At 69.1% G+C, this 49326-nt stretch carries 46 protein-coding genes (1 of these 46 cut by a window edge); 21 read left to right on the forward strand and 25 right to left on the reverse strand.

Features of this window, described 5'->3' with window-relative positions:
- From ACWF9G_RS03165 to ACWF9G_RS03180, 4 genes are all read right to left on the reverse strand, one after another.
- Positions 1-7706: the 5' portion of an amino acid adenylation domain-containing protein gene (locus ACWF9G_RS03165; protein WP_452513305.1), read on the reverse strand. The gene continues 5491 nt to the left of window position 1, outside the view; the window shows 7706 of its 13197 coding nt (coding positions 1-7706); it begins with the start codon at positions 7704-7706; its stop codon lies off the left edge, out of view.
- 413 nt (positions 7707-8119) lie between these two features.
- Positions 8120-10504 carry an ATP-binding cassette domain-containing protein gene (locus tag ACWF9G_RS03170; protein ID WP_379307694.1) on the reverse strand — a complete coding sequence of 795 codons (2385 nt, stop codon included), beginning with the start codon at positions 10502-10504 and terminating at the stop codon, positions 8120-8122.
- 55 nt (positions 10505-10559) lie between these two features.
- Positions 10560-10970 carry a VOC family protein gene (locus tag ACWF9G_RS03175; RefSeq protein ID WP_452513306.1) on the reverse strand — a complete coding sequence of 137 codons (411 nt, stop codon included), beginning with the start codon at positions 10968-10970 and terminating at the stop codon, positions 10560-10562.
- Positions 10971-10980: 10 nt separating this feature from the next.
- Entirely contained in the window at positions 10981-11424 is a 444-nt protein-coding gene (locus ACWF9G_RS03180) for a helix-turn-helix transcriptional regulator (protein WP_452513307.1), read from the reverse strand.
- 44 nt (positions 11425-11468) lie between these two features.
- Between ACWF9G_RS03180 and ACWF9G_RS03185 the strand changes: the two genes are divergently transcribed.
- Positions 11469-11561: a mycothiol transferase gene (locus tag ACWF9G_RS03185; protein WP_452513308.1), complete on the forward strand. Its 93-nt coding sequence runs from the start codon at positions 11469-11471 to the stop codon at positions 11559-11561.
- Between the two features lie 2 nt (positions 11562-11563).
- On the opposite strand, the gene ACWF9G_RS03190 is transcribed toward ACWF9G_RS03185, so the two are convergent.
- From ACWF9G_RS03190 to ACWF9G_RS03205, 4 genes are read right to left on the reverse strand one after another with little or no spacing between them, the layout of a single operon-like run.
- Positions 11564-11959: a MerR family transcriptional regulator gene (locus ACWF9G_RS03190; RefSeq protein ID WP_452513310.1), complete on the reverse strand. Its 396-nt coding sequence runs from the start codon at positions 11957-11959 to the stop codon at positions 11564-11566.
- A gap of 9 nt (positions 11960-11968) precedes the next feature.
- Positions 11969-12514, reverse strand: coding sequence for a class I SAM-dependent methyltransferase (locus ACWF9G_RS03195; RefSeq protein WP_452513312.1), 546 nt, complete (start codon positions 12512-12514; stop codon positions 11969-11971).
- A 17-nt stretch (positions 12515-12531) separates the two neighbouring features.
- Positions 12532-13089: an isochorismatase family protein gene (locus ACWF9G_RS03200; protein WP_452513313.1), complete on the reverse strand. Its 558-nt coding sequence runs from the start codon at positions 13087-13089 to the stop codon at positions 12532-12534.
- Between the two features lie 19 nt (positions 13090-13108).
- Complete coding sequence (locus ACWF9G_RS03205) at positions 13109-14059, reverse strand: N-acetylmuramoyl-L-alanine amidase-like domain-containing protein (RefSeq protein ID WP_452513315.1); 951 nt, start codon at positions 14057-14059, stop codon at positions 13109-13111.
- A gap of 53 nt (positions 14060-14112) precedes the next feature.
- Here ACWF9G_RS03205 and ACWF9G_RS03210 point away from each other — a divergent pair, with 53 nt between their 5' ends.
- Entirely contained in the window at positions 14113-15162 is a 1050-nt protein-coding gene (locus tag ACWF9G_RS03210; RefSeq protein WP_452513316.1) for a glucose 1-dehydrogenase, read from the forward strand.
- Between the two features lie 4 nt (positions 15163-15166).
- Here the strand turns inward: ACWF9G_RS03210 and ACWF9G_RS03215 are convergent, their stop codons facing one another.
- Positions 15167-15880: a DsbA family oxidoreductase gene (locus ACWF9G_RS03215; protein WP_452513318.1), complete on the reverse strand. Its 714-nt coding sequence runs from the start codon at positions 15878-15880 to the stop codon at positions 15167-15169.
- A gap of 176 nt (positions 15881-16056) precedes the next feature.
- Here ACWF9G_RS03215 and ACWF9G_RS03220 point away from each other — a divergent pair, with 176 nt between their 5' ends.
- Positions 16057-16785 carry a histidine phosphatase family protein gene (locus ACWF9G_RS03220; RefSeq protein ID WP_452513320.1) on the forward strand — a complete coding sequence of 243 codons (729 nt, stop codon included), beginning with the start codon at positions 16057-16059 and terminating at the stop codon, positions 16783-16785.
- Between the two features lie 55 nt (positions 16786-16840).
- Complete coding sequence (locus ACWF9G_RS03225; RefSeq protein WP_452513322.1) at positions 16841-18706, forward strand: Na+/H+ antiporter; 1866 nt, start codon at positions 16841-16843, stop codon at positions 18704-18706.
- On the opposite strand, the gene ACWF9G_RS03230 is transcribed toward ACWF9G_RS03225, so the two are convergent.
- Positions 18703-19248, reverse strand: a complete 546-nt coding sequence (locus ACWF9G_RS03230) for a TetR/AcrR family transcriptional regulator (RefSeq protein ID WP_379307712.1) — start codon at positions 19246-19248, stop codon at positions 18703-18705. The two genes, ACWF9G_RS03225 and ACWF9G_RS03230, sit on opposite strands and share 4 nt — an antisense overlap.
- A gap of 214 nt (positions 19249-19462) precedes the next feature.
- On the opposite strand from ACWF9G_RS03230, the gene ACWF9G_RS03235 reads away from it, so the two are divergent.
- On the forward strand, positions 19463-20071 hold the full coding sequence (locus tag ACWF9G_RS03235) for a TetR family transcriptional regulator (protein ID WP_452513323.1): 609 nt from the start codon (positions 19463-19465) through the stop codon (positions 20069-20071).
- Between the two features lie 12 nt (positions 20072-20083).
- Positions 20084-20740 carry an enoyl-CoA hydratase-related protein gene (locus tag ACWF9G_RS03240; RefSeq protein WP_452513325.1) on the forward strand — a complete coding sequence of 219 codons (657 nt, stop codon included), beginning with the start codon at positions 20084-20086 and terminating at the stop codon, positions 20738-20740.
- A gap of 6 nt (positions 20741-20746) precedes the next feature.
- Here ACWF9G_RS03240 and ACWF9G_RS03245 read toward each other — a convergent pair whose 3' ends face one another.
- From ACWF9G_RS03245 to ACWF9G_RS03265, 5 genes are all read right to left on the reverse strand, one after another.
- Positions 20747-21589 carry an Abi-alpha family protein gene (locus ACWF9G_RS03245; RefSeq protein WP_379307715.1) on the reverse strand — a complete coding sequence of 281 codons (843 nt, stop codon included), beginning with the start codon at positions 21587-21589 and terminating at the stop codon, positions 20747-20749.
- Between the two features lie 2 nt (positions 21590-21591).
- Entirely contained in the window at positions 21592-23010 is a 1419-nt protein-coding gene (locus ACWF9G_RS03250; RefSeq protein WP_379307716.1) for a hypothetical protein, read from the reverse strand.
- A 173-nt stretch (positions 23011-23183) separates the two neighbouring features.
- Positions 23184-23969 (reverse strand): universal stress protein, encoded by a 786-nt coding sequence (locus ACWF9G_RS03255; RefSeq protein WP_379307717.1) that lies wholly within the window; start codon positions 23967-23969, stop codon positions 23184-23186.
- An 84-nt stretch (positions 23970-24053) separates the two neighbouring features.
- Positions 24054-24752 carry a dienelactone hydrolase family protein gene (locus ACWF9G_RS03260; RefSeq protein WP_379307718.1) on the reverse strand — a complete coding sequence of 233 codons (699 nt, stop codon included), beginning with the start codon at positions 24750-24752 and terminating at the stop codon, positions 24054-24056.
- Between the two features lie 9 nt (positions 24753-24761).
- Positions 24762-25427 carry a TetR/AcrR family transcriptional regulator gene (locus tag ACWF9G_RS03265; RefSeq protein ID WP_452513327.1) on the reverse strand — a complete coding sequence of 222 codons (666 nt, stop codon included), beginning with the start codon at positions 25425-25427 and terminating at the stop codon, positions 24762-24764.
- Between the two features lie 65 nt (positions 25428-25492).
- Between ACWF9G_RS03265 and ACWF9G_RS03270 the strand changes: the two genes are divergently transcribed.
- The gene (locus ACWF9G_RS03270) at positions 25493-26836 is read left to right on the forward strand and encodes a flavin monoamine oxidase family protein (RefSeq protein ID WP_452513329.1); all 1344 of its coding nucleotides are present in this window, start codon (positions 25493-25495) and stop codon (positions 26834-26836) included.
- Here the strand turns inward: ACWF9G_RS03270 and mshC are convergent.
- The gene (mshC, locus tag ACWF9G_RS03275) at positions 26826-28064 is read right to left on the reverse strand and encodes a cysteine--1-D-myo-inosityl 2-amino-2-deoxy-alpha-D-glucopyranoside ligase (RefSeq protein WP_452513330.1); all 1239 of its coding nucleotides are present in this window, start codon (positions 28062-28064) and stop codon (positions 26826-26828) included. The genes ACWF9G_RS03270 and mshC overlap by 11 nt on opposite strands.
- Before the next feature lie 297 nt (positions 28065-28361).
- Here mshC and ACWF9G_RS03280 point away from each other — a divergent pair, with 297 nt between their 5' ends.
- Positions 28362-28790, forward strand: a complete 429-nt coding sequence (locus ACWF9G_RS03280) for a helix-turn-helix domain-containing protein (protein WP_379307722.1) — start codon at positions 28362-28364, stop codon at positions 28788-28790.
- Complete coding sequence (locus ACWF9G_RS03285; protein ID WP_452513332.1) at positions 28787-29644, forward strand: alpha/beta fold hydrolase; 858 nt, start codon at positions 28787-28789, stop codon at positions 29642-29644. The genes ACWF9G_RS03280 and ACWF9G_RS03285 overlap by 4 nt, the downstream gene beginning before the upstream one ends.
- Positions 29645-29703: 59 nt before the next feature.
- On the opposite strand, the gene ACWF9G_RS03290 is transcribed toward ACWF9G_RS03285, so the two are convergent.
- From ACWF9G_RS03290 to ACWF9G_RS03310, 5 genes are all read right to left on the reverse strand, one after another.
- Positions 29704-29976, reverse strand: coding sequence for a hypothetical protein (locus tag ACWF9G_RS03290; protein ID WP_189028849.1), 273 nt, complete (start codon positions 29974-29976; stop codon positions 29704-29706).
- 122 nt (positions 29977-30098) lie between these two features.
- Positions 30099-30899, reverse strand: a complete 801-nt coding sequence (locus ACWF9G_RS03295; RefSeq protein WP_452513334.1) for an SCO1664 family protein — start codon at positions 30897-30899, stop codon at positions 30099-30101.
- A gap of 4 nt (positions 30900-30903) precedes the next feature.
- The gene (locus ACWF9G_RS03300) at positions 30904-31491 is read right to left on the reverse strand and encodes a DUF3090 domain-containing protein (protein ID WP_379081430.1); all 588 of its coding nucleotides are present in this window, start codon (positions 31489-31491) and stop codon (positions 30904-30906) included.
- Positions 31492-31541: 50 nt separating this feature from the next.
- Complete coding sequence (locus ACWF9G_RS03305; RefSeq protein WP_452513335.1) at positions 31542-32252, reverse strand: histidine phosphatase family protein; 711 nt, start codon at positions 32250-32252, stop codon at positions 31542-31544.
- Positions 32253-32284: 32 nt separating this feature from the next.
- Positions 32285-33262 (reverse strand): undecaprenyl-diphosphate phosphatase, encoded by a 978-nt coding sequence (locus tag ACWF9G_RS03310; protein WP_379310702.1) that lies wholly within the window; start codon positions 33260-33262, stop codon positions 32285-32287.
- A 192-nt stretch (positions 33263-33454) separates the two neighbouring features.
- Here ACWF9G_RS03310 and ACWF9G_RS03315 point away from each other — a divergent pair, with 192 nt between their 5' ends.
- The 6 genes from ACWF9G_RS03315 to ACWF9G_RS03340 all read left to right on the forward strand — a co-directional run bounded on the left by ACWF9G_RS03315 (position 33455) and on the right by ACWF9G_RS03340 (position 38953).
- Positions 33455-34432, forward strand: coding sequence for an aldo/keto reductase (locus ACWF9G_RS03315; RefSeq protein WP_452513336.1), 978 nt, complete (start codon positions 33455-33457; stop codon positions 34430-34432).
- Positions 34433-34449: 17 nt separating this feature from the next.
- A complete protein-coding gene (locus ACWF9G_RS03320; protein WP_452513338.1) occupies positions 34450-35463 on the forward strand; it encodes a heme/hemin ABC transporter substrate-binding protein in 1014 nt (337 codons plus the stop codon).
- The gene (locus ACWF9G_RS03325) at positions 35460-36581 is read left to right on the forward strand and encodes a FecCD family ABC transporter permease (protein ID WP_379310706.1); all 1122 of its coding nucleotides are present in this window, start codon (positions 35460-35462) and stop codon (positions 36579-36581) included. The genes ACWF9G_RS03320 and ACWF9G_RS03325 overlap by 4 nt, the downstream gene beginning before the upstream one ends.
- Positions 36578-37468 carry a heme ABC transporter ATP-binding protein gene (locus tag ACWF9G_RS03330; RefSeq protein ID WP_452513340.1) on the forward strand — a complete coding sequence of 297 codons (891 nt, stop codon included), beginning with the start codon at positions 36578-36580 and terminating at the stop codon, positions 37466-37468. Before ACWF9G_RS03325 ends, ACWF9G_RS03330 begins: the two co-directional genes overlap by 4 nt.
- A gap of 50 nt (positions 37469-37518) precedes the next feature.
- A complete protein-coding gene (locus tag ACWF9G_RS03335) occupies positions 37519-38094 on the forward strand; it encodes a TetR/AcrR family transcriptional regulator (RefSeq protein WP_379310708.1) in 576 nt (191 codons plus the stop codon).
- Between the two features lie 70 nt (positions 38095-38164).
- Positions 38165-38953 (forward strand): oxidoreductase, encoded by a 789-nt coding sequence (locus ACWF9G_RS03340; protein WP_452513341.1) that lies wholly within the window; start codon positions 38165-38167, stop codon positions 38951-38953.
- Positions 38954-38962: 9 nt separating this feature from the next.
- Here ACWF9G_RS03340 and ACWF9G_RS03345 read toward each other — a convergent pair whose 3' ends face one another.
- The 3 genes from ACWF9G_RS03345 to ACWF9G_RS03355 are packed head-to-tail and all read right to left on the reverse strand — an operon-like array spanning position 38963 to position 41958.
- Positions 38963-41059 carry an MMPL family transporter gene (locus ACWF9G_RS03345; RefSeq protein WP_452513343.1) on the reverse strand — a complete coding sequence of 699 codons (2097 nt, stop codon included), beginning with the start codon at positions 41057-41059 and terminating at the stop codon, positions 38963-38965.
- A gap of 2 nt (positions 41060-41061) precedes the next feature.
- Entirely contained in the window at positions 41062-41595 is a 534-nt protein-coding gene (locus tag ACWF9G_RS03350; RefSeq protein WP_379310711.1) for a hypothetical protein, read from the reverse strand.
- A 6-nt stretch (positions 41596-41601) separates the two neighbouring features.
- Positions 41602-41958, reverse strand: coding sequence for a hypothetical protein (locus ACWF9G_RS03355; RefSeq protein ID WP_452513345.1), 357 nt, complete (start codon positions 41956-41958; stop codon positions 41602-41604).
- Positions 41959-42120: 162 nt separating this feature from the next.
- On the opposite strand from ACWF9G_RS03355, the gene ACWF9G_RS03360 reads away from it, so the two are divergent.
- The 3 genes from ACWF9G_RS03360 to ACWF9G_RS03370 are packed head-to-tail and all read left to right on the forward strand — an operon-like array spanning position 42121 to position 44470.
- Positions 42121-43128: a YncE family protein gene (locus ACWF9G_RS03360; protein ID WP_452513346.1), complete on the forward strand. Its 1008-nt coding sequence runs from the start codon at positions 42121-42123 to the stop codon at positions 43126-43128.
- Positions 43128-43382: a DUF5703 family protein gene (locus ACWF9G_RS03365; RefSeq protein WP_379310714.1), complete on the forward strand. Its 255-nt coding sequence runs from the start codon at positions 43128-43130 to the stop codon at positions 43380-43382. Before ACWF9G_RS03360 ends, ACWF9G_RS03365 begins: the two co-directional genes overlap by 1 nt.
- 8 nt (positions 43383-43390) lie before the next feature.
- Entirely contained in the window at positions 43391-44470 is a 1080-nt protein-coding gene (locus ACWF9G_RS03370) for a quinone-dependent dihydroorotate dehydrogenase (RefSeq protein WP_452513348.1), read from the forward strand.
- Positions 44471-44474: 4 nt separating this feature from the next.
- Here ACWF9G_RS03370 and ACWF9G_RS03375 read toward each other — a convergent pair whose 3' ends face one another.
- Positions 44475-44855, reverse strand: coding sequence for a hypothetical protein (locus tag ACWF9G_RS03375; protein ID WP_379310716.1), 381 nt, complete (start codon positions 44853-44855; stop codon positions 44475-44477).
- Positions 44856-45025: 170 nt separating this feature from the next.
- Here ACWF9G_RS03375 and ACWF9G_RS03380 point away from each other — a divergent pair, with 170 nt between their 5' ends.
- From ACWF9G_RS03380 to ACWF9G_RS03390, 3 genes are all read left to right on the forward strand, one after another.
- Positions 45026-46525: a PfkB family carbohydrate kinase gene (locus tag ACWF9G_RS03380; protein ID WP_452513369.1), complete on the forward strand. Its 1500-nt coding sequence runs from the start codon at positions 45026-45028 to the stop codon at positions 46523-46525.
- Positions 46526-46626: 101 nt separating this feature from the next.
- Positions 46627-47367 (forward strand): GTP cyclohydrolase II, encoded by a 741-nt coding sequence (locus ACWF9G_RS03385; protein WP_452513351.1) that lies wholly within the window; start codon positions 46627-46629, stop codon positions 47365-47367.
- Between the two features lie 134 nt (positions 47368-47501).
- On the forward strand, positions 47502-49326 hold a 1825-nt coding region (locus ACWF9G_RS03390), incomplete at its 3' end, for an AMP-dependent synthetase/ligase (RefSeq protein WP_452513352.1).

Raw genomic sequence — 49326 nt, forward strand, 5'->3', positions numbered from 1 at the left:
GGCTTGCCGTCGGTGGCGGGGACGACCCGCGCCGACAGCTGGCTGACGGTGGGCGCGTCGAACAGATCACGCAGCGTGATGGTCGACCCGAGCGCCGAATTCACCCGGGCGACCACCTTGATCGCACTCAGCGAGTTGCCCCCGGATTCGAAGAACGTCTGGTCGACGCTCACCCGGTCGGCGCCGAGCACCTCGGCGAATACTCCGGCGACGGCTTCTTCCACCGGGGTGCGCGGCGCCAGATACGGGCGGTGGGTACCCGAGAAGTCGGGCACCGGAAGGGCTGTGCGGTCCAGCTTGCCGACCCGGGTGAGCGGAATCGAATCCAGCACGACGACGTATCCGGGCACCATGTACCAGGGCAGTTCCGCGGCCAGCCGCACCCGCAGCCGCTCGGTATCCAACTCCGCCCCCTCGGCGGGCAGCACATAGGACACCAGTGCGGTCTCCCCCGCCGGGTCCGTGCGCCCGATCGTCACCGCGTACCCGACCTGCTCGTCGCGGGACAACGCCGCGTCGATCTCGCCCAGTTCGATCCGCAGGCCGCGGATCTTGACCTGGAAGTCGCTGCGGCCCAGATATTCCAGTTCGAAGGCGCCGGTGTCCCCGATGCTCCAGCGCACGATGTCGCCGGTCCGATACATCCGCTCGCCCGGCGCACCGCACGGGTCGGCGACGAAGCGCCCCGCCGTCATCGCGAACCGGTTGAAGTACCCGCGGGCGAGTGCCGGACCGGCCAGGTACAGCTCCCCCGCGACGCCCATCGGGACCGGGCGCAGCCAGGTGTCGAGCACCATCGTGGCCGCACCCAGGATCGGCCCGCCGATCGTGATCGGCTCGCCCGCGACGAGTTCCGCCGACCCGGTCGCCGTGATGCTGAATTCGCTGGGGCCGTACAGGTTCACCATTCGCCGGCCCACCGACCACCGCTCGATCAGCTCCGGTGTCACGGCCTCACCGGCGACCGCCAGCCCGCGCAGGTGGTCCAAATCGCTGGGGTCCATCGTGGCCAGCACCGACGGCGTGACGACCGCATGGGTCACCCGCTCGGTGCGCAGCAGTCGTTCGAGCTCGGCGCCGCCGTAGACATCCGGCGGCGACACCACGAGCCGCCCGCCCGCGCCGTGCGTCGTCACCAGCTCGGCCACCGCGGCGTCGAAGCTGGGCGAGGCCACATGCAGTGCGCTCGCGGTCGCGTCCAGTTCGAGCGACGTCTGGTAGGCGGTCACGAAATTCGCGATTCCGCGGTGGCTGAGTAGCACAGCCTTCGGCGTGCCGGTGGAGCCCGAGGTGTAGATCAGGTAGGCCGACTGATCGATCTCGATGGAGCCGCCGCGTTCCTCGTCGGTGACCGCAGCGTCGGAGACCGTCATCGCTGTCCGGATCGTGCCGGGGTCGTCGAGGAGGACCCAGTCGACGGTGCCCGGCAGCCTCTCGCGGATCGCGGTCACCGTCACACCGATCGGGGCCTTCGAGTCGGTGAGCATCTGCTCGATCCGTTCCACCGGATAGTGCGGATCCAGTGGAACGAAGGCCGCGCCCGTCTTGGCCAGCGCCCACACCGCGACCACCGATTCCAGCGATCGAGTGAGGGCGAGCGCGACGAACACCTCTCGGCCGGCACCCCTGCGCAGCAGCACCCGGGCGAGGCGGTTGGATTGGGCGTCGAGTTCACCGTAGGACATGGTGAGCTTGTCCACGCTGACCGCGATGGCTCCGCTGTCGATGCGCGCGCCGTCGGCGAGGATCTCGGGCAGGGTCCGCAACGGTACCGACTCCGGACCGCGGACCGGCAGCAGTGCGGCGCGTTCCGCGTCGTCACAGTGCTGCAGCTGCGAGACCAGGGCGCGTGGGTGCTCGGCGAGCTGGGTCAGCAGCCGGACGAAACGATCCAGCAGTGTCCGCGCCGCCGGGTGATCGAGCTTGTCGGCCATGAACTTCAGGGTGATGTGCAGCGTGTCGGGCCCCTCGGCGCCGCGTAGCGGAGTGACCAGGAGGTTCAACGGGTACGCCGCCGCGTCGGTGACTTCGACATCGAGCACCTGTATCCCCGCGCCGCCGAGCATCTGCGAGAGCATGTCCCGGTCGATCGGATAGGACTCGAAAACGACCATCGTGTCGAACAGTTCGGCAAGACCGACCGCCTGGTGGATGGCCACGAGCCCGACCTGCTGGTAGTCCATCAACCGGGCCTGCTCGGCCTGCAGCCGGGCCAGCAGCTCGACCACCCGTTCCGCGGGGTCGAGTCGCACGCGCACCGGCAGCGTGTTGATGAACAGGCCGACCATCTCTTCGACGCCCGCCAGTTCCGGTGGCCTGCCGGAGACCGTCCCGCCGAACACGACGTCGGTCCGGCCGGTCAGCATGGCCAGCACCATCGCCCAGCCGGCCTGCACCAGGGTGTTCACCGTGGCGCCGGATTCGCGGGCGACCGTCTCCAACCGGGCGACCGTGCCGTGGGGCAGGTCGGTGGAGATCGTCCCGGTCTCGGTGGACTCGATGCCGGCCACGGTCGGGACCGCGCGGGTCGGGGTATCCACGCCTGCCAGCGATCGCGCCCAGGCGGCGACGGAGGCCGCGTCGTCCTGGGTGCGCAGCCAGGTCAGGAATGTGCGGTAGGGGTGGGCGGGCGGCAGCGCGGAGGCATCACCCGAGGTGACATACAGCGTCAGCAACTCGCGCACCACCAGTGGCCCCGACCAACCGTCCAGCACGAGGTGATGGTTGGTCAGCACGAAAAGGTATCTGTCGGCGGCGGTCCGGATGAGTATGAAGCGCAACGGTGGTGGTCGGGTGAGATCGAATCGGGCACGCGCGTCCATCGCGATCACCCGATCCAGTTCCCGTTGCCGCAGGTCGGCGTCCGGAATGCTGGTGAGATCCACCTCCTGCCAGTGGACTTCCGCATCACCGAGAACGAGCTGGCGTGGTCCGTCGTCGGTTTCCACGAAGGCGACCCGCAGGTTGTCGTGCCGCGCCACCAATGCCTGCGCGGCGGCGCGCAAGCGGGGCGCGTCCACCGTGCCCGCCAGGGTGAGAATCGACTGCACCGTGTAGCTGTCGGCGGTGTCGGAATCGTAGAGAGCATGGAACAGCAGACCGAACTGCAGCGGCGAGAGCGGCCACACGTCCGCGACATTCGGATAGGTGTGGTCCCACCTGTCGACCTGCGGCTGAGTCACCGAGACGAGGTCGAAGTCGGACGGCGTGTGACCACCCGCATCCGCGGTCTCGGCGTGGTCGGCGAGCGCCCGCAGGGCATCGGTCCAGAGTTCGGCGAGTTCGGCGACGGCGGCGGCGTCGAGCAACCGAGAGGCGTAGGACCAGGTCACGTCCAGACCGCTGTCGGTCCGGACGGCGCTGATGTCGACAACGGCGGCCAACGGCGCCCGGTCGTCCTGCGTGGCCACGAAGCGTTGCGGGAGAAAGGCTTCGGGTGTGCCGTCGATCGTTGTCCGGTCGAGGTAGTCGAAGCGGATCTGCGGAGTGGGTGCGCCCGCGAGCGCGTCGGCGGTGTCGGTGTTCAGGTAGCGCAGGACGCCGAAGCCGATGCCGTGGTCGGGCAGGGCTCGCAGCTGCTCCTTGATGGCCTTGATCGCGGCGCCTGCCGCCGCGCCGCCCGCGAACGCGTCGGCCAGGTCGATACCGGTCAGGTCGAGGGCCACCGGGTACATGCTGGTGAAACAGCCCACTGTGCGCGCGAGATCCGCGCCGGGCAGGATGGCCGCTACGCGGTCGTGGCCCACCAGCGTGCACAGCGCGGCGGCCCGGTCGCGTCGGCGACCCAGTGCCATCGTGAGTGCGGTGAGCAGTACATCGTCCGGGCTGCAATGGAATCGGTCGGGCACGTCGGCGAGCACGATGTTCGCGATATCCGGTGCGATGGTCGTGTGCCGATGCGCGATCGTGGCGACCACATCGACAGTGGGATCGAGGGTGTCGGAGCCGAGCGCCGGATCGGGTGTCGCCAGAACGCGCTGCCAGATCGCCAGTTCGCCGACGCGCTCGCCCGCGTGCGCGAGCAGACCGTGCGCCCAGCGCCGGAACGAGGTGCCGACCGGGGCCAGGACGCCGCCCCGTGCCGCTGTGGCCAGATCCGCCGCCAGGATTCGCCAGGAGAGCTCGTCGGTGACGAGCTGGTGCATGACCAGCCAGCACAAGGGTTCGGTGTCGGCCCGCTCGGCCAGGACAAACCGCGCGACGACACCGGACTCGGGGTCGAGCAGGTCGGCAGCGCGCTGCACTGCGCGTTCGCAGGTCTGCTCGAGGTCCGGACCCGCCGCCACGACCTCCACCAGCGTCTCGGCATCGACCGAACCGCGGTCGGCGACAACCCATTGCCAGCCTTCGTCGCCGTGCCGCAACGAGGAACGCAGCAGGTCGTGGTGGTCGACCAGTGCCTGCGCGGCCGCGCCGAGTCGCGCGCGCTCGATACCCGCGGGCAAGCCGATCACTACCGCCTGGCTGAACCGGCGCCACGTATCCCCCTGGTCCAGCATCGCGTGCACGATCGGTGTGAGCTCGACAGTGCCGACGCCGCCACCGGGCAATTCGTGCACCACCTGTGCCGGTACCTCGGTGGCCACAACAGCCAGCGCGGCGACAGTCTTGCGCTCGAAGACATCCCGGGCACTGAACGCGAGCCCGGCTGCCTTCGCCCGGGACACCAGCTGGATCGAGACAATGCTGTCCCCGCCGAGCGCGAAGAAGCTCTCGTCGACACCCACCGCCTCCCGCCTCAGCACCTCGGCGAACAGCGCGGCCAGTGTTTGCTCGCGCGGAGTCGACGGCGCGCGGCTGACCGTCGCGCGGCGGCCTGTATCGGGTGCGGGCAATGCGGTGCGGTCTACCGTGCCGAGCGGAGTGAGCGGAATGCGGTCGAGCACCACGACGACCGCGGGCACCATGTAGGCCGGAAGCGATTCACCGGCAGCCGCTTTCAGTGCCTCCGGATGTATCTCGGCTCCCGGCCTCGGTAGCACGTAAGACACCAGCTCAGTGGCGCCGGAATCGGCCTGGACGCCGAGGGTGATCGCGAAATCCAGGTCCGGGTCCCGGCGTAGTGCCGCGTCGATTTCGCCCAGTTCGATGCGGAACCCACGCACCTTCACCTGGAAGTCGCTGCGGCCCTGGTATTCCAGTTCCAGCCTGCCCTCCCGGGTGCTCCAGCGCACCAGGTCGCCGGTCCGGTACATCCGCGTGCCGGGCTCGTACGGGTTGGCGACGAATCGTCCAGCCGTGAGTCCGCTGCGCTCGTGGTAGCCGCGCGCCACTCCGGGGCCTGCGAGGTACAGCTCACCCGTCGTATTCGGGGGAACAGGCCGCAGCCATGGGTCGAGCACAACGCCGGAGACCCCGCGCACGAGGCTGCCGATGGTGATCGGTGTGGCGGGTGTGAGGGCTTCGCTCACGGTCACCGTCACGGTGGTTTCCGTCGGACCGTACGCGTTCAGCAGGGACCGCCCGGACCACTTCGCCACCAACTCGGGCGGGCAGGCGTCACCACCGACAACCACCGTGCACAGTTCGGGCAGCGTCATCGGATCCAGCGACCCCACAACCGCGGGCGTGACATCGAGATGGGTGACATGGTGCGCGCGCAGCACCTCCGCGAGCTCCTCGCCCGCCGCGGCCGACGGGGGCACGACGACCAGCGTGGCGCCCGCGGCAAGGGTCACCAGGATTTCCTCGATCGAAATATCGAAACTAGGCGAGACAGCGTGCGCCACAACGGAATCGGCATCCACACTGAACTCCGTGCCGGAGCTCGCGACCAGATCGGCCAAGCCGCGGTGCGCGACCGTCACTCCCTTGGGCAATCCGGTCGATCCGGAGGTGTAGATGATGTACGCGGCCTGGTCCAGGTGCACGGGGGCGTGGCGCTCGCCGTCGGTGATCGCCGCCGCGTCCTGCTCGGCCACGTCGAGCTGGGTTGCCTCGTCGTCGAGGACCAGCCAGTCGACCCGGTCCGGCAGCGACGGTCGGACGGCCGCGACGGTCACGCCCGCCATGACACCGCTGTCGGCGACCATGTATTCGATCCGGTCGGTGGGATAGGTCGGATCGATCGGCACGAACGCCGCGCCCGTCTTCGCCACCGCGATCATCGCCGACACCGACTCCGCCGAACGCGGAATCGAGATCGCCACGGTGTGTTCCGGTCCGGCACCGGCCACGATCAGCAGCCGGGCCAGCCGATTCGTGTACTCGTCGACCCGGCGGTAGGACAGCGTGGTCTCGCCGCTGCGGATCGCCACCGCGTCAGGATCGAGCGCCGCGCCGGCGGCGAGGATGTCGGGCAGTGAACGGGGTGCAACACCTTCCGGCCCGCGTACGGGGGCAAGCTCGGTCCGTTCGTCGTCGGACACGACCGGCACGGTCCAGAGCGCCGCGTCCGGCCCCGCGGCGAGGAACCGGTGCAGGAACAGCAGGAACCTGCGGTGGTGCGCCGCCAATTCGACTTCGCTGTACAGGTTTCTGTTGCCCTGGAAGTCGATGTGGGTACTCTCACCACCCACTCCGGGATACAGGTTGACGAAGAGATCTTCGATCAGCCCGGAGGTCAGCACATGCACCCGTCCGGTGACCGCGCCGAGCTGAATCCGGGTGTCCACCATCATCAGGTTCACCGACGGCCCGAACGATGCGGGTTCGTCCATCGGCCAGCCGAGATCACGAAAGATGTCCTCCTGGCGGTAGCGCTGTCGTCGTAACGCGCCGGTGAGCTCACCCTGCGCGGCGCGGATCACATCGCCGACAGTGGTGGTCGGCGACAGCGTGAGCCGCAGCGGGACGACATTGGCGACCATGCCACCGGAACGTCGTAGGCTCGCCGTGGTGCGCGCCGAGACAGGAAGGCTCAGCACGACTTCTCCGGCTCCGGTCATGGCGGCGAGGTAGGCGCCGAACGCGGCGACGACGGTCGGCGCGACGCCCGCGGAGGCTGCCTTCGCGGCAGAGTCGAGCAGCGCGGCCATGTCGCTGGTCAGCGTGCCCGCGACGCGCCTCGGCTGCGCGTCGACATCGGCGATGCGCCCGGCGAGGCTCACCGGGTCGGCCATCTCGCTGAGGTGCTCGCGCCAATACTCCCGGTCGGCCGCGAACCGGTCCGAGCTGCGATAGGCCACATCGGCGTCGACGATCTTGCGGAGGTGTTCGGCCGTGGCCGCAGGTGGTTCCTTGCCCTCGATCGCCGCGTTGTAGAGCTCACTGGTGCGCTGTACCAGGGCCACCGCGCCCATACCGTCCAGCACGATGTGGTGGATCCGCGTGTAGCAGAACCAGCGGTTGTCGGCGACCCGCAGCATGGCGCCACAGACCAGACGATCGACGGTCAGGTTCAGCGGTGCCGCGTACTCCGCGCACATCCACGTGTGCGCGGCCGCCACCGGATCGGGTTCGTCACGGAAATCCAGGACGACCGAGCTTTCGTCCAGCGTGGTGTCGACCAACTGGTAGGGGTACCCGCCGACCTCGATCAGCCGCAGATACCCGGTACCGAACTCGCGACCGGCCTGGCGCGCAGCCTGCGCCAGCACCTCGAGGTCGATCGACCCTTCCATGTCGATGTACTGCGCGATGGAGAAGGGCGTGTCGCCCGCAAGTTGCTGGGCGAACCAGATGCCGTGCTGAGCCGCCGACAGCTCGAATGCGCCCTCGGGTAAACCGGGGCCGGTCTCGATGGACGATAGGGAAGGCAGTTGCATGATGACGAGTCCTAGCGCCGCGTAGCAGGCGACAAGTCAATTCTGGACCTGTCCGGCGCATGCCGGAAGTGCCTTGCCGACGCTGCGCGAGATCGTCCAGTTGGCTCGCTCAGCCGGTCCGGGCCTGGTCAGGCGGCCTTGTGCTGCCGGACTGGCAATCGCCGGTCCGGCAGATGCACCGCGCGCAGCGGGGCGCGCTCTCGCCAACGTGCCGGCGAGGGTGCGGGCCGAAGACCCGGTGTGGTCGGGCGGACATCGATTCCATCGGCAGTCGACCGATCCAGGCATCGACACTGTCGACCTCCTCGACACTACGCTGCCTGTTAGCTGCGAGGTCAAGACCGCGCTCTCGGGTCGTCGATATCGAGCCTCCTCCCCCGGGTTCCTATGGCCCGAGGGGGGAGGCGAGCGGATCAGGCGCCTACATAGTCGGCGAGGTGTTCGCCGGTGAGGGTGGAGCGGGCGGCGACGAGGTCGGCGGGGGTGCCTTCGAAGACGATCTGGCCGCCGTCGTGGCCTGCGCCGGGGCCGAGGTCGATGATCCAGTCCGCGTGGGCCATCACTGCCTGGTGGTGTTCGACGACGATGACGGACTTGCCCGCGTCGACGAGGCGGTCCAGCAGGCCGAGGAGCTGTTCGACGTCGGCCAGGTGCAGGCCGGTGGTGGGTTCGTCGAGGATGTAGACGCCGCCCTTGTCGGACATGTGGGTGGCAAGCTTCAGGCGCTGACGTTCACCGCCGGACAGGGTGGTCAGCGGCTGGCCGATGGTGAGGTAGCCGAGGCCGACCTCGGTGAGGTGGGTGAGGATCTTGTGGGCGGCGGGGGTGCGGGCCTCTCCTTCGCCGAAGAACTCGCGCGCCTCGTCGACGGGCATCGACAGCACTTCGTTGATGTTCTTACCCGCGAAGGTGTATTCGAGCACCTCGGCCATGAAACGCTTGCCCTCGCACACCTCACACACGGTGGACACGCCCGCCATCATCGCCAGGTCGGTGTAGACGACACCGGCGCCGTTGCAGTTCGGGCACGCGCCTTCGGAATTGGCGCTGAACAGGGCCGGTTTCGCGCCGGTGGCCTTGGCGAAGGCCTTGCGGATGTGGTCGAGCAGACCGGTGTAGGTGGCGGGGTTGCTGCGGCGCGAGCCCTTGATGGGGGCCTGATCGATGGAGATGACACCCTCGTCGATCGGGATCGAGCCGTGCACGAGCGAGCTCTTGCCCGAACCCGCGACACCGGTGATCGCGACCAGCACACCGAGCGGGATGTCGACGTCGACATCGCGCAGGTTGTTGGCCTTGGCGCCGCGAATCTTCAAGGCGCTGCCGGACTTACGCACCGTGTCCTTGACGGCGGCGCGGTCGTCGAAGTGACGGCCGGTGACGGTGTCGCTGGCGCGCAGACCGTCGACGGAACCTTCGAAGCAGATGGTGCCGCCCTTGGAACCGGCGGCGGGGCCGAGGTCGACGATGTGGTCGGCGATCGTGATGGTCTCGGGCTTGTGCTCGACGACCAGGACCGTGTTGCCCTTGTCGCGCAGACGCAGCAGCAGGTCGTTCATGCGCTGGATGTCGTGCGGGTGCAGGCCCGCGGTGGGCTCGTCGAAGACGTAGGTGACGTCGGTGAGCGAGGAGCCGAGGTGGCGGATCATCTTGACGCGCTGGGCTTCACCGCCGGACAGGGTGCCCGAGGGCCGCGACAGCGACAGGTAGCCGAGGCCGATCTCGACGAACGAGTCCAGGGTCTGGCGCAGCGATTCCAGCAGCGGCGCGACCGAGGGGTCGTCGACGCCCTTGACCCATTCGGCGAGGTCGGTGATCTGCATGGCGCAGGCGTCGGCGATGCTGATGCCGTCGATCTTGGACGAGCGGGCTTCGGCGCTGAGCCGGGTGCCGTCGCAGTCGGGGCAGGTGCCGAAGGTGACGGCGCGTTCGACGAAGGCGCGCACGTGCGGCTGCAGCGCCTCGACGTCCTTGGACAGCATCGACTTGCGGATCTTGGGGATCAGGCCCTCGTAGGTGAGGTTGATGCCGTCGACCTTGATCTTGGTCGGCTCCTTGTAGAGCAGGTCGGCGAGCTGCTTCTTGGTGTACTTCTTGATCGGCTTGGCGGGGTCGAAGAAGCCGCTGCCCTTGTAGATGCGGCCCATCCAGCCGTCCATGCTGTAGCCGGGGATGGTGAACGGGCCCTCGTCGAGGGACTTGTTCTCGTCGTAGAGCTGGGTGAGGTCGATGTCGTTGATGTTGCCCTTGCCCTCGCAGGTGGGACACATGCCGCCGGTGATGGTGAAGCTGCGGCGTTCCTTGACGGTGACGCCGTGCTTCTCGACGGCGACCGCGCCGGAGCCGCTGATCGAGGCGACGTTGAAGGAGAAGGCCTGCGAGGAACCGATGTGCGGGTCGCCGAGGCGGCTGAACAGGATCCGCAGCATCGCGTTGGCGTCGGTGACGGTGCCGACGGTGGAGCGCGGGTCGGCGCCGAGGCGGGACTGGTCGACCAGGATGGCGGTGGTGAGGCCTTCGAGGACGTCGACGTCGGGACGTGACTGGCTGGGCATGAAGCCCTGCACGAACGCGCTGTAGGTCTCGTTGATGAGGCGCTGCGATTCGGCGGCGATGGTGCCGAAGACCAGCGAGCTCTTGCCGGACCCGGAGACGCCGGTGAAGACGGTGAGCCTGCGCTTGGGGAGCTCGACGCTGACGTCGCGCAGGTTGTTGACGCGCGCGCCGTGCACGCGGATCAGGTCGTGGCTGTCGGCCGGCTCCACAGTCGCGGTGCCGGATTTCTTGGCCGTGCTCATGAGTCTCCCTCGGTCAGTCGGCGTCGCCGGATATCGAATCTACCGGCGGTCGGGCTTACTTGGCCTGCTGGATTCGGACCATGTTGCCCGCGGGGTCGCGGAAGGCGCAGTCACGGACGCCGTAGGGCTGATCGGTGGGTTCCTGGACCACCTCGATATCGCCTGCCTGGAGCTTCTCGAACAGGCCGTCGAGGTCGTCGGTGGCGAGGTTGATCCCGGCATAGGTGCCTTTGGCCATCATCTCCGTGATGACGCGGCGTTCCTCGTCGGTGATGCCGGGGTCGGCGGCGGGCGGGGTCAGCACGAGGGAGGTGTCGGGTTGGCCCGCGGGGCCGACGACGATCCAGCGCAGACCGCCGTAGCCGACGTCGCTGCGGACCTCGAAGCCGAGGGCGTCGCGGTAGAAGGCAAGCGCGGCGTCGGGGTCGTCCTGCGGGAGGTAGCTCTGGTGAATGGTGATGGTCATGGCGACCACGCTAATTACCTGCCGAAGCCGGCGCTTCTTGATTCCTGATCGGTCTGGTCACCTTCTTGACCACGCACGATGGCATGCCTTGGGTCGCTCCGGCCTGCTGCTGGCGGTAGATGCTGGGCGGTACGCCGACGAGTTCGGTGAAGCGGGTGCTGAAGGTGCCCAGCGAGGAGGAACCGACAGCGAAGCAGACTTCGGTGACACTCAGGTCGCCGCGCCGCAGCAGCGCCATCGCGCGTTCGATGCGGCGGGTCATCAGGTAGGAGTACGGCGATTCGCCGTAGGCGATGCGGAACTGGCGGCTGAGGTGCCCGGCGGACATGTGCACGCCACGCGCGAGCGCTTCGACGTCGAGCGGCTGGGCGTATTCGCGATCGATACGGTCGCGGACGCGGCGCAGCAGTGCGAGATCCCTGAGATGCTGAGGCCGCTCCGGGGTGCTGGTCACATGCGCGATCGTCTCACGTCCGAGCGGGGTTTCCCAGCACCGCTGTGGCCGTCTGGCACAACGAGACCGAGTACGCCCGCCACTGCGGCCACGCCGATCTCATCCGGAAACGCATCGACGGAGACACGGGCGTCTGACCTCAGTGTCGTACGGCGGCGATCTGGTCGAGGAAGTGCGGGCAGGTGCGGAAGTCCTCGGCGTCGCAGTCGAGGACGTGGGTGACGGCGTCGAGGGCGGCTCTGGTGCGGGCGAGTTGGTCGGTCAGGCGGGTGCGGTGGGCTTGGAGGACCTGCTGGCGGGTGGCGCGGTCGGGGGCGCGGGTGAACAGGATGGCGAGGTCGTCGAGGGACAGGCCCGCCTTCTTGCCGAGGACGATCATCGCGATGGTGTCCAGATCGGTGTCGCGGTAGCGGCGGCGGCCCGCGGAGTCGCGCTCGGGGGTGAGCAGTCCGCAGTCTTCCCAGTGCCGCAGGACGTGCGTGGGCAGACCGAAGTGTGCCGCCGCCGCACCGATCGTGGAGTGTTCACCCGCCATCCGCCGACTCTATGCCGTGGCGCGGTAGCGGATGATGACCGCGACGGGATGCCATGGGAGCCGGACGGTTTCGGTGTCGACCGTGCCGAACCGCGCTCGTAGCGCCTGCTGGATCGCTGTGGTGCGGGCGAACCGGAAGTCGTAGATCGCGAGGGTGCCGCCGGGTCGCAGGATCCGGTGCAGTTCGCGGGTGGCGGCGGCGAGGTCGGGCCATTCGTGCATGCTCAGGCTCGAGACGGCGAGGTCGATGCTCGCGTCGGGGTGTGGGAGGTCGCCGACGTCGGCGACGGTGAGTTCGGCGGGGTGGCCGTCGAGGTTGCGGTGGGCGATCTCGATCATGTGCGGGGACAGGTCGATGCCGTGCAGGCGGAGGTCGGGGCGTCGGGTTGCCAAGCAGGACAGGAGCTTTCCCGGTCCGGTGCCGATGTCGACGATGGTGGCGCCGTGGGTGGTCGCGGTGTCGATGTCGGCGGTGACGCGCCGGTACAGGCTGCCGAGCAGGCGGGTGGCGCGGCGGTCGTAGCCGGCGCTCTGGGCAGAGCCGAAGGTGGTCATGGGACCACCGTGCCTGTTCAGGTCGACATGAAGTCAAGCTCGGCGGTCGGGCGGACGGCGGCGGTGCGGCCCGGTGCCTGCTGGAACTGCCAGTAGAGGTTGGTGTGGGCGATGACGTCGTCGGGTTTCGGTGCGCCCCAGGGGGTTTTGTCGAAGGTGGTGTGGGCGTCGGCGACGAGGGTGACGTCGTAACCGCGGACGAAACCGCCGTGGAGGGTGGAGCGGATGCACGCGTCGGTTTCGGCGCCTGCGACGACGAGGTGGCCCGCGCCCGCCGCGGCCAGCAGTTCCTCGAGCGGTGTGTCTTCGAAGGAGTCGCCGTAGCGCTTGTGCACCAGGGGTTCGTCGTCGGTGCGGGTGAGTTCGGGCACGTACTGCCAGGCCTCGGTGCCGGTGACGAGGTCGTCGGCGGAGTGCTGGATCCAGATCACCGGTACGCGGGCGGCGCGGGCACGGTCGACGAGTGCGGCGATGTTGGCGACCACCTCGTCACGGTGGATCGCTTCGCCGACGACACCGTTCTGGACGTCGACGACGAGCAGCGCGGTGTGGGGACGGTCGGGCAATGTGGTCACGGGCGAAACCTCGCGGGATTCAGAGCGGACGGAGGACGACGATGCCGGGTGTGGTGCGGACGTAGTCGGCCAGTGGGGTATCGACGACCCGGTACTCGGCCAGCGAGGAGGCGTTGCGGAACACCGGGCCGGTGGGGGTCTGGACGACGATGCCGACGTGGGTGACGTCGAGGCCTGCTTCGGGGGTGTAGGCGCCGAGGAAGTCGCCGGTGCGCAGACCTGCCACGACTCCCCCGTCGACCGCGGCAGCGGGGATGTGGGTGATCGCGCGGTCGACGACGGGCAGGCCGGGCAGGTAGTTGCCGCCGTCGGCTTTGGCGTTGAGGTGCTTGGTGGTGGTGACCGCGGCGGAGCTCAGGCTCGCGGTGACGTCGGTGGCGGCGATGCGGCCGGTGGCGGCCCAGTCGGTGAAGAAGTGCTTGCGCTGGGCGAATTCGACGCGGCTGTCGACATAGCGGGTCGCGATCAGGTTCGTGACGAACTGGTCGCGGTCGGTCGAGCGGGAGGCGGCGTCGAGGTAGTCGAGGAAGGTGAAGCAGTCGACGCGGCGCAGGTCGACGACGAGTTGTTCGGGCTCGGTGGCGGATCCGACGAGCATGTTCGCGCCGTAGGGAGTGCCGAGCAGGCGGGTGGAAAGCCGGGCCAGCAGTTCGCCACGGTCCACGGCTCCCGCTTCGGCGCGCACGGCGAGCAGTTCGTCGATCTTGCGGCCGGTGGCGTCGTCGACGGCCGGTGCCCCGAGGGCGGGTGCGGTGGCGCAGACGAGCGCGGCGAGCACGAGCAGGATCCGGACGATGATGCGCAAGACGCCTCCAGCAGGCAACGGTCGATCGGTGCGAGCGGTTCCACCGTAGCCGACGGGCCGGGCGCCGCCACAGCTGTCGGGGACGATGACCGCGCGGCCGACGAAGTCCAGGATCACCTGCGCGATCACGTACCGTTGTCGCGGGTAGTCCGTGTTCGCGAACAAGTTGCTCGTGCAGGTTCCGACAGCATCGCCGTTGCGGCGGAAGGGAAACCGACATGCGTGCTTTGACCGTTGTGCCGAACCAGCCCGGATCGTTGCGCATCGAGGACGTGCCGGATCCGGTGCCGGGGCCGAACGAGCTGCTGGTCGACGGGATCTCGCTCGGCATCTGCGGTACCGACCGTGAGATCGCCTCGGGTGAGTACGGCTGGGCGCCGCCGGGACGGGACCGGCTGATCCTCGGGCACGAGTCGCTGGGCCGGGTGCGGACCGCACCGGACGGAAGTGGTTTCGCCGCAGGCGATCTCGTCGTCGGGATCGTGCGCCGCCCCGATCCGGTGCCCTGTGGTGCGTGTGCGCGTGGCGAGTTCGACATGTGTCGCAACGGGGACTATGTGGAGCGCGGGATCAAGCAGATCGACGGGTTCGGGTCGAGCGAGTGGGTGGTGCCGGTCGACTACGCGGTGCGGCTCGATCCGTCGCTGGCTCAGCTCGGGGTGCTGATGGAGCCGACGACGGTGGTGGCCAAGGCATGGGATCAGATCGAGAAGATCAACGGGCGGGCCTGGTTCGATCCGAAGACGGTGCTGATCACCGGTGCGGGACCGATCGGTCTGCTGGCGGCGATGCTGGGTGCCCAGCGGGGGCTGGACGTGCATGTCCTGGACCGGTCGACGGAGGGTCCGAAGCCGGGGCTGGTGGCCGATCTCGGCGGGACCTTCCACACCGGTTCGGCCGCGGAGGTGGCCGAGAAGGTCGACCCGGATGTCGTGATCGAGGCGACCGGCGCACCGGCGGTGGCGTTGCAGGCCGCGAAGATCCACAATCCGGGCATGATCGTCTGCCTGACGGGGGTGTCCACCCCCGGTAACGACGCCTCGGTCGACGTCGGTGCGCTCAATCGCAACATCGTCCTCGACAACGCGGTGGTGTTCGGATCGGTCAACGCCAACCGGCACCACTACGAGCTGGCGGCGGAAGCGCTGGCGAAAGCCGACCCGGAGTGGCTGGGCCGGTTGATCACCCGGCGGCTGCCGTTGGAGCGGGCGCTCGAGGCGTTCGAGCCGGGTGACCACAGCGCTATCAAGGTCGTCATCGACCTGTGAGCAGTTAGATCTTGCAGCCGTCCGGGCCGCAGGTCTCACCGTCGGACCCGGCGGTGATCACCAGCGGTGCCGGGCGGTCGTTCCACGCGGTGGTGAGCGCGTGGGTGAACACCTCGGTCGGCTGGGCGCCGGAGACGGCGTACTTGTTGTCGAAGACGAAGAACGGCACGCCGGTCGCCCCGAGTTGCGTGGCTTCGCGTTCGTCCTGACGGACGGCGTCGGCGTAGGCGTCCGGGTCGGCGAGCACGGCGCGCACCGCGGCTTCGTCCAGGCCCGCGCGCACCGCGAGCGCGACAAGGCGTTCGGTGTCGGCGAAGACCGGTTCGGGCTCGGCGAAATTGCCCGCGTAGAGGGCGTCGAGCAGGGCGTCCTGCTTGCCCTGTTCGAGGGCGAAGTGCAGCAGGCGGTGCATGTCGAAGCTGTTGCCGTAGTCGCGGCCGGTGCTCTGGTAGGGCAGCCCGAGCTGGGCGGCCTGGGCGCCGATGGAGCGCTCGTTGGCGGCGGCCTGCTCGACGCTGATGCCGTATTTGGCGGCGATGCGCGGGATGACCGGGCCGGTCTCGCCTGCGGGCAGGCCGGGGTCGAGCTCGAAGGACCGGTGCACGACTTCGATGTCGTCGCGATGGTCGAAGCCTGCCAGCGCTTCCTCGAAGCGGGCCTTGCCGAGGTAGCAGAACGGGCAGTTGATGTCGGTCCAGATCTCTACTCTGGTGGTCAAGCGGGCCTCCTCCGGGCACACGAAAATCCGGCGGCGATCCGCCGGACATATCTGGACAGGCGTTCAAATTCTTGGGGTGTAACGCCGGCGACGAAGCCGCTATTCCCTGGCGCGTCCGGGCACGACGGGACGAGCACGAAGGAAAACCGATGGCGTTGGATCGACGGAGGGGGTGGGTGCAGGTGCCCGAAGGATTGGCGGTGCCCCGCGCACTGGGCGGATTGTGGGCGGTGCGGCACGCCCAGAGCGAGGCCAATGCCTGGTACGCCGACCCGGCGACCGAACTGCGGCCGATGCGCGGCACCGACGCCGAGATGGACCTGACCGAGTACGGGCAGTGGCAGGCCCGGCGTCTGGGCGACTGGCTGGCGGGGCTGTCCGGGACGCAGCGACCCGCGCTGGTGGTCTGCTCCCCCTACCTGCGCACCCGGCTGACCTGGGCATTGATGGCAGAGGCCGCGGCCACCCGCAACCGGCACCTGCGACCGATCCGGACCTTGGTCGACGAACGGCTGCGCGACCGCGAGATGGGTGTGTTCGAACTGCACCCGTACAAGGCGATCCGCCGCCGCGCCCCCGAGGAGGCGGCCCGCAGGGAACGGGTCGGCAACTGGGTGTATCGCCCGCCCGGTGGCGAGTCGCTGGCCGACGTGGCGCTGCGGGTGCGCAGTTTCCTCGACGAACTGGACGTGGCCGCCGCGGGCGAGCAGGTCCTGGTGGTGACGCACGACGCGGTCGTGATGTCGATGCGCTACATCCTGGAAGGAGTGGGCGCGCCGGTACCGGATCACCTCGAGCCCGTCCCGAACGCGTCGGTGTCGCAGTGGCGGCGCGAAGGTCCGCGGCTGGGGCTGCGGGTGTGGGGCGAGGTCGGTCATCTCGCGGGCACCGAGCAGGTCGGCTGAGCTCGACGCACGCATGGCGCCTCGGCCCTGATGCCGATGTAGGGCCGATGGAAGAATGCTGGTCGTGCATATGGCGATCGGCTTGGTGGTTCTGGTCGGCTCGGCGACCGCGCTCGCGGCGCTGGCCCGGCGATTCGGGGTGTCGGAACCTCTCGTCCTGACCCTGGCCGGCGTCGCCGCCTCCTATGTGCCGATGGTGCCGCAGGTGCATCTCGAGCCCGAGGTGGTGCTGTTGGGTCTGCTGCCGCCGCTGCTCTACACGGCGGCGCTGCGCACCTCGCTGGTCGACTTCAAGGACAACCTGCGCACCATCGCGTCGCTGTCGGTGGGATTGGTGCTGTTCAGCACCTTCGCGGTGGCGCTGGTGGTGTGGTGGTTGCTGCCGGTGCCGTTCGCCGCGGCGGTGGCGCTGGGCGCGGTGGTCGCTCCCCCGGACGCGGTGGCGGCGACGGCGATCGCGCGCCGTACCGGGATGCCGCGCAGCATCGTGACCGTGCTCGAGGGCGAGTCGCTGTTCAACGACGCGACGGCGCTGGTGTCGCTGCGCGGGGCGATCGCGGCGATGGCAAGCGCGGTGACGGTGTGGCAGATCGGCGGTGACTTCCTGCTCGCCGCGGTCGGTGGCGCGGTGATCGGCGGGGCGGTCGCGGCGGGACTGGTGTTGCTGCGCAAGCGGATCAACGATCCGGTGCTCGACACCACGGTGTCGCTGCTCGCCCCGTTCGTCGCCTATCTGCCCGCCGAGCGCGTGCACGCCTCCGGCGTGATCGCGGTTGTGACCTGCGGGATGATCCTCGGTCACGGCGCGCAACGCTGGCAGGGCGCCGCGTCGCGGGTCGCGGAGACGACGAACTGGCGCACCATCCAGTTCATTCTGGAGAGCGCGGTCTTCCTGATCATCGGCCTGCAGGTGCGCTGGATCGTCGACGGCGCCTGGCACAGCGGCCTCGACCATCGCACCCTGCTGGTGACGGCGGTGGCGGTGCTCGCCGCGGTGATGCTGGCGCGGCCCGTCTGGGTGTTCACCCCGGTCCTGGTCGCCCGGCTGTTCGGGCGCACGACCGAGCCGTTGAGCCACGCCGCGGTGGTGTCGTGGGCGGGGATGCGTGGCGTGGTGACCCTGGCGGCGGTGCTGTTGCTGCCCGCCACGACACCGCAGTTGCCGGTACTGGAGTTGCTCGCGCTGGTGGTGGTCGGCGGCACGCTGCTGGTGCAGGGCACCTCGCTGCCGTGGCTGGTGCGGCTGCTGCGCCTGCGCGGGCCGAGCCGCGCGGAGGACGCGCTCGCGAAAGCCGATCTGCTGCAACAGGCTACGAGCGCGGGCCTGGCCGAACTGGACAAGCAGATCGGCCCCGACACGCCGGAACCGGTGGTCGAGTCGCTGCGGCAACGGCTGGTCTGGCGCACCAACGCGGCCTGGGAACGGCTGGGACGCCCCGAAGCCGAACAGATGACCCCGACCGCGGAGTACCGGCGCCTGCGGCTGGCGATGCTGGGCGCCGAACGCGATGCGGTGCTGCGGGTCCGCGATGCCGGGACGGTGGATTACGAGGTGCTCCAGCATGTGCTGGCGCGGCTCGATCTCGAGGAGTCGATGATCGATCGGTTCGACGAGGCCGACGAGGAACCGGGCGTCGAACCGCTCGCCGGTGCCGGGGCCGCCGACGGCTGCGCGCATCTCGAGCACGCGCCGCTGCTGCGGGAGCCGGTCGGTGAGCTGGTGTGCCGCCGATGCGTCGAGGAGGGCCGGCCCTGGGTGCATCTGCGGATGTGCACCGATTGCGGAAATATCGGCTGCTGCGAGTCCTCGCTGGGCAACCATGCCAATGCCCACTTCGCGGCGACGGCGCATCCGGTGATGCGCAGCGTGGAGCCCGGGGAAGTCTGGCGCTGGTGCTACGTGGACGAGCTGCTCGGCTAGCGGCGGTGCGAGTAGATCAGGCGCGCGTATTCGGCGAGCAGGCGGTCCAGTTCGGTGGGTTCGCCGGTCGCGGCGAGTTGCTGGTACCCGATCAGCATGGCCATACCGAACTCGGTGACGACCGAGGCGGTCGCCTCGTCGCCGACGACGCTGTCGATGACGCGGTGCACGGTCCGCCTGCGTGACTCGTCGACCCGCTTGACCGTCACGTGCACCGACTCGTCGTTGGCCGCCCAGGCGCGCAGCGCGGCTTCGGCGCCGTGTTCCAGACCGCTTGCCAGCGCCGACATGGCGCGCACGTCGGCATCGGGATCGCCATGGCCGACATCCAGCGCGCGTAGCTCGACCATCTGCCGGGTCTCCCAGTGCTCCAGCAGCGTGTCCACGAAGCCCTGCCACGAGCCGAAGTGGTGGTAGAACGAGCCGCTGGTGACACCGAGGCGACGGCACAGCACACCGATGTTGAGACCTTTGAAGCCGAACTCGGCGAGCACCGCCACAGCGGTGTCGTAGTACTGCTCCTTGGTGACCACTCGGGACATCGCGATGCCGATCTGTTCGTGCGGACAGGGCCGAAGAATGCGAACAGTACCCGATCGTAACGAGGACTCGTGCGAGCACAACGAAGTCTATGCTGTGGCGGAATCTCCAGAAGCGAGATCGAAATACCAAGTGCTGGAACGGAATACGCGTACTACCAGCTGATGAGAGCACCCGAATGGAATAACAGAGCAGACGCTCTGTAAACTTTTGTTCATGCCGAGACCGCGCACTCACGACCCGGAGACCGTGCTGGACGCCGCCGAGAACATCGCCGCCCGTTCCGGTCCCGCCGCGGTGACCGTGCGCGCCGTCGCCGCCGCGACCGGAGTCTCCAACGGCGCGCTGTACCACACCTTCGCCTCCCGTCAGGAAGTGCTGGCGCGCACCTGGTTACGCGCGGCCCGCCGCTTCCTGGCCCTGCAAGCCACCGACATCGACCGCGCCGTCGAGGCCACCGACCCGAGCGCCAGGATCGACGCGGTCGTCGATGCCGCCGAGACCCCGGCGCGTCTGGCCGACACCCACCCCGACTCGGCCCGCCTGCTGATGCTCGTCGACCGCGCGGACCTGCTCACCGGTGACCTGCCCGGCGACCTCGCGCGCGAGATCGCCGCCACCGAGAAGGCCCTGCTCACCGCGCTGAAACGGCTCGCGCGCGCCCTGTGGGGTCGCGCCGACCGGCGCGGCGTCGCCACCGTCACCACCTGCCTTGTCGACCTGCCGACCGCGCTGCTGCTGCGCCGCGACCGGCTCACCGATCCCCTGGCCCGCAGACAGTTGCGTGCCGCCGTCCGTGCCGTGCTCGAACTCGGCCCCCGCTGAAAGGAACCATCCATGCCCACCCTGCGCCACCACGACGCGATCGCGATCCTCGACCTCGGCGACGGGGAGAACCGCTTCTCCCCCGACTTCATGGCCGAGGTGCACACCCACCTCGACGCCGCCGTCGCCGCGGGCGCCGCCGCCCTGGTGACCACCGCGACCGGCAAGATCTACTCCAACGGCCTGGACCTGGACTGGCTGTCCGCCAACGGCGACCACGCCGCAGAATACGTCGAAGCCGTGCACACCCTCTTCGGCCGGATGCTCACCCTGCCGATGCCGACCGTCGCCGCGATCGGCGGCCACGCCTTCGGAGCGGGCGCCATGCTGGCGATCGCGCACGACTACCGGGTGATGCGCGCCGACCGCGGCTTCTTCTGTTTCCCCGAGGCCGACATCCGCATCCCGTTCACCAACGGCATGGCCGCCCTGATCCAGGCCAAGGTGCCCCCGAAGACGGCGATCGCCGCGATGACCACGGCCCGCCGCTTCGGCGGGACCGACGCGCTGGCCTACGACCTGGTCGATGCCGCCGTCGCCGAGGACGCGGTGCTCGACACCGCGATCGCGACCGTCGCGCCGCTGGGCGGTAAGGATCAGGGCACGCTCACCGCCATCAAGTCGGTCATGTTCGCCGATGTCCTGGACGCGTTGCGCGGCAAGGACTGACGGCGATCACGGCAGCCGGGGGCCCTTGCCCAGATAGACGTCACCACGATCGTCACTGGCCCAGCCGCCCCCGGTGTAGTCGCCGAGCACGAAACACGCGTCGCAGAACTGCTTGCCGAACACCGACAGGTAGATGCTGCGATAGGAGCTGATCGCCCGCATCTTCACCGACTTGTAGGCCGCCTGGGCGCTCGGCTGCGCCTCCAGGAACGCGTACCGGCGGAAATCGGCGACCGGTTCGGTGGAGAAGCGGACCAGCCCGAGCCTGCGGAGATTGCCCAGATAGTGGTGATCACGTTCGGGCAGTGCGCATCCGGCCATGTAGGCGATCATGTTGATCCCGTCGGCCAGGCGCTGCGAACCGATCCCGAACGGCGCCTTGGTGCGGATGTCGATCGCCGGTTGCGGACCGGCGACGGCGAGGAAACGCAGGATGCGGGCCTCGTCGGGGGTGAGGTCGTGCAGGATCGGCACGAACGAGGGGTGCAGATCGCGGGGCTGCTGCGCCGAATCCCAGCCCTCGGTGATCATCGCGTCGCCCATCGCCTTGAGATCCTCGGCCTCGACACCGGATTCGACAGTGCCGTACACGCCGGAGGCGGTGCTGGTCAGGCCGAGCGCGCTGAGCGCGATCCGGCGCAGCGATTCGACCCGCTGGTCGATGATCTGCGAAATCGGTTCGCCCGCGCGGATGTCGTCGGCGAGATCGGTGGCGGTGTGCAACGCGCCCTTGGTGACCGCACCGACGATGTGGCGCAACGACAGTCCGGCGATGCGCGCCAACCCGGCCAGGTCGGTGGGAATCCCGGGCTCGGGGACGGGTTCGGGAAGGTTCTCGCGCTCGTCCATGCTCACACTCCGAAGACCAGCAGGTGCAGCGAGCCGACGAGGACACCGAGCGCGCCACCGTGCGCGTACAGCAGCCAGGCGTCCTGTTCGATGGCGGTGTACAGCATTTCGACGAACTCGTCGGGCGGCAGTTCGCGCAGTTTCTCGGTGGCCAGCTGGTCGACGCTGGCCGCGGTCGTCTGGGAGAACTCGACGTCCTCGACCAGCCACGGCTTCAGCTCCGTCGCCAGGCTCGCACCCGCCGTCGCCTGGATCGCGTCGAACTGGCGTGGCCCGACCGCCAGGCGGGTCACCGATCGCAGCGGCCCGAGTACCCGGTCGATCTCGGCTTTGAGGAAGTGCGCGATGACGGCGCGGGTCTTGTCGCCGCTCGGCCCGTCGAGAAGTTGTTCGGTGACGACATCGAGCGTGACGATCTGGTAGCCGATCGCGTGTCCGAGATCGGCTGCGGCCTGATGCTGACGCTTCGCGAATTTCGCGACGCCCCACGGGTATTTGTAGCGCGGCTGCGGTGTCGCAGGCTCGAACACCACCTTGATGGCGATGATGTTGACGAGCATGCCGACGACCGCGCCACCGAGGAGCACCCACATCCACGCGGGCAGGAAATGCAGGATGGTGTAGAGCCAGCCCGGCAGGGAGATCAGGGCGGGCGTGTCCCCGTGCGGGGTGCTGTAGTGCAGCAACGACAACCACAGGGCCACGATCACACCGAAGGGAAGACCGAGCACCCCGCTGCGGATCATGAACCGCAGTTCCGGCGCGCCGAGCCCGTAGATGACGTCCTTGAGGAGTTCGGGGCGCCGCCGCAGATAGCCAACGACCATCAGCTTCACATCGAGCAACTGGTTGATGTTGGCGCCGATGAAATCGAAGGCGCGGTCGGTGATCGCGGGCAGTTCCGCTTCGACCGTCGAGTACACGACTTCGCGTGCGCGCGGCGGCATATCGGCCCACAGCTGCGGATGCTCGGTGATCATGATCGAATCGACCATCGACCGCACGTTCGGCAATGCCACCTGCGCGACCTGCGCGGAGATCTTGCGCGGATCCATCTGGTCGAAGAAGTCTTTCGCTGTCCCGATCTTGGCGACGGCATTGTCGACCATCAGGCTCGCCATCTTCTCCGCGCGAGCCGGGATGAAACCCTGGAAGCCGAGAATGCCGCCGGGCGCGAACGTCGGCAGGATCTGCACCTTGCGCGGGAGCAGCGGGAAGATCGTCTTGAGGCCGGGCACATAGAACCCGGTGAACCGCACCGGCGCGAACAACATGATCACCCCGGTCCAGTTGGTGATGAGACCGGCCATGGCACTGAAGATCGGAATGCTGATCATGTCGACCCAGAACTTGCTCAGGCCGGTCGTCTTCTCCCAGTCGAGCAGGCCGAAGAAGCCCGCCGCTTCGATCCCAGCATTCATCCAGCGTCCACTCCGTTGTATTCCGAACCTCGCGCGTCCGGTCATCATAAGTGACCGAACAGTAGGTTCCGGGCAAGTTCGCTGGTTACCCGTTAAACCGGAGCAAACCTGAAATCAGCCCGATACCACGGAGTTCATCGCGTACAGTGCCGGCGGATTCGTCGGCCCGCCGTTCACGCGTGGGTGGTGTTCACCAACAGCAGGTTGGTGTCGATATCGTGGGTGACCTTGTTGGCGACCGAACCCAACAGCCGTGCGGGACCGCTCATTCCGCGATTGCCGATGACCACCAGGTCGTATTTCCAGGCCGCGTTGCAGATCGCCTCCGCCGCGGGAACCCCGGTCAGCACGTCGCGGCCGAACAGTTCCGGATCATCGACCTCGGCGGCGCCTTCGACGTCGATGAGCGTCGCGGCGCCGTCGTCGTCGGTTTTGGCCGAGGTCACCAGGAACGGGCGCGCGCCGAGGGCGACCGCGACGTCGTAACCGCGGCGCACCGCGGTGATCGAGCTGGCCGATCCGTCGGTGGTGAGCCCGACCGTGGTCCACCGCTTCGGGATCTTGTGGGTGAACACGACATCGGATTCGCTGTGGTGGGACACGTGATTGGCGGTCGAACCGAGCAGTCGCGCCTTCGAACTGCCCAGGCTACCGCCGCCGATGACGAGCAGGGTGCCGGGTTCTCCAGCGGCGACCTCCAGCAGGACCGCGCCCGCGGTGCCGGGAAGCTCGAGGCACCGCACGTCGGGCAGGCCCGCGTCGAGCAGCGCTTCGGCGGCGGCCGCGGTGACCGCTTCGGCCCACGCGGAATCGGTGCCCGCCTTGAGCGTCGCTTCCTTCCAGACGCTGACCACCGTCACCGTGAGATCGAGCTTGAGCGCGAGCTCCCCGGCGACCGCGACGGCCGTCCGCGCGGATTCCGAGCCGTTGGACCCCACCACGATGCGCTGGTACCCCATGTGACGCTCTCCGATCGACGGCAGGTCAGCTGCGCTTGGCCACAGTATAAACGCCGCACACTCCGGGCAACCGTCTCGCGTGGCTCACTCGCCGGTGCGCAGATGCCGGTCGAAGAAGGCGAAGATCCGCTGCCAGGCGTCGTCGGTGGCCGCCTCGTCGTAGCCGAGTCCGATGCGTTGCAGCACCGCGTTTCCCGGCAGGATGTTGGCGAAGCTGTGGGTGGCGTTCGGGTAGGTCTTGATGTCGTGCTCGACGCCGTTGGCGGTCAGCGCGGCTTCGAGCTTGCCCGCAGCGCCGGGCAGTGACGGATCGAGCCTGCCGTAGCTGGCAACCACCGGGCACGCGCCGTCGAGCAGTGATTTGTAGTCGCCGTAGAGACCGCCGTAGAACGGGGCCGAGGCGTGGAAACCCTGCGGTGCGGTGAGCAGCGCGAAACCGCCGCCGAGGCAGAAGCCGAGGACCGCGATACGGCCGGTGCAGTCGGGGTCGGCGGCGAGCCGGTCGCGGGCGGCGAGGATCTCCCCCACCGCGGGGCCATCGCCGGTGAACGCCAGCGCACGGAACGCCTGCTGGATGCAGCGGGCGCGGCCACGGGTGAACAGGTTCGGCGCGATCGCCAGATAGCCGTGACCGGTGACGATGTCGAGTTGATGGCGCAGATCGGCATTCAGGCCGAGGCCGTCGTGCAGGACGACGACACCCGGCCACGGGCCCGCCCCCTGCGGGCGCGCGATCAGCACCTCGAGCTGTCCGGCGGGACTTTCGATCTCGATCGATTCCATCCCTCGAATCTAGAGTCCGCGCCCGCGATCCGTCACCGATCCGTCGGCGCGTCGCCGATCGGGAGGTTCGGGCAGGTAGCGAGCACCGCTCCTGAACGCTGACGATTCGAGGGTCGTCCAGAGCGCGGTCAGCGCCCGTTCCCGGCGCGCGGTCGACCACGGGCGCCCCTCGTCGAAGCCGGTGACCACCAGCCCGTCGACCACCACATCGAGGACGTCGCACACGGCTTCGATATCGGTCTCGGCAATGCCCGCGTCGGCCAGCAGACGCCGGATACAGCCGTCCCACCAGTCGTTGAACAGATCGAGTTCGGCGCGCAGAACGGGTTCGGCATGACTCCCGAGCACGAGCGCCAGCCACACCCGGTGTGTTTGCTCATCGGGAGTCAGCACCGCCCATTCGATCAGTGCGCGCAGGGCCGCCGCACCCGTCCTGCCTTGCGCGTCGAGCACTGCCTCGCCCTCGGCGCGGCGCAGGTCGATCTGACGACGAATCGCGGTGCGCAGCATATTGTCTCGGCCGCCCACGTAGTGGGTCACGACCGAGGTGGACGCGCCGATGCGATCGGCCACCGCACGGATTGTCACCGCACCGAATCCCTCGTCCACCGCGAGGGACAGTACGGCATCACCGACGGCGACGAGTCGGGCCGCGGTATCGACCTGTCGAGGCATAGCCACAGCCTACCCGGTTATGCAACACTTGTTCTACAACATGCGTTGCATAACCAGGAGTAGTCATGGAAGAGGCAACAGTCGTCATCGTCGGGGCAGGATTCGCCGGACTGACCGCGGCCCGGGCCCTGCGATCGCGTGGCGTGGACGTTCTCGTGCTCGAGTCGGCGGATCGGGTGGGCGGGCGCGCGTTCACCGTGCGATCCGGCGCGGGCACGCCGGTCGATCTGGGTGGCCAGTGGATCGGTCACGATCACACACGAGTGACCGTGCTCGCGACGGAATTCGGTATGCGCCTGTTCCCCACCCCCTCTCAGGGAACATCGCTGCTGGTCGACGGCGGTCGCAAGGTCGGGTCCGCGCCGCTGACCACACTCTCGGCCGGGCTGGCACTGCTGCGACTGGAGATGTTGTCCCGCTTACCTTTCCGCGCGAAGACCGATCGGGTGACCGTGGCCGACTGGATCGCACGGATTCCAGGTCGTCGGGCGCGGCGGCTCCTCGACGTCATCCTGTCCGAAGCGCTGGCGTGTGACCTCGACCGAGTGTCGGTGGGGGCGCTCGGTACCGGACTCCGGTCGGCGGGTGGGTTGCGGGTCATGCTCGGAACTGCCGGTGGCGCACAGGAATCGCTGCTATCCGGCGGGGTCGGGGGTCTCGCCGACGCACTGGCGGCCGAACTCGGGCCGGTGGTGCACCTGAGTCGCCCGGTCACGGCCATGACACGGACGGCCGACGGTGTCCGGGTAGATACCCCGTCCGGACCGGTGCGCGCAATCCGGGCGATCGTCACCGCGCCGCCGCCGATCGCCGCCGCGATCGGACACGAGCCGCCGCTGCCCGCGCACCGTCTGCTGGCGCAGGCCGGTACCACGATGGGCACGATCTACAAGGCGATCGCGGTCTACGACACCCCGCTCTGGCGCGAGAACGGTTACAGCGGAGAAGTTCTCGACCTGAGCGGTCCGGTTCCCGCCGCATTCGATGCCTCACCGGACGACGGCCCGGGCCACCTGTGCGTATTGGTCCCCGGCCGCTCCGCGCGCGCTCTGGATCGGCTCTCGGCGGACGATCGCCGGAACACCGTGCTGGGCTCTCTGGCTCATCATTTCGGTCGGCGGACGATGAATCCCCTGAGCTGGCACGAGAAGTCGTGGCATCACGATCCGCATGTGGGTGGCGGTTACAGCGCGATTCCGATGCCGGGGGCGCTCCACGCCCTGACGCATGCGGCCAGGCCGACCGGTCCGATCCATTGGGCAGGCACCGAAACCGCACCGCGGTGGACCGGGTATCTCGAGGGTGCGGTGCGGTCGGGAGAGCGCGCGGCCGGGGAGGTTGCGGCCGCCCTCCGAGCGGAGCCCGAGCAGACGGAGGTCGCGGGTCGCCCGCGACCTCTCAGAGGGTGACGCCCAGCAGCGCGTCCACCGCGTCACGCACCAGCGCGGGGGCCACGGGATCGGCGCCGCCGTAGGTCAGCGCCTGCGTCGCCCAGTTGTCGATCGCGTCGAGCGCCTTGGGGGTGTCCAGGTCGTCGGCCAGGTGCTGACGCAGCCGGGCGACGGTGTCGGCCGCCGACGGGCCGCCGGCCAGGGCGACGGCGTCACGCCAGCGGGCCAGGCGGGTCTGCGCGTCGGTGAGCACCTCGTCGGTCCACATGCGGTCCTGGCGGTAGTGCCCGGCGAGCAGGCCGAGCCGGATCGCGGCCGGGTCGACGCCCGAGCGGCGCAGCTTCGACACCAGCACGAGGTTGCCCTTGGACTTCGACATCTTCTCGCCGTCGAGACCGATCAGTCCGGCGTGCACGTAGTGGCGGGCGAAGCGGCGGGTGCCGGTGATCGCCTCGGCGTGCGCGGCGGAGTATTCGTGGTGCGGATAGATCAGATCCGAGCCGCCGCCCTGGACGTCGAACTCGGTGCCGATCCGGTTGAGGGCGATCGCCGCACACTCGATATGCCAGCCGGGACGCCCCGCACCGAACGGCGCCTGCCAGGACGGTTCATCAGGGCGCTCGGCACGCCACAGCAGCGCGTCGATGGTGTCGCGCTTGCCGGGGCGGTCGGGGTCGCCGCCGCGTTCGGCGAACAGCTGATCCATGGTGGCGCGGTCGTAGCCGGACTCGTAGCCGAACTGCTCGGTGGCGTCGGTCCGGAAGTAGATGTCGGGGTATTCGGCGTCGTCGACCTGGTAGGCGGCGCTGGCGGCGAGCAGCTTCTGCACCAGTTCCACCACCTCCTCGACCGACTCGATGGCGCCGATGTAGTCGCGCGGCGGGAGCACCTGCAGAGCGGTCATGTCCTCGCGGAACAGCTCGATCTCGGAGGTGCCGAGGTCGCGCCAGTCGACGCCGTCGCGGGCGGCGCGTTCGAACAGCGGGTCGTCGACGTCGGTGACGTTCTGCACGTAGTGCACGTCGTGGCCCGCGTCGCGCCACAGCCGGTTGACCAGGTCGAACGTCAGGTAGGTGGCGGCGTGACCGAGGTGGGTGGCGTCGTAGGGAGTGATGCCGCAGACGTACATCTTCGCGGTCGCGCCGGGGGTGACCGGGCGGACCTGGCGATCGGCGGTGTCGTACAACCGCAACGGCGGCCCTGCTCCGGGGACGGTCGGTAGGGCGATATCGGACCAGGACTGCATGACTCGAGGGTAGAGCCCCCGCCGAGGCGACCGATCCGCGGCCCGGTCAGGCGGTTGCTCGCGGTGTCGCTCGCGCGGCCCGCTACCTGCACACAAACGTGTTCCGGCGTTCCCGTCAAGGGTTGCATTCAGGCAGATCCGCAGGTCACGGACCTGATGCAGCGGATCGTCGACATCGGTACCCACGACCTGGGCTGATGGTTGCGGAGATGACGAGCATCGCGAGCATTGTCACATGCCACAACTCCCTAACATTCCCTATTGCTCCCTATAGATACATTCGTTTAGGGTAGTTTCATGACGGATCGCCTCTATTCGGTGGAGCAGGTCGCCGAATTACTCGGACTGCATGTCCGCACCGTGCGCAGCTACGTCCGCGACGGCAAACTGCCCGCAGCCCGCATCGGCAAGCAGTACCGGATCGCCCACGACGACCTCGAGGCGTTCACCGGCCTGCCGATCACCGCACCGCAGACACCGGAGGCGACCGGCAGACACGCCGAGGCCTCCTGCATCGTCGAGATCGACGCCGTCGACCGCACCACCGCGGACCGGATCACCACGCTGCTCACCGCCACGGCGGCGACCCGCGGCCCCGGCGGCACGCCACTGCGCGTGGAAACCAGCTACGACCCGGGGCGATCGCGCCTCAAGGTCATCCTGCTCGGCGGTCTCACCGACACCGCCCGGCTGCTCGACTACATGGACGGAGTCCTCACCTCATGACCGGCATCTACAAGTCCACCGAAGGCCGACGGGTCGTCGAACAGCGCTACCGCGAGCACCTCGACGCCTGGCCGGTACCGCGCGAGGAACTGCGCATCGGCACCGGCGCCGGTGAGACGTTCGTTGTCGCCTCCGGCCCCGTCGACGCGCCGCCGCTGGTTCTGCTGCACGGCTCGGGCGCCAACACCACGGCCTGGCGCGGTGACGTCGCCGACTGGGCGACCCGATACCGCGTGTACGCCGTCGACCTGCCCGGCGAGCCGGGCTTCAGCGCGCCGACCCGGCTGCCGCTGGACAGCGACGCGACCGCGAGATGGCTCGACGAGGTCATGGACGGCCTCGGACTCGACACGGTCGCGCTGGCGGGCATGTCGCTCGGCGGCTGGACGGCGCTCGACTATGTGCTGCGCAGGCCGGGCCGCGTCACCGCGCTGGTCCTGCTGTGCCCCGGCGGGCTCGGTGGTCAACGATTCGGGTGGCTGGTGAAGGGCATGCTGCTGGGTCTGGTCGGCCGTGGCAGTGTGCGCGATTCCGCACGGACTGTGCTCGGTCTCGACGACGAGACGGCCGGCCCGATCCTCGACGATGTCGAACTGATCTTCGACCACTTCAAGCCGCGCACCGGGCGTCTGCCCCTCTTCGGCGACGAGCGACTGCGCACGGTGGACATTCCGGTGCTGGTGATCGTCGGCGATCGCGACGTGCTGTTCGATTCGGCACGCACCGCCGAACGTGCCCGCGGCGGATTCACGCGGGGCGAGGTGCGCCTGCTGCCCGATGTCGGTCACGGGGTGTTCGGTCAGACCGCGACGATCAGGGAGTTCCTCGGCGCGCACTCCGGTCGACCGGAGTGACGGTGATGGGTTCGGTGTCGCCGCGCGTCGGGTGCGGCGACACCGAACTCACCGGATGATCACGCCTGGGCGTAGCACTGCACGTTCAGGGTGTCGGCCTCCGGGCCGAACTGCGGCAGCGCGTAGTAGGCGGCGCCGACCTGATCGGCGGCCTGCACGGTGACCTCGGGCAGCGGCGCACCGGTGTTGCGGTCGGTGGCGGTGCAGACGAAGGTCTTCTCGGACCACCAGCCGCTGGGGAACGCCTGCGCGGGCGCGGCAACAGCGGCGACAGCACCGGTGAGCAGCAGCGCGGCGGCGGAGCTGGTGACGATCGAGCGGGTCGACGACATAGATTTCCTCTGATCTTGTATGACGAAAGTGCTTGGAGCACACTAGCACCGGCCCCGACCCGGAAAAGCAGCCTCACAGTACCCGACGTCAGCGCATCGGTGGGCTGGAATCGTCGTCGGAATCAGAACGCGGGCCAGGGAATCGGTCGCGCGGAATTCGGGACCGGCATCACCGGATGATCGAGCAGCGCCTTCGTGCGTTCGGTCAGCGCGGTGATCTCGGCATCGGTGATGTGTACGGCCAGCGAATCGGCCACGGTGCCGGGCAGTTGCGCGGCGAACGCGGCGATGTCGGCGATCAGTGACTCGTGGACGGGCCGCCCGGCCCAACCCCACAGCACCGTGCGCAGTTTCGGTTCGCTGTGCAGGCAGATGCCGTGGTCGACGCCGTACACCTGCCCGTCGACACCTTCCAGCGCGTGCCCGCCCTTGCGGTCGGCGTTGTTGAGCAGCAGATCGAGGACCGCCATCCGTTGCAGGCGTGGATCGTCGGCGTGGACGAGCGAGACCTCGTTGCCCTCACCGTCGAGCGCGCGCAGGACCTCGCAGAAACCGTCGGGCACCGTGCCCGGCCTGCACAGGTCGACCAAGTCGAGGCGCTGATTGCTCGACGCGCTGTGGTGGTCGACCGAGGTCACCCAGCGCTGCACCATGCCGGACCCGAACGGCCCGTCCCGCAACACCGTCTCCGGGATGACGCCCCAGCCGAGATGTTCGGAGATCAGATATGACGCCACCTCGCGACCGGCGAGGGTGCCGTCGGGGAAGTCCCACAGCGGCCGTTCGCCGCGCACCGGCTTGTACACCACCCGCAGCGGGGCGCCGTCGGGTTCGGGTGCGGCGATCTCACAGACCAGCGTCAGATTGCTGGCGACGCCGACCCGGCCGACGATGTCCAGTTCGCCTTCGGTGAGTGCCGACACCGGATCACTCCTCGTCGAGCTCGGCCGTGCCGAAGATCTCGCCGCGCTTGTAACCGTTGGTGCGCACGCACATGTGCCCGCGCGAGGACAGCGGTTCGCCGCACAGCGGGCACGGCGGACGGCCCGCGGCGATGACCCGCGCCGAGCGCAGGGCGAACTCGCGGGCCTGGATGGGGGTGAGGAACACCCGCACGGCGTCGGGGCCTTCGTCGGTGTCGTCGAGCACCACCGATTCGTCGACCTCGGTCTCGGTGATCGCCAGCAGCTCCACCACGACAGCGCCCGCGTCGGCGTCCCAGCCCAGACCCATGGTGCCGACCCGGAATTCGGTGTCGATGGGCGTCACCAGCGGCGCGACATCGCGGACGTCCTCGCCCTCGGGCGGCACCTCGGCGCCGAAGCGGCGCGCCACCTCGTCGAGCAGCAGGCCCATCCGGTCGGCGAGCACCTTCACCTGCTGCTTCTCCAGCAGCACGCTGACCACGCGCGGTTCCTGTACGGCCTGCAGGTAGAACGAACGATCGCCTGGTTCACCGACGGTCCCGGCGACGAAACGATCGGGGGTGCGGAATACATGGATTGCGCGTGACACATGCACCTCCTGATACGTGACCCTGATCGACACTCACGAACACATTCCCGTCAAGGAGAATCGCGGTGTCCCGCATTCCCATTATCCGCGCCCGTGCCAGTCGGCACCTCGCCACCGGGAGCGGGCGCCGCCGCGCCCGCGAGCGCGGACAGGTCGGCGCCGGTGTCGTTGAACTTCCACACCGACGGCCCGGTCGGGCTGTAGCGGACGACGCTGATCGAGGCGGGTTCGACCGCGATCCGCTGGAAACTGTCCAGATGCAGGCCGAGCGCGTCGGCCAGGATCGATTTGATGATGTCGCCGTGCGCGCACGCCACCCACAGCACGTCACGGCCCGCCTGCTCGGCCAGCCTGCGTTCGGTGTCACGGATCGCGGCGACCGCACGCTGCTGGACCTGGGCCAGGCCTTCCCCAGCGGGGAACACCGCGCCGGAGGCGTGCCGCTGCACGACCTTCCACAGCGGTTCGCTGACCAGTTCGGACAGGGGGCGGCCGGTCCAGTCGCCGTAGTCGACCTCGATGAGCCGTTCGTCGTGCTCTGGTTCGAGGCCGAGCTTCTCGGCCAGCGGTGCGACGGTGCGCTGGCAGCGCAGCAGCGGTGAGCTGGCGATGTGTTCGATCGGCAGGGTCGCGAGCCGGTCGGCGACCGCGGCGGCCTGCTCGGTACCGCGCTCGGTGAGCTCGACACCAGGGGTGCGCCCGGCCAGGGTGAAACCGATGTTGGAGGTGGACACTCCGTGCCGGAGCAGGATCACCGTCATGGGACCAGCCTAACCATCCGTCCGCGCCGCACTCAGGTCGCGGAGACGACGCCTGCGGAGAGCAGGGCCAACATCGTGAGGCCGAGAACGATCCGGTAGCCGACGAACCAGTAGAACGAATGCTTGCCGACGAACTTGAGCAGCCAGGCGACCGAGGCGTACCCGACGCCGAACGCCAGGATCGTGGCGACCAGCAGCTGCGGTCCGCTCGCATTGAGTCCCTCACCGGCGGGCTCGAACGCGTCGGGCAGGCTGAACAGGCCCGATGCGGTGACCGCGGGAATGGCCAGCAGGAACGAGAACCGCACCGCGGCCTCCCGCTCGAGGCCGAGGAACAGACCAGCGGTGGAGGTGGCGCCGGAGCGGGAGACACCGGGGATCAGGGCAAGGCACTGCGCCAAGCCCATGATGAGTCCGTCGCGGGTGGTGAGCTGCTCGATCGGGCGGATCTTGCTGCCGAAATATTCACCGGCGGCGATGACGAGCGCGAACGCGACCAGCATGAACGACACCAGCCACAGGTTGCGGGCGCCGGTGCGGATCTCATCCTTGAACAGGAAGCCGAGCACGCCGATCGGGATGGTGGCGATGATCACGTACCAGCCGATGCGGTAGTCGAGCTCGCGCTGGGTGTCGCGTTCGTGGGCCTCGCGGGCGCTGCGGTCCATCACCGGCAGCTTCGTGGTGACCCGGTCACCGACGGCGACCGCCTGCTGCGAGCGTTCCCGCCAGCGCATCGCCAGCGTGGTGAACCACGCCACGACGATGCGCTGGATGTCCTTGGCGAAATACACCAGCACCGCGGCCTCGGTGCCGAGCTGGGTGACGGCGGTGAACGACGCGCCGGCGTCGCTACCGAAGAACACCTCCGACACGATGCGCAGATGCCCCGAGGAGGAGATCGGCAGGAACTCCGTCAGTCCCTGTACGAGCCCGAGTATCAATGCCTGAAACCAGGTCATCGACTCGCCCACCGTGCCTCCTGCTACCTCGCGCCCGAAAGACCGCATCCTCCTGGGCTTTTGCTACATCGAGCGGCCTGGAAGGGCCGCGACCTCGCAGCGACCCTACCTGTCGCGGTGCGGTGACGTCGCCAGCCCACCGGGCGATCGGTTCTCGCGGCCCCCGCCGCGGGTCGTCGGCGAGGGTCCACACGGTGCGCCCATTAGGCTGGGCGCCGTGACGAAAACGCGGGCGCGGTGATGGAACAGCGGACGGTGGGACGCAGCGGCCTTCGGGTGTCGCGGATCGGCTTGGCGACCCATACCTGGGGCACCCATACCGACGCCGACGAGGCATCGGTGCAGTTGGCGGCGTTCACCGAGGCCGGTGGCACGCTCGTCGACATCTCCCCCGTCTACGGTGACGGCGCGGCCCAGCGGATCCTCGCCGATCTGCTCGGCGACCTGGTCTCCCGTGACGATCTGGTGCTCAGCGGCAGCGCGGGTGTGGTCCTGCACGCGCCCGGCGCCGGGGTCGGTGGCAGCGTGCCCGCACCGGCGGCGACCGGCCCGGTGGTCGACGCGTCGCGGCGCACGCTGCTCGCGCAACTGGACCGCACGCTGCTCGAACTGGGCACCGATCATCTCGACGTCTGGAGCATCGCCGCCTGGGACCCCTACACCCCGCTCGACGAGGTCGCGGCGACCTTGGAGACCGCGGTCCGCACCGGTCGCACCCGGTACGCGGGTGTGCGCGGGTTCGCGGCCTGGCAGCTGGCCAGCCTCGCCGCGATCGCGCCGATCGCGGCCGCGCAGACCCCGTACTCGCTGCTCGCGCGCGGCACCGAGAACGATGTGATCCCGGCCGCCCGCCACCACGGGGCAGGCATCGTCGCTTCCGCGCCGCTGGCGGGCGGCATCCTCACCGGTAAGTACCGCGACGGTGTGCCCGCGGATTCGCGCGGCGCCGACGAGGCGACGGCCGCCGAGATCCGGCGCAGGCTCGACGACGAACGCGCCACCCGTGTGGTGGACGCGCTGGTCACCGCGGCCGACGGCCTGGGCACCTCGCCGCTTGCGGTGGCGCTGGCCTGGATCAGGGACCGGCCCGGCATCGCGAGCATGATCGTGGGTGCCCGTGACATCGGCCAGCTCACCGGAGTGCTGGCCGCCGAAACCCTCGAGTTGCCGCGCGCGATCGCGGCAGCTCTCGACGATGTGAGCGCCCGTTCCGAATGATGGCTAGCCTTACCTGCATGAAACTGCGTGGTCTGCTGACGGCGATGCTCGCGGCGACGGTGCTGACGGGCACCGTCGCTTGCACCGGAAGCAATCCTGCATCGACTGCCACTTCCGGCGGGCCCGCGACGGCACAGCTGGCCGACCTGGACCCCGTCCCGATCGGCGCACCGCCGACGCCACGCCTGCCCGCGACCGCACGCTCCTTCGACGGCACCGAGGTGACCGTCACCGACGCGTCGCGGATCATCGCCGTCGACCGCTACGGCACCCTCGCCCAGACCGTGTACGCCCTCGGCCTCGGCGCGAACCTCGTCGGCCGTAGCACCTCGGCCTCCTTCCCCGCCGTCGCCGACGTGCCGAATGTGGCGGGCGGCAACGGCGCCCTCAGCGTCGAGGCCGTCCTCGCCCTTCGCCCGTCGGTGTTCCTGACCGACACCACCAGCGCCGCGCCCGCGGTCCGCGATCAGCTGCGAGCGGCTGGCGTCGACGTCGTCTACTTCGATCCGGACCGCACCATGGACGGCGTGGTGCCACAGATCGAGGCCGTCGCCACCGCGCTCGGCGTCCCGGAGGCAGGCGCGCAGCTCGGGCAGCGCACCCGCGACGAGATCGCCACCGCCACCGCCCGCGTGCCGAAGCAGGATCCGCAGCCGAAGATCGCGTTCCTGTACCTGCGCAGCACCGCGATCACCATGATCGCGGGCCCGGGTTCGGGCGCCGATTCACTGATCACCGCGATTGGCGGCGTCGACGCGGGCACCGCCGCCGGGGTGAGCGAACCGTTCACCGCGATCACCAGCGAGGCGATGATCGCCGCCGCGCCCGATGTGCTGCTGGTGATGTCGGACGGGCTGAAGTCGGTCGGCGGGATCGACGGGCTCGTGAAGATCCCCGGTATCGCCCAGACTCCCGCCGGGCGCGATCGCCGGGTCGTCGACATGTCCGACGCGGTGCTGCTGAGCTTCGGCCCCAACACCGGCCGGGTCATCACCGCGCTGTCCGACGCCGTCTACGGCAAGCCGGCATGAGCGATGCCCCCGACCTGACGAAATCCGCGGACGCGCCGCGGATCGACGACGCGACTCCCGACCCGCTGCCGCACCCGCGTCATCGGACCACCCGGGTCACCGTCGTGTTCGCCGTCGCGCTGATCGCCCTCGTGGTGCTGGCGCTGGTGTCGGCGGTGCTCGGTCAGGTGCCGACCACCGCGGCCGAGGTGCTGGGCAGTGTGGCGCACCGGATCGGGCTCGATATCGGGCCGATGCCCGCGCACCCGGCGGGTGAGGTGACGCTGTGGGAGGTGCGATTCCCGCGTGTCGCGCTCGCCGTCCTGGTCGGGGCTTCGCTGGCGACAGCGGGTGCGTTGTTGCAGGGTGTGTTCGCCAATCCGCTCGCCGAACCCGGCGTGATCGGTGTGTCGGCGGGTGCGGCGGTCGGGGCGGGCACCGTCATCGTGGTCGGTGGCGCGTTCGTCGCCTCCTGGTCGGTGGCCGCGGCCGCGTTCGCCGCGGGACTGCTCACCACCGCGCTCGTCTACGTGCTGTCTCGCTCGGGTGGGCGCACCGAAGTCGTGACGTTGATCCTCACCGGCATCGCCATCAACGCCTTCGCCGGCGGTCTGATCGCGTTGCTGCTGTTCGTCGCCACGCCCGCGGCCCGGGATCAGATCGTGTTCTGGCAGCTCGGCAGCCTCAACGGCGCCACCTGGCAGTCGGTGGCGGTGGTCGCCGTGCTGGCCTCGGTCGGTGTGCTGGCCGCCGTTCTCATCGCGCCGCGGCTGGATCTGCTCGCGCTCGGTGACTCCGCTGCCCGTCATCTCGGTGTCGACGTGGAACGGCTGCGCAGGCAGGTGATCGTGGTGGTGGCCGTGCTGACCGCCGCCGGGGTGGCGTTCAGCGGCATCATCTTGTTCGTGGGGCTGATCGTGCCGCACGTGGTGCGCATGCTCGTCGGTCCCGGGCATCGGGTGCTCGTCCCGTTGAGCGCGATCGTCGGTTCGGTGGTGTTGCTCGGCGCCGACGTCGTGGCGCGCACGCTGGTCGACAACGCCGACCTGCCGCTGGGCATGCTGACCTCGCTGATCGGCGGCCCGTTCTTCTTCTGGCTGCTGCGCCGTACCAGGGCGCGGGCGGGAGGCTGGGGATGACCGACCTCCATCCGGCCGTCGAAACACCCGCGGTTCCCCCGCGTCGCAGCCGTTCCCTGCGTGGCCTGTTCGCCCGGACGCCCGATATCCCGGCGCGACCCGCTCCAGGCACTGTCACCCTGCGCGCGACGGATCTCACCGTCCGGCGCGGTGCCCGGACCGTTCTCGAGGACGTCGACTTCCAGGTGGCGGCCGGTGAGATCGTCGCCCTCGTCGGTCCGAACGGCGCGGGCAAGTCGAGCCTGCTCGCCGCCCTCGCCGGTGAACTCGCGCCGAGCACCGGCACGGTGCAGCTCGAAGGTCATGCCCTCGCGCAGTGGACCCACGCCGACATGGCCCGCCGACGCGCGGTGTTGCCGCAATCGCACGCGGTCGGGTTCCCGTTCACCGCCCGCGAAGTCGTCGCGATGGGCCGCGCGCCCTGGCTGCACACCCCCGCCGCCGAGCGCGACGACGACCTCATCGCCGCCGCCCTGGCCGCCACCGACGTCACCCATCTCGCCGGCCGGGTGTTCCCGTCGCTGTCCGGCGGCGAACGCGCCCGCGTCGCCCTGGCCCGGGTCCTCGCCCAGGACACCGCCACCCTGCTGCTGGACGAACCGACCGCCGCACTCGACATCGGCCACCAGGAGGCGGTGCTGCGCCTGGCCGCCGCCAGCGCCGCCGACGGTGCCGCCGTGGTGGTCGTCGTGCACGACCTCGGTGTGGCCGCCGCCTACGCCGATCGCGTCACCGTGCTCGACGGCGGCCGGGTCGCCGCCGACGGTCCGCCACGGGAGGTTCTCACTCACGACCTGCTCACCAGGATCTACCGCCACCCGGTCGACGTCTTCGACCACCCCACCACCGGTGCGCAACTGGTCCTGCCCGAACGCGGCCGCAGCTGACGGCAACCCCAGTTCTTGACCTAGCGGTATAGAACGCCTACGGTTGAATCATGGCCAGGCCCCGCAACTTCGACACCGACACGGTCATCGACCGCGCGGTCGACCAGTTCTGGTCCCACGGCTACGCCAACACCTCCCCCGCGCAACTCGCCGACGCCACCGGCATCGGAAAAGGCAGCCTGTACAACACGTTCGGCAGCAAGCGCGCACTCTTCGATCAGGCACTCGACCGCTACGGACACCAGGGCGTCGCCATGGCCGAGGACTACATGTCCCGACCGGGCACCACCCGCGACTGCCTTCGCGAATACCTGCGCGCCGCGATCGACCTCGATTTCACCACCCCGATCCGTCGCGGCTGCCTGGCGGCCAATACCGCCGCCGAGTTCGGCGGCCAGGACCCCGCGATCACGAAAACCTTGCGCGACATCGAACAACGCATCGTCGCCGCCCTGGCCGCCCGCATCGATCAGGGCCGCCGCGACGGTGACATCGACGCGACAATCGACCCGCACTCGGTCGCCGCGCTCCTGTTCACAACCAGCGTCGGCCTGCGCATCATGGCCAAGACCAACGACGCTCCCGAGCTCTACCGCCTCGTCGACGTCGCACTGACCGTCCTCTGATTCCCCGCTCCACCACCCAGCCTTTTCGCTTGCCCATATTTTTGACCTACAGTTCAAGAAAGGATCTTCCATGGATCTCGAACTCACCGGCAAGACCGCCGTCGTCACCGGCGCCTCCCGCGGCATCGGTTTGGCCGTCGCCGAAGCCTTCGCCGCGGCAGGCGTCCGCGTCCTCGGCGCCGCCCGCACCATCACCCCGGAACTCGAGAAGGCCTCGGCCGCCACCGTTTCCGCCGATCTCAGCACCAGCGAGGGCGCGACCACGGTCATCGGCACCGCCCTCGAGGAACTCGGCGGGATCGACATCCTGGTCAACAATGTCGGCGGTGGCGACCCCGAATGGCTCACGCTGAGCGGATTCCTCGACAGCACCGACGACCAGTGGCGCCACTACCTCGACCTCAACCTGTTCAGCGCGGTCCGCACCACCCGCGCTGCCCTCCCGAGCCTGCTCGATCGCCGCGGAACCGTCATCAACGTCTCCTCGATCAACGCCCACGTCCCCGGGTCCGGCCCGGTCGGCTACAGCGAGGCCAAGGCCGCGCTCACCTCGTTCGGCAAGCGACTCAGCGAGGAATTCGGCCCGCGCGGCGTCCGGGTCAACACCGTCTCACCGGGCCCGGTCGGCACCAGGATCTGGCGCGACGAGCATCGCATCGGCGCGCAACTGGCCGCCGCGCAGGGCGTCTCTCACCAGCAACTCCTCGACGCCCTGCCCGACCAGTTCGACATCGCCTCGCGCCGCATCACCGAAGCCGAGGAAGTCGCCGCCCTGATCACCTTCCTCGCCTCCGGCAAGGCAGCCAATATCGTCGGCGCCGACCTGGTGATCGACGGCGGCATCATCAAGACGACCTGAGCCCCGCGCTCACCGCCAGATGATCTTGAGCAAGGCGGGGGTGAGCACCATGCGGATGATCGTCGCGTCGATGACGAGCGCGACGATCATGCCGTAGGCGATGTACTTCATCAGCACCAGATCGGAGAAGCCGAAAGCGCCCGTCACGACGATGAGGATCGCCGCCGCCGAGGTGATCACGCCACCGGTGTGGGCGACGCCGTAGCGGATGGATTCGGTGGCATCGGCGCCCGAGGCCCGTTTCTCCGCGATCCGCGACAGCAGGAACACCTCGTAGTCGGTGGACAACCCGAAGATCACGGTGACGATCAACGCCACCACCGCGAACATCAGCGGTCCCGGCGTGAAGTGGAAGGCGTCGGAACCGTGTCCTTGCACGAAGATCCACGTCAGCACGCCCAGCGTCGAGACGAGACTGAGCGCGCTCATCGCGACGGCCTTCACCGCCAGGATCACCGACCGGAACGCGATCACCATCATCGCCAGCGCCGCGGCGATCAGGATCGCCAACAGCAGCGGGAGACCGTCGATCAGGCCGTTGATGCTGTCGCGTTCCAGTGCGGGAATACCGGCGACCATGATCTGGACGCCCGGTGGTTCGGGCAGGTCGCGCAGGGTGTCGATCACCCGGTCGGCGTCGCGTTTGTCACCGAGTCCGGCCGAGAGGACGTTGACCCCGTCCTTGGTCGGCGCCGCGGGCTCGAACCGGCCGGTCAGGCCCGGAATCTGATTGGCCTCGAACCGGATGTCGCCGAGCTGCTGGGGTGAGGCGCCGACCACGACCAGCTTCACCGGTTCGGTGCGGAAGCCGGGGAAGAGCCGGTCGAAATCCTCCTGCGCCACGCGCGCCGGATTGTCCGCCGCCAGATACTTCTCGCTGATCCCGCCGAACTCGATGTGGCGCAACGGAATACTCAAGGCCAGCAGGCCGAGCACGATCGGGATCACGACCGCCCAGGGCCGCCGCATCGCCCACTGCGCCAGCCGGGAGAAGAATCCCGCGTCGATCTCCGCCTCGGTCTTGCTGCGCGAGAATCGCTTCCAGCCCAGCCAGTCGATGCGGTGCCCGGCGATGCTCAACGCCGCGGGCAGCGCGGTCACCGACAGCAGCGCGGCCAGCATCACCGCGGAGATACCGCCGTAGGGCACCGAGCGCAGCACACCGTTGGGGAAGATGAACAGCGCGCCGAGGCTGATCGCGATGATCGCCGCCGAGAACAACACGGTGCGGCCCGCCGTCGCGACGGTGCGGGCCGTCGCGTCCTCCACACTGCGGCCCGCCGCGAGTTCCTCCCGGAATCTGGTCACCGTGAACAGTCCGTAGTCGATCGCCAAACCGAGGCTGACCAGTGTCATCACCGCACTGGCGAACACATTGACCTCGATGTGCGCGGTGAGGAACCGCAGGATGCCGGAGGTGCCGAGGACGGTGAGCGCGCCGATCATGACCGGCAGCAACGCACCGATGACCCCGCCGAACACGAAGTACAGCAGGATCGCCACGATCGGCAACGCGATGAGCTCCGCGCGCCGGATGTCGTGCTGCATCCCGATGTTGATGCCCTCGACCACCGGCTGCAATCCCGCAAGCTGCACGGTGGTGCCGCCGGGCCCGCCACCGGGCACACCGGCGTCGAGATGCGGTTTCAGGGCGAGATAGTTGTTGACCGTGGCCGTTCCGCCACCACCGGCCAGTCCGATACTGGCGAACGCGTGCTGCTTGCTGGGATCGGAGGCGTCCGCCGAGAACGGGCTGTCCCAGTAGCTGTCGATCTTGTGGATGTGCGTGCCGTACTGCTCGCGCAGGTCCGCGAGCGCGGCCACCACCGGGCCGCGCACGGCGGGATCGTCGACGGTGGCGCCGGCGGGGGCGGTGTAGATGACGATCAGGTCGCCGTCGGTGTCGCGGCCGAAGGTGTCATCGGCCAGTTTCGAGGCCGCCACCGATTGGCTGGACTCGTCGAACCAGCCCTCCTGGGTGTAGCGGCCCGCCATATCCCGGCCGAACCAGCCCGAGATCAGCACCGTCAGGATGAAGATCCCGAGCACGAGGTAGCGGTGGCGGTGGACGAACCGGCCCCACCGCATCGCACGCGATTCCCGCATCGTCAGCCGCAGGCGGCGGTGCGATAGTCCGCCGAGCGCAGGATGCCGCACAGATCGGTGCGCGAGATCTTCCACTTCCCGTCGAGCAGCACGAAATGCACGATGGTGGTGCGGATATTGGTGCCCGAACCGTCCTTGTCCAGGCGCATCGTGGCGGTCAGCGTGCCGTCACGGTTGTCGAAGACGGGGTCGACGACGCCGTAGACGGCGTGCGGGTTGTCGCGCAGCGCCTTGTACATGTCGGGGATCGCGTCCTTGAACGCGGCGCCGTCCTCGATCAGGTCGGTGCGTTCGACATCGGGCAGGTTGGGGTCGAGCGCGCGCTTGATCTGCGCGTCGAGTTCCACGGCGGTCGGCAGCGGCACATTGGCCTTGCTCGACGAGACCGCGATGGAGGAGGACAGGGAGGCTTGGGCCGATGACCGTGCGGCGTCGACCGAGGCCTCGTCGGTGCCACCACCGCAGGCGGTGAGGGCGACGAGGGCCGTGAGGCAGGCGGTGGCCGCAGCGGCCCTGGCGAAAAGTGTGGAAGACATCACCATCTACATACCATCAATCACGGCACTGATCCGGCCCAGGATGCTCCGGACCGTCATGGCGTCCCTCGGCGCGGCGGTCGGGACCGGGATCGCGTGGTGGAGCAGATCGCGCACGAACGCGGTGACGCTGCGTTCGTCACCGAGGTCGATATCGGTGACCTGCGCCTGCGCGGTGGCGACCACATCGTCGGCGCCTGGCACGGTCTCACCCAGGTCGGCGCGGTAGATCTGCACGGTGAGGGTGGCGCGGTGGGTGCGGAAGGTGAACGCGCGGCCGTCGTCGGTGGTGCCGAAACCGTGGGCGAAGGGGCCGACGGAGATGTCATCGATGCCGAAGCCCGCGGTTGTCCGGTCGGTCATCGTTCATCCCCTCCCCGCGTCCTGGCAAAACATTTGTCGACATGTCAACAGTAACCTCCGTCACCGACAGGCCCGACGCGCGCCACCCGGTCGGAGCTACCGGTGAGTCATCATGGTCAGATGGTGATCAGCGGTCACCTCGTGAGATTAGGAGTTCGGTGCATGCGCCCTCGCGGCTCGGTCGCCTCAGCGCTGTTCGGCGCGGCGGCACTGGTGGTGCTGACGGGATGTGCCGGTGCGGACGGCCCCGATGTGCCGACCAGGGATCCGGCCACCGCGGCCGTCTCCCCTGCCACCGCGACATCGCCCGCAGGCCAGGTCATTCCCGCCGCCGCGACGAAAGCGCTGCTGGCCGAACGGCACACCGGTCGCCTCGCCGCCCTCGACACCGCGGGCACCACGCTGACCTTGCTCGACCCCGCCGCGCCCACCACCGCGCGGACCGTCACCCTGCCCGCCGTGGGCGCGGCTTTGGCCCAGGGCACAGCGGGTGAAGTGCTCGTCGCCGCCCCGGATCGGGTGCTGCGGGTCGACGTGACCGCGGGCACCGTGACCGAGGTTCCCGTCGACGGCGACGTGCAGAGTGTGCAAACACGCACGGACGGCACGCTGGTCGTCGGCACGGCCGACGGCACGGTGCGTGAACTGCGCCCCGACGGCAGCGTCGCCCGCACCGTCACCGGCCTCGTCTCGGCCGACGTGATCGCCCTGACCGGTGCCGACATCACCGTCCTCGACCGCAAGCAGACCGCCGTCGTCAGCGTCCGCGACGACGCGCTCGGCCTGATGCTGCGCGCCGGTGACGGCGCAGCAAACGCCGTCGCCGACCCGGAAGGGCGGATCATCGTCACCGACACCGCGGGCGGTGAACTGCTGGTCTACTCGGCAGGCCCGCTCGTGCTACGCCAGCGTTTCCCGGTATCATCGTCGCCTTACGCGCTCGCCTACGATCCGCGCTCGAACACGGTCTGGGTGACCTGCACGGAGAGCAACGAGGTCGTCGGTTACGACCTGTCGACCGGGATCGGTGTCGAGGTGGGACGGTTCCCGACCCTGCGCCAGCCCGATGCGGTGACCGTCGACGAACGTACCGGCGACCTGTTCGTGGCCTCGGCCACGGGTGAGGGTTTGCAGCGGATCGGTGCGGACGAGCGGAAGAGAGGGCAGTGATGGCGGCCAAGCCTCGCGGTTCTCGCTCGGCGGTTCCGCCGAGCTGGGAAACCAGCAACGACGACTACGAATACGTGCCGCTGCGGCTGCCACCCGAGGTCACCCGGGTCACCGCCTCGATGCGGCTGGCCATCCAGGCCGAATTCGGTGGCTGGGAGTTGTCGCGGGTACGCGCCTACACCGACGGCAGCCGCCGGGTGTTGTTGCGCCGCCGCAAGAATGCCGTCCTGCCTGTGCCCGAACCCGGATTGTGAGCCGACCCATGTACGCCCTGTTACTACGCCTGATGTTCCTGGTCCCGCCGGAGCGGGTGCATCACCTGGTTTTCGCCGCCCTGCGGTTCGCCACCTGGTTCCCGCCGACTCGCTGGCTGGCGCGCAAGCTGACCGTCGCCGACGACCCGATCCTGGCCACCACCGCCTTCGGTGTCGATTTCCCCGCACCGCTCGGCCTGGCCGCCGGTTTCGACAAGAACGCCGACGGCGTGAACACCTGGGGCTCGCTCGGTTTCGGTTTCGCCGAGATCGGCACCGTCACCGCGCACGCCCAGCCGGGTAACCCGGCGCCGCGCCTGTTCCGGCTGCCCGCCGACCACGGCCTGATCAACCGGATGGGTTTCAACAACCACGGCGCCGCCGCGGCCGCCGCCCGCCTGCACAACGCGCATTCGACCGTCCCGATCGGCGCGAACATCGGCAAGACCAAGGTCACCGAACCCGAGGCCGCCGCAGGCGATTACGCCACCAGCGCCCGACTACTCGGCCCCCTCGCCGATTTCGTCGTCGTGAACGTGTCCTCCCCCAACACCCCCGGTCTGCGTGACCTGCAGGCCGTCGAGTCGCTGCGCCCGATCCTGCAGGCCGTGCTCGACAGCGTCACCGTTCCGGTCCTGGTCAAGATCGCCCCCGACCTGTCCGACGAGGACATCGACGCCGTCGCCGACCTCGCCGTCGAAATGGGCCTGGCAGGCATCGTCGCCACCAACACCACCATCCGCCGCGACGGCCTGGCGACCCCGGCCGCCGAGGTCGAAGCGATGGGCGCGGGCGGTTTGTCCGGTCCGCCCGTCGCCGAACGCTCCCTGGAAGTTCTGCGCCGCCTCTACGCCCGCGTCGGCGACAAGCTGGTCCTGATCTCGGTCGGCGGTATCGAGAACGCCGACCAGGCCTGGGCCCGCATCCTGGCGGGCGCCACCCTCCTGCAGGGCTACACCGGCTTCATCTACGGCGGCCCCTTCTGGACCACCCGCATCCACCGCGGCATCGCCGCCAACCTGCGCGCCGGCGGTTTCCGCTCGCTGTCCGACGCGGTCGGCGCCGAGCACCGCACGCCGTCGGCCTGAGGGCCTATCCGTAGTTGACCTGCCGCGTTCCGCCGTGCCCGAACAGGTACGTCGTGGTGCGCGGCCTGGTCAGCGGGGGTCCGGCCTCGTCGGGGTCGTCGACGCGAGCGAGCATTCGCTTGTAGAGCCGGATGATCGCCTGTTCCCAGACGATTCCGACGGTGTCGGCCAGGGCGTTGATCTGCGCGTGCGCGAGGCGGTCGCCGGCGGCGGTGAGGTCGCTGATCAATTCGTCGAGCTCCATGCCAGCGTAGGCCTGGTCCCGGCTCAGCCGACGTTCCGGCAACCAGCTCAGCCGCCAGATCTCGGGGTCCGACCCGACGCGCTCCGCGTATTCGGGGCTGTGGGTGCTGCGCATGTCGTCCGGTGTGATGTGAATGGTCATCGGAGACTCCGATTCCACGAAGGGGAGCGGTTCGGTGCTCCCGGTTCCTGGGAATTCCAGTGTGGCATTTGCCCTTCAGTGCGGTCAATTGCCGTTGTAGATTGGTAATTGCCCGACGAGATGCTGCTCAAACACCGCCGTCACGACCATGGAGGGCCAATCGCGTGCCGATGCTCCCGCAGGACGCACGAACAGACCTGGTACGCGGCATTCTCGCGCGGCTGGGCAAGTTCTCCGGTCTCAGCGCAGAACGACTGCGGCACACCGAGATCGGAGCAGCGCCGATTCTCGATCTCCCGGTGGTGACCGATTACGCGCAGCGCGAAGGCGTCTCCCGCGAGGAGGCGGTCCTGCCGGTGCTCCGCGAGACGACCCGGCAATTGCCCCCCGCCGAGCGTCTCATCGCCGATGCGACCCTCGCGCTCGGTCTGCTGCGTGAATCGCCGAACGGCGACATCGATCCCGACCAGCTGTACGCGGCCAACCTCGGCGCCCGCCGCGAGTACCTGGCGCAGCAGTGGATACCCCTGCACACCGCCATCGGTGCCACCACCACCCCGGCGGCGCCGACGGTGAAACGCCTGCGCACCACGGCCGAGCGTGCCGCACTCACCACGCTCGCCGGTCTGCTCACCGCCGATCCGGCGACCGCCGCCGCTCCCCCGACCGGCGTGACGCCCACCTCGGCGCCGACGGGCCGGACGGTCACCGTGATCGGCGATGCCGTGATCGACCACCTCTACCGGGTCGACACCTTCCCGGCCAGGCAAGCCCCCGTCGACGGCACCTTCGCCGGCCTGCCGGGCGGCAAGGGACTCAACCGGGCCGTCGCCGCCGCCCTGCTCGGGCTCGACGTGCAGTTGATCGCGGCCGTCGGCGACGATGCCAACGGAGCGCGCATCCTGAACCTGCTCGCGGACTACGACGTCGGCCGCTCGCTGGTGAAAGTTGTGCCGTCCGCGGCGACTCTGGTCACGGCCGTCGTCATGAACCACAGCGGCGAAGTGCGTCTCATCGCCTGCCGCGACTCGCGCGTGCAGTTGCTCGACGACGACATCGACCGACCCGAGGCCCGGGCGGCGCTGGCGGGATCGGCGGTGGTCGTGCTCACCTTCGAGCAGCCCGCGCCGATCATCGAACAGGTCCTCGCGTACGTCCGGGATCTCCCGGAGCGCCCCCAGGTGATCGTCTGTGCCGCACCGAGTATTGCCGTGCCGCAAGGGTTGTACCGGTACCTCGACGTCGTCGACTACCTCGTCGGCAGCACCGTCGAACTCGACGCGCTGCTCCCGGACGTCGACACCGACTCCGCCGCCGACACCGCGCGGCGCCTGCGAGGGCTCGGCGTGTCGGCGGTGTGTGCCGTCGACGGCTTCGGCTGCACCGTCTATTCCGACGACGACGATATCGTCGTCGACCACTTTCCCCAGGTCCTCAAAGCGGCCGTCGGCGCCGCCGCCGCCTTCGCGGCCGCCCTCGCCTACCGGGTGGTGCAGTCCGAGGATGCCCTCACCGCAGCGGATTTCGTGTGGGCAACGGCCGCGATGCTGCCGACGCAGAAGCTGGGCGCGGTGTCGGCCGGCTTCCCCCAGGTCGCCGAGGTCGACCGGATCATGCAGCTGTACGCGCGTGACGGTGTCACCCGTAACACCGGTGTGACCCCCGGTTGATGTGCCTGGCATCACAGCCGGAGTAGAGTCGCGCCGTTGCCTTGCCCCTACACCGTCCACGCAGCGGATTTTCCGATGCCGACACCGTCTCGGAGGAGCGCTTGACGATCATCGAGCCCGTCCAGGTCCCGCCGGGTGAGGCGACCGGACGAGACGTTGACGACCTGCGACCGGAACACCAGTTCAGCCGCAACGGCACCCGGCTGCGGGTGCAGGTGCACACGATCGATGACCCGGCCGACGGCGGCTATGTGCTGGTGTTCGGCGACCCCGGCGAGAAGCCGCTGGTCCGAGTCCATTCGCGGTGCCTGTACGGCGATGCCCTCGGCTCCGACGACTGCGACTGCGGCCCCGAGCTGGCCCTGTCGATGGACATGATCCAGGCCGAAGGCGCCGGTGTGCTGGTGTACCTCGAACAGGAGGGCCGTGGCGCAGGCCTGATCTGGAAGGCCATCGGCTATCGCACCAGCGAGCGCTACGACATCGACACCTTCGAGAGCTACGCCCGGCTCGGTCTCGAACCCGACACCCGCCGATACGAACTCGTCGCCAAGGCACTGCTCGGCCTCGGTCTGCACCAGGTGCGCCTGCTGACCAACAATCCCGACAAGCTGCGCGCGCTCACCGAGGCGGGGATCGCGGTCGAGGTGATTCCGCTGGCCGTGCGGCTCGAGACCGACCGTGGCAGGCGCTATCTCGATGCCAAGGTGCGGTGGCGCAAGCACATGATCCCCCGCGACTTCGCGCCCTGGGCGCCGCACCCTGGCACTGTCACCGCACCACAGCCGCCGGCCGCGCAGACCCCGCGCGGATGGCGCAGGCTCTTCGCGCGTCGACGGTAACCACCGCCACAATCCCGTATGTCCGGTTACGATAAGTGAGCCGCGCCACTGTCGACGCCCATCGCTCGAGATGATGAGACAGATTCACTCGCATTGGCTCGGCGTCCGGCACGGCCTATATCGGGAACAGGGATATGACAGACATCGGTTTCGCGCACGCTTCCGGCGTCACGGTGCACACCGTGCCCGCCGCCTTCCAGCAGACCGCCGCGTTGCGGCCCGACCAGATCGCTTTGCGAACGGTGGGCGGCACCCAGCAGATCACCTGGGCGGAGTACGCGACGCGGGTGCGGGCACTGGCGGCAGGCCTGGCGAAGCTCGGCGTCGGCCACGGCGACGCGGTCGGCATCATGCTCACCAACCGCCCCGAGTTCAACCTGATCGACACCGCGGCCCTGCACCTGGGCGCGACCCCGTTCTCGGTGTACAACACCAGCTCCCCGGAGCAGATCGCGCACGTGTTCGCCAACGCGGGCAACAAGGTCGTGATCACCGAGCAGGCATTCCTCGACGTCATCCGTGAATCGGGCACAGAGGTCGAGCACACCGTGCTCGTCGACGGCACCGCCGAGGGCACCATCGGCCTGGCCCAGCTGGAGTCGGATCCGCTGCCCGACTTCGACTTCGAGGCCGCGTGGCAGGCGGTGCAGCCGGGCGATCTGGCCACCCTGATCTACACCTCCGGCACCACCGGCCCCTCCAAGGGTGTCGAGCTCACCCAGGGCAATGTGATCGCCCAGGTCGTCGGCCTGGTCTCCGGTCCGCTGCCGGTCGGTTTCGACGACCGTGCCGTGTCGTATCTGCCTGCCGCGCATGTCGCCGACCGCATCTCCGCGCACGCGATGAGCCTGCTCACCGGCATCCAGATCACCACGGTCACCGACCCGCGCGAGATCGCCGCCGCCCTGCCCGACGCCCGCCCCACCGTGTTCTTCGGTGTGCCGCGGGTGTGGCAGAAGATCAAGGCCGGTATCGAGAACAAGCTCGCGGTCGAGCCGAGCCCGGTGAAGAAGGCCCTGGCCAACTGGGCGATCGGTGTCGGTGTGGCGCAGGCCAAGGCGAAGCTGTCCGGTGAGGGCGGCTCGCTGCTGCTCGGTGTGCAGCACAAGGCCGCCGACGCCCTGGTGCTGTCCAAGCTGCGCGAGGCGCTCGGTTTCGGCGATCTGAAGGTCGCCGCGTCCGGCGCCGCCCCGGTGCCCGCGGAGACCCTGGAGTACTTCCTCGGCCTCGGGTTCGCGGTCAGCGAGGTGTGGGGCATGTCCGAGACCACCGGTGTCGGCACGTTCACCGATCTCGACAAGCCGCGCCCCGGCTCGGTCGGTCGTGTCATGGACGGTGTCGAACTGCGTCTGGACGCCGACGGCGAGGTGCTCATCCGCGGCCCGATCGTCACCCCCGGCTACCGCAACATGCCCGACAAGACCGCCGAGGCCATCGACGACGCGGGCTGGCTGCACACCGGTGACATCGGCACCCTCGACGCCGACGGCTACCTGCGCATCGTCGACCGCAAGAAGGAACTGATCATCAGCGAGGCGGGCAAGAACATCGCCCCCTCCAATATCGAGAACGCCATGAAGGCGGCGTCGTCGATGATCGGTCAGGCCGTCGCCATCGGTGACGCCCGCCCCTACATCACCGCGCTGATCATGCTCGATCCCGATGTCGCGGCGTTGCGCGCCAAGGAGTTCGGCGCCACCGACGCCACCCACGCCGAGCTCGCGCGCCGCGCCGAGATCGTCGAGGAGGTCAAGGCCGCGGTGACCGCGGGCAACCGCAAGCTCTCGCGGGTGGAGCAGATCAAGCGCTTCGTCATCGTGGAGAACCTGTGGGAGCCGGGCGGCGACGAGCTGACCCCGAAGATGTCGCTCAAGCGGACCCCGATCGCGAAGAAGTACGCCACCGACATCGAGCAGCTGTACGCCGCGACCCCGGCAGAGCACGTCGTCAATGTGAAGT

It is taken from the genome of Nocardia sp. NPDC055029 (assembly GCF_053608525.1).

Excerpts from the sequence above, each read along its gene's own strand:
- ACWF9G_RS03350 (WP_379310711.1), bottom strand. The coding sequence starts at position 41,595 with ATGTCTTCCACACTTTTCGCCAGGGCCGCTGCGGCCACCGCCTGCCTC.
- ACWF9G_RS03325 (WP_379310706.1), top strand. The coding sequence starts at position 35,460 with ATGAGCGATGCCCCCGACCTGACGAAATCCGCGGACGCGCCGCGGATC.
- ACWF9G_RS03310 (WP_379310702.1), bottom strand. The coding sequence starts at position 33,262 with ATGCGGTCTTTCGGGCGCGAGGTAGCAGGAGGCACGGTGGGCGAGTCG.
- ACWF9G_RS03330 (WP_452513340.1), top strand. The coding sequence starts at position 36,578 with ATGACCGACCTCCATCCGGCCGTCGAAACACCCGCGGTTCCCCCGCGT.
- ACWF9G_RS03235 (WP_452513323.1), top strand. The coding sequence starts at position 19,463 with ATGCCGAGACCGCGCACTCACGACCCGGAGACCGTGCTGGACGCCGCC.
- ACWF9G_RS03290 (WP_189028849.1), bottom strand. The coding sequence starts at position 29,976 with ATGTCGTCGACCCGCTCGATCGTCACCAGCTCCGCCGCCGCGCTGCTG.
- ACWF9G_RS03285 (WP_452513332.1), top strand. The coding sequence starts at position 28,787 with ATGACCGGCATCTACAAGTCCACCGAAGGCCGACGGGTCGTCGAACAG.
- ACWF9G_RS03305 (WP_452513335.1), bottom strand. The coding sequence starts at position 32,252 with ATGACGGTGATCCTGCTCCGGCACGGAGTGTCCACCTCCAACATCGGT.
- ACWF9G_RS03190 (WP_452513310.1), bottom strand. The coding sequence starts at position 11,959 with ATGGCGGGTGAACACTCCACGATCGGTGCGGCGGCGGCACACTTCGGT.
- ACWF9G_RS03265 (WP_452513327.1), bottom strand. The coding sequence starts at position 25,427 with ATGCCTCGACAGGTCGATACCGCGGCCCGACTCGTCGCCGTCGGTGAT.
- ACWF9G_RS03335 (WP_379310708.1), top strand. The coding sequence starts at position 37,519 with ATGGCCAGGCCCCGCAACTTCGACACCGACACGGTCATCGACCGCGCG.
- ACWF9G_RS03380 (WP_452513369.1), top strand. The coding sequence starts at position 45,026 with ATGCTCCCGCAGGACGCACGAACAGACCTGGTACGCGGCATTCTCGCG.
- ACWF9G_RS03345 (WP_452513343.1), bottom strand. The coding sequence starts at position 41,059 with ATGCGGGAATCGCGTGCGATGCGGTGGGGCCGGTTCGTCCACCGCCAC.
- ACWF9G_RS03245 (WP_379307715.1), bottom strand. The coding sequence starts at position 21,589 with ATGGACGAGCGCGAGAACCTTCCCGAACCCGTCCCCGAGCCCGGGATT.
- ACWF9G_RS03355 (WP_452513345.1), bottom strand. The coding sequence starts at position 41,958 with ATGACCGACCGGACAACCGCGGGCTTCGGCATCGATGACATCTCCGTC.
- mshC (WP_452513330.1), bottom strand. The coding sequence starts at position 28,064 with ATGCAGTCCTGGTCCGATATCGCCCTACCGACCGTCCCCGGAGCAGGG.
- ACWF9G_RS03260 (WP_379307718.1), bottom strand. The coding sequence starts at position 24,752 with ATGGAATCGATCGAGATCGAAAGTCCCGCCGGACAGCTCGAGGTGCTG.
- ACWF9G_RS03240 (WP_452513325.1), top strand. The coding sequence starts at position 20,084 with ATGCCCACCCTGCGCCACCACGACGCGATCGCGATCCTCGACCTCGGC.
- ACWF9G_RS03225 (WP_452513322.1), top strand. The coding sequence starts at position 16,841 with ATGCTGGTCGTGCATATGGCGATCGGCTTGGTGGTTCTGGTCGGCTCG.
- ACWF9G_RS03175 (WP_452513306.1), bottom strand. The coding sequence starts at position 10,970 with ATGACCATCACCATTCACCAGAGCTACCTCCCGCAGGACGACCCCGAC.
- ACWF9G_RS03250 (WP_379307716.1), bottom strand. The coding sequence starts at position 23,010 with ATGAATGCTGGGATCGAAGCGGCGGGCTTCTTCGGCCTGCTCGACTGG.
- ACWF9G_RS03195 (WP_452513312.1), bottom strand. The coding sequence starts at position 12,514 with ATGACCACCTTCGGCTCTGCCCAGAGCGCCGGCTACGACCGCCGCGCC.
- ACWF9G_RS03270 (WP_452513329.1), top strand. The coding sequence starts at position 25,493 with ATGGAAGAGGCAACAGTCGTCATCGTCGGGGCAGGATTCGCCGGACTG.
- ACWF9G_RS03320 (WP_452513338.1), top strand. The coding sequence starts at position 34,450 with ATGAAACTGCGTGGTCTGCTGACGGCGATGCTCGCGGCGACGGTGCTG.
- ACWF9G_RS03360 (WP_452513346.1), top strand. The coding sequence starts at position 42,121 with ATGCGCCCTCGCGGCTCGGTCGCCTCAGCGCTGTTCGGCGCGGCGGCA.
- ACWF9G_RS03170 (WP_379307694.1), bottom strand. The coding sequence starts at position 10,504 with ATGAGCACGGCCAAGAAATCCGGCACCGCGACTGTGGAGCCGGCCGAC.
- ACWF9G_RS03340 (WP_452513341.1), top strand. The coding sequence starts at position 38,165 with ATGGATCTCGAACTCACCGGCAAGACCGCCGTCGTCACCGGCGCCTCC.
- ACWF9G_RS03315 (WP_452513336.1), top strand. The coding sequence starts at position 33,455 with ATGGAACAGCGGACGGTGGGACGCAGCGGCCTTCGGGTGTCGCGGATC.
- ACWF9G_RS03370 (WP_452513348.1), top strand. The coding sequence starts at position 43,391 with ATGTACGCCCTGTTACTACGCCTGATGTTCCTGGTCCCGCCGGAGCGG.
- ACWF9G_RS03230 (WP_379307712.1), bottom strand. The coding sequence starts at position 19,248 with ATGTCCCGAGTGGTCACCAAGGAGCAGTACTACGACACCGCTGTGGCG.
- ACWF9G_RS03210 (WP_452513316.1), top strand. The coding sequence starts at position 14,113 with ATGCGTGCTTTGACCGTTGTGCCGAACCAGCCCGGATCGTTGCGCATC.
- ACWF9G_RS03255 (WP_379307717.1), bottom strand. The coding sequence starts at position 23,969 with ATGGGGTACCAGCGCATCGTGGTGGGGTCCAACGGCTCGGAATCCGCG.
- ACWF9G_RS03280 (WP_379307722.1), top strand. The coding sequence starts at position 28,362 with ATGACGGATCGCCTCTATTCGGTGGAGCAGGTCGCCGAATTACTCGGA.
- ACWF9G_RS03375 (WP_379310716.1), bottom strand. The coding sequence starts at position 44,855 with ATGACCATTCACATCACACCGGACGACATGCGCAGCACCCACAGCCCC.
- ACWF9G_RS03365 (WP_379310714.1), top strand. The coding sequence starts at position 43,128 with ATGGCGGCCAAGCCTCGCGGTTCTCGCTCGGCGGTTCCGCCGAGCTGG.